This window comes from Curtobacterium sp. MCPF17_047 (genome assembly GCF_003234045.1).
In the GTDB taxonomy this organism is placed as follows: Bacteria; Actinomycetota; Actinomycetes; order Actinomycetales; family Microbacteriaceae; genus Curtobacterium.
Map to the genome: position 1 here is coordinate 394,331 of NZ_QKSF01000001.1, position 55,751 is coordinate 450,081.

The 55,751-nt window shown below is 70.5% G+C and carries 63 protein-coding genes (2 of these 63 running past the window's edge); 51 read left to right on the plus strand and 12 right to left on the minus strand.

Translation table 11 applies throughout. The features are described from left to right. From rpsL to DEJ33_RS01985, 6 genes are all read left to right on the plus strand, one after another. On the plus strand, positions 1-31 hold the end of the coding sequence (gene rpsL / locus DEJ33_RS01960) for a 30S ribosomal protein S12 (RefSeq protein WP_058728453.1). The gene continues 338 nt to the left of window position 1, outside the view; the window shows 31 of its 369 coding nt (coding positions 339-369); its start codon lies beyond the left edge, outside the window; the stop codon is at positions 29-31. A gap of 5 nt (positions 32-36) precedes the next feature. Further along, positions 37-507, plus strand: coding sequence for a 30S ribosomal protein S7 (rpsG, locus tag DEJ33_RS01965; protein ID WP_110903576.1), 471 nt, complete (start codon positions 37-39; stop codon positions 505-507). Between the two features lie 87 nt (positions 508-594). Beyond that, positions 595-2,709 carry an elongation factor G gene (gene fusA / locus DEJ33_RS01970; RefSeq protein WP_110903575.1) on the plus strand — a complete coding sequence of 705 codons (2,115 nt, stop codon included), beginning with the start codon at positions 595-597 and terminating at the stop codon, positions 2,707-2,709. A gap of 148 nt (positions 2,710-2,857) precedes the next feature. Further along, positions 2,858-4,045: an elongation factor Tu gene (gene tuf / locus DEJ33_RS01975; protein WP_110903574.1), complete on the plus strand. Its 1,188-nt coding sequence runs from the start codon at positions 2,858-2,860 to the stop codon at positions 4,043-4,045. A gap of 138 nt (positions 4,046-4,183) precedes the next feature. Further along, complete coding sequence (locus DEJ33_RS01980; RefSeq protein ID WP_111078770.1) at positions 4,184-5,161, plus strand: DNA topoisomerase IB; 978 nt, start codon at positions 4,184-4,186, stop codon at positions 5,159-5,161. 98 nt (positions 5,162-5,259) lie between these two features. Continuing rightward, on the plus strand, positions 5,260-6,057 hold the full coding sequence (locus DEJ33_RS01985) for a DarT ssDNA thymidine ADP-ribosyltransferase family protein (protein WP_111078769.1): 798 nt from the start codon (positions 5,260-5,262) through the stop codon (positions 6,055-6,057). Positions 6,058-6,142: 85 nt separating this feature from the next. Here DEJ33_RS01985 and DEJ33_RS01990 read toward each other — a convergent pair whose 3' ends face one another. After that, complete coding sequence (locus tag DEJ33_RS01990) at positions 6,143-6,940, minus strand: TrmH family RNA methyltransferase (RefSeq protein ID WP_111078768.1); 798 nt, start codon at positions 6,938-6,940, stop codon at positions 6,143-6,145. Positions 6,941-7,440: 500 nt separating this feature from the next. Here DEJ33_RS01990 and rpsJ point away from each other — a divergent pair, with 500 nt between their 5' ends. The 23 genes from rpsJ (at position 7,441) to map (ending at position 20,050) form a co-directional block, all read left to right on the plus strand. Continuing rightward, entirely contained in the window at positions 7,441-7,749 is a 309-nt protein-coding gene (rpsJ, locus tag DEJ33_RS01995; protein WP_110824248.1) for a 30S ribosomal protein S10, read from the plus strand. 14 nt (positions 7,750-7,763) lie between these two features. Beyond that, entirely contained in the window at positions 7,764-8,417 is a 654-nt protein-coding gene (gene rplC / locus DEJ33_RS02000; protein WP_110903570.1) for a 50S ribosomal protein L3, read from the plus strand. A gap of 2 nt (positions 8,418-8,419) precedes the next feature. Further along, entirely contained in the window at positions 8,420-9,079 is a 660-nt protein-coding gene (gene rplD, locus DEJ33_RS02005; protein ID WP_110903569.1) for a 50S ribosomal protein L4, read from the plus strand. Next, positions 9,076-9,375 carry a 50S ribosomal protein L23 gene (gene rplW / locus DEJ33_RS02010; protein ID WP_110824245.1) on the plus strand — a complete coding sequence of 100 codons (300 nt, stop codon included), beginning with the start codon at positions 9,076-9,078 and terminating at the stop codon, positions 9,373-9,375. Before rplD ends, rplW begins: the two co-directional genes overlap by 4 nt. An 18-nt stretch (positions 9,376-9,393) precedes the next feature. Further along, on the plus strand, positions 9,394-10,233 hold the full coding sequence (gene rplB / locus DEJ33_RS02015) for a 50S ribosomal protein L2 (RefSeq protein WP_110903568.1): 840 nt from the start codon (positions 9,394-9,396) through the stop codon (positions 10,231-10,233). 11 nt (positions 10,234-10,244) lie between these two features. Then, positions 10,245-10,526, plus strand: coding sequence for a 30S ribosomal protein S19 (rpsS, locus tag DEJ33_RS02020; protein ID WP_017885529.1), 282 nt, complete (start codon positions 10,245-10,247; stop codon positions 10,524-10,526). Between the two features lie 25 nt (positions 10,527-10,551). Continuing rightward, entirely contained in the window at positions 10,552-10,944 is a 393-nt protein-coding gene (gene rplV, locus DEJ33_RS02025; protein WP_110903567.1) for a 50S ribosomal protein L22, read from the plus strand. Next, complete coding sequence (gene rpsC / locus DEJ33_RS02030) at positions 10,944-11,756, plus strand: 30S ribosomal protein S3 (RefSeq protein WP_110903566.1); 813 nt, start codon at positions 10,944-10,946, stop codon at positions 11,754-11,756. Before rplV ends, rpsC begins: the two co-directional genes overlap by 1 nt. A 2-nt stretch (positions 11,757-11,758) precedes the next feature. Further along, the gene (gene rplP / locus DEJ33_RS02035) at positions 11,759-12,178 is read left to right on the plus strand and encodes a 50S ribosomal protein L16 (protein WP_110903565.1); all 420 of its coding nucleotides are present in this window, start codon (positions 11,759-11,761) and stop codon (positions 12,176-12,178) included. Then, positions 12,178-12,498: a 50S ribosomal protein L29 gene (gene rpmC / locus DEJ33_RS02040; protein ID WP_110903564.1), complete on the plus strand. Its 321-nt coding sequence runs from the start codon at positions 12,178-12,180 to the stop codon at positions 12,496-12,498. The genes rplP and rpmC overlap by 1 nt, the downstream gene beginning before the upstream one ends. After that, positions 12,498-12,782, plus strand: a complete 285-nt coding sequence (gene rpsQ, locus DEJ33_RS02045) for a 30S ribosomal protein S17 (protein WP_110903563.1) — start codon at positions 12,498-12,500, stop codon at positions 12,780-12,782. Before rpmC ends, rpsQ begins: the two co-directional genes overlap by 1 nt. A 31-nt stretch (positions 12,783-12,813) precedes the next feature. Further along, on the plus strand, positions 12,814-13,182 hold the full coding sequence (rplN, locus tag DEJ33_RS02050; protein WP_110903562.1) for a 50S ribosomal protein L14: 369 nt from the start codon (positions 12,814-12,816) through the stop codon (positions 13,180-13,182). A gap of 3 nt (positions 13,183-13,185) precedes the next feature. After that, positions 13,186-13,539 (plus strand): 50S ribosomal protein L24, encoded by a 354-nt coding sequence (gene rplX / locus DEJ33_RS02055; RefSeq protein WP_110903561.1) that lies wholly within the window; start codon positions 13,186-13,188, stop codon positions 13,537-13,539. Next, positions 13,539-14,129, plus strand: coding sequence for a 50S ribosomal protein L5 (gene rplE / locus DEJ33_RS02060; protein ID WP_110903560.1), 591 nt, complete (start codon positions 13,539-13,541; stop codon positions 14,127-14,129). Before rplX ends, rplE begins: the two co-directional genes overlap by 1 nt. 158 nt (positions 14,130-14,287) lie before the next feature. Then, positions 14,288-14,686, plus strand: a complete 399-nt coding sequence (gene rpsH, locus DEJ33_RS02065) for a 30S ribosomal protein S8 (RefSeq protein ID WP_110903559.1) — start codon at positions 14,288-14,290, stop codon at positions 14,684-14,686. 6 nt (positions 14,687-14,692) lie between these two features. Next, entirely contained in the window at positions 14,693-15,229 is a 537-nt protein-coding gene (gene rplF, locus DEJ33_RS02070; RefSeq protein ID WP_110903558.1) for a 50S ribosomal protein L6, read from the plus strand. Positions 15,230-15,231: 2 nt separating this feature from the next. Continuing rightward, a complete protein-coding gene (rplR, locus tag DEJ33_RS02075) occupies positions 15,232-15,609 on the plus strand; it encodes a 50S ribosomal protein L18 (RefSeq protein ID WP_110824233.1) in 378 nt (125 codons plus the stop codon). Then, positions 15,606-16,478, plus strand: a complete 873-nt coding sequence (gene rpsE / locus DEJ33_RS02080) for a 30S ribosomal protein S5 (protein ID WP_111078767.1) — start codon at positions 15,606-15,608, stop codon at positions 16,476-16,478. Before rplR ends, rpsE begins: the two co-directional genes overlap by 4 nt. Then, the gene (gene rpmD / locus DEJ33_RS02085) at positions 16,478-16,663 is read left to right on the plus strand and encodes a 50S ribosomal protein L30 (RefSeq protein ID WP_022906355.1); all 186 of its coding nucleotides are present in this window, start codon (positions 16,478-16,480) and stop codon (positions 16,661-16,663) included. Before rpsE ends, rpmD begins: the two co-directional genes overlap by 1 nt. Beyond that, positions 16,660-17,124 carry a 50S ribosomal protein L15 gene (gene rplO / locus DEJ33_RS02090; protein WP_110903556.1) on the plus strand — a complete coding sequence of 155 codons (465 nt, stop codon included), beginning with the start codon at positions 16,660-16,662 and terminating at the stop codon, positions 17,122-17,124. The genes rpmD and rplO overlap by 4 nt, the downstream gene beginning before the upstream one ends. 177 nt (positions 17,125-17,301) lie before the next feature. Beyond that, entirely contained in the window at positions 17,302-18,624 is a 1,323-nt protein-coding gene (gene secY, locus DEJ33_RS02095; RefSeq protein WP_110824231.1) for a preprotein translocase subunit SecY, read from the plus strand. After that, positions 18,621-19,211: an adenylate kinase gene (locus DEJ33_RS02100; RefSeq protein ID WP_110903555.1), complete on the plus strand. Its 591-nt coding sequence runs from the start codon at positions 18,621-18,623 to the stop codon at positions 19,209-19,211. Before secY ends, DEJ33_RS02100 begins: the two co-directional genes overlap by 4 nt. A 59-nt stretch (positions 19,212-19,270) precedes the next feature. Next, the gene (gene map / locus DEJ33_RS02105) at positions 19,271-20,050 is read left to right on the plus strand and encodes a type I methionyl aminopeptidase (RefSeq protein ID WP_375342136.1); all 780 of its coding nucleotides are present in this window, start codon (positions 19,271-19,273) and stop codon (positions 20,048-20,050) included. A gap of 189 nt (positions 20,051-20,239) precedes the next feature. Here the strand turns inward: map and DEJ33_RS02110 are convergent, their stop codons facing one another. Then, complete coding sequence (locus DEJ33_RS02110; RefSeq protein ID WP_111194187.1) at positions 20,240-21,514, minus strand: LCP family protein; 1,275 nt, start codon at positions 21,512-21,514, stop codon at positions 20,240-20,242. Between the two features lie 331 nt (positions 21,515-21,845). Between DEJ33_RS02110 and infA the strand changes: the two genes are divergently transcribed. The 7 genes from infA (at position 21,846) to DEJ33_RS02145 (ending at position 26,410) form a co-directional block, all read left to right on the plus strand. Next, entirely contained in the window at positions 21,846-22,067 is a 222-nt protein-coding gene (gene infA / locus DEJ33_RS02115; RefSeq protein WP_017885509.1) for a translation initiation factor IF-1, read from the plus strand. A gap of 70 nt (positions 22,068-22,137) precedes the next feature. After that, positions 22,138-22,254, plus strand: a complete 117-nt coding sequence (gene rpmJ / locus DEJ33_RS02120; RefSeq protein WP_111073925.1) for a 50S ribosomal protein L36 — start codon at positions 22,138-22,140, stop codon at positions 22,252-22,254. Positions 22,255-22,480: 226 nt separating this feature from the next. After that, positions 22,481-22,855, plus strand: a complete 375-nt coding sequence (gene rpsM / locus DEJ33_RS02125; RefSeq protein ID WP_110903552.1) for a 30S ribosomal protein S13 — start codon at positions 22,481-22,483, stop codon at positions 22,853-22,855. Between the two features lie 9 nt (positions 22,856-22,864). Next, entirely contained in the window at positions 22,865-23,263 is a 399-nt protein-coding gene (rpsK, locus tag DEJ33_RS02130) for a 30S ribosomal protein S11 (RefSeq protein ID WP_110824227.1), read from the plus strand. Positions 23,264-23,451: 188 nt separating this feature from the next. Continuing rightward, a complete protein-coding gene (locus tag DEJ33_RS02135) occupies positions 23,452-24,447 on the plus strand; it encodes a DNA-directed RNA polymerase subunit alpha (protein ID WP_110903551.1) in 996 nt (331 codons plus the stop codon). A 64-nt stretch (positions 24,448-24,511) separates the two neighbouring features. Then, complete coding sequence (rplQ, locus tag DEJ33_RS02140) at positions 24,512-25,084, plus strand: 50S ribosomal protein L17 (protein ID WP_111043486.1); 573 nt, start codon at positions 24,512-24,514, stop codon at positions 25,082-25,084. A gap of 135 nt (positions 25,085-25,219) precedes the next feature. After that, a complete protein-coding gene (locus tag DEJ33_RS02145) occupies positions 25,220-26,410 on the plus strand; it encodes an FUSC family protein (protein ID WP_111194188.1) in 1,191 nt (396 codons plus the stop codon). 5 nt (positions 26,411-26,415) lie between these two features. On the opposite strand, the gene DEJ33_RS02150 is transcribed toward DEJ33_RS02145, so the two are convergent. Then, positions 26,416-26,868, minus strand: a complete 453-nt coding sequence (locus DEJ33_RS02150) for a hypothetical protein (protein WP_111194189.1) — start codon at positions 26,866-26,868, stop codon at positions 26,416-26,418. 82 nt (positions 26,869-26,950) lie between these two features. Here DEJ33_RS02150 and DEJ33_RS02155 point away from each other — a divergent pair, with 82 nt between their 5' ends. Beyond that, the gene (locus DEJ33_RS02155; RefSeq protein WP_111194190.1) at positions 26,951-30,271 is read left to right on the plus strand and encodes a BTAD domain-containing putative transcriptional regulator; all 3,321 of its coding nucleotides are present in this window, start codon (positions 26,951-26,953) and stop codon (positions 30,269-30,271) included. Here DEJ33_RS02155 and DEJ33_RS02160 read toward each other — a convergent pair. Both DEJ33_RS02160 and DEJ33_RS02165 read right to left on the minus strand, forming a co-directional pair. Continuing rightward, positions 30,240-31,085 carry an ABC transporter permease gene (locus tag DEJ33_RS02160; protein ID WP_111194191.1) on the minus strand — a complete coding sequence of 282 codons (846 nt, stop codon included), beginning with the start codon at positions 31,083-31,085 and terminating at the stop codon, positions 30,240-30,242. The genes DEJ33_RS02155 and DEJ33_RS02160 overlap by 32 nt on opposite strands. Next, positions 31,082-32,083: an ATP-binding cassette domain-containing protein gene (locus DEJ33_RS02165; RefSeq protein ID WP_111194192.1), complete on the minus strand. Its 1,002-nt coding sequence runs from the start codon at positions 32,081-32,083 to the stop codon at positions 31,082-31,084. Before DEJ33_RS02165 ends, DEJ33_RS02160 begins: the two co-directional genes overlap by 4 nt. Before the next feature lie 97 nt (positions 32,084-32,180). On the opposite strand from DEJ33_RS02165, the gene DEJ33_RS02170 reads away from it, so the two are divergent. The 7 genes from DEJ33_RS02170 (at position 32,181) to glmM (ending at position 39,883) form a co-directional block, all read left to right on the plus strand. Next, the gene (locus DEJ33_RS02170; RefSeq protein ID WP_375342135.1) at positions 32,181-33,134 is read left to right on the plus strand and encodes a tRNA pseudouridine synthase A; all 954 of its coding nucleotides are present in this window, start codon (positions 32,181-32,183) and stop codon (positions 33,132-33,134) included. A 22-nt stretch (positions 33,135-33,156) separates the two neighbouring features. Beyond that, positions 33,157-33,903, plus strand: a complete 747-nt coding sequence (locus DEJ33_RS02175; RefSeq protein WP_111194193.1) for an MBL fold metallo-hydrolase — start codon at positions 33,157-33,159, stop codon at positions 33,901-33,903. Further along, the gene (locus DEJ33_RS02180) at positions 33,900-34,280 is read left to right on the plus strand and encodes a hypothetical protein (RefSeq protein ID WP_111194194.1); all 381 of its coding nucleotides are present in this window, start codon (positions 33,900-33,902) and stop codon (positions 34,278-34,280) included. Before DEJ33_RS02175 ends, DEJ33_RS02180 begins: the two co-directional genes overlap by 4 nt. A 174-nt stretch (positions 34,281-34,454) precedes the next feature. After that, on the plus strand, positions 34,455-37,253 hold the full coding sequence (locus DEJ33_RS02185; protein WP_220034432.1) for an ExeM/NucH family extracellular endonuclease: 2,799 nt from the start codon (positions 34,455-34,457) through the stop codon (positions 37,251-37,253). 263 nt (positions 37,254-37,516) lie between these two features. Next, entirely contained in the window at positions 37,517-37,963 is a 447-nt protein-coding gene (rplM, locus tag DEJ33_RS02195; RefSeq protein WP_110824221.1) for a 50S ribosomal protein L13, read from the plus strand. 38 nt (positions 37,964-38,001) lie between these two features. Continuing rightward, positions 38,002-38,487 carry a 30S ribosomal protein S9 gene (gene rpsI, locus DEJ33_RS02200; RefSeq protein WP_110903538.1) on the plus strand — a complete coding sequence of 162 codons (486 nt, stop codon included), beginning with the start codon at positions 38,002-38,004 and terminating at the stop codon, positions 38,485-38,487. Between the two features lie 22 nt (positions 38,488-38,509). Continuing rightward, a complete protein-coding gene (gene glmM, locus DEJ33_RS02205; protein WP_111078756.1) occupies positions 38,510-39,883 on the plus strand; it encodes a phosphoglucosamine mutase in 1,374 nt (457 codons plus the stop codon). A gap of 147 nt (positions 39,884-40,030) precedes the next feature. On the opposite strand, the gene coaA is transcribed toward glmM, so the two are convergent. After that, on the minus strand, positions 40,031-40,975 hold the full coding sequence (coaA, locus tag DEJ33_RS02210) for a type I pantothenate kinase (RefSeq protein ID WP_111194195.1): 945 nt from the start codon (positions 40,973-40,975) through the stop codon (positions 40,031-40,033). A 108-nt stretch (positions 40,976-41,083) separates the two neighbouring features. Then, positions 41,084-41,569 carry a glutathione peroxidase gene (locus DEJ33_RS02215; RefSeq protein ID WP_111073912.1) on the minus strand — a complete coding sequence of 162 codons (486 nt, stop codon included), beginning with the start codon at positions 41,567-41,569 and terminating at the stop codon, positions 41,084-41,086. Between the two features lie 70 nt (positions 41,570-41,639). On the opposite strand from DEJ33_RS02215, the gene glmS reads away from it, so the two are divergent. From glmS to tsaE, 5 genes are read left to right on the plus strand one after another with little or no spacing between them, the layout of a single operon-like run. After that, complete coding sequence (gene glmS, locus DEJ33_RS02220; RefSeq protein WP_111194196.1) at positions 41,640-43,487, plus strand: glutamine--fructose-6-phosphate transaminase (isomerizing); 1,848 nt, start codon at positions 41,640-41,642, stop codon at positions 43,485-43,487. A 6-nt stretch (positions 43,488-43,493) separates the two neighbouring features. After that, entirely contained in the window at positions 43,494-43,892 is a 399-nt protein-coding gene (locus DEJ33_RS02225; protein ID WP_111194197.1) for a holo-ACP synthase, read from the plus strand. Beyond that, positions 43,889-44,992, plus strand: a complete 1,104-nt coding sequence (alr, locus tag DEJ33_RS02230) for an alanine racemase (RefSeq protein WP_111194198.1) — start codon at positions 43,889-43,891, stop codon at positions 44,990-44,992. Before DEJ33_RS02225 ends, alr (DEJ33_RS02230) begins: the two co-directional genes overlap by 4 nt. Then, entirely contained in the window at positions 44,989-46,152 is a 1,164-nt protein-coding gene (gene alr / locus DEJ33_RS02235) for an alanine racemase (RefSeq protein ID WP_181432737.1), read from the plus strand. Before alr (DEJ33_RS02230) ends, alr (DEJ33_RS02235) begins: the two co-directional genes overlap by 4 nt. A 38-nt stretch (positions 46,153-46,190) precedes the next feature. Further along, positions 46,191-46,646: a tRNA (adenosine(37)-N6)-threonylcarbamoyltransferase complex ATPase subunit type 1 TsaE gene (gene tsaE / locus DEJ33_RS02240; RefSeq protein WP_111078780.1), complete on the plus strand. Its 456-nt coding sequence runs from the start codon at positions 46,191-46,193 to the stop codon at positions 46,644-46,646. 83 nt (positions 46,647-46,729) lie between these two features. Here the strand turns inward: tsaE and DEJ33_RS02245 are convergent, their stop codons facing one another. The 3 genes from DEJ33_RS02245 to DEJ33_RS02255 form a co-directional block, all read right to left on the minus strand. Beyond that, positions 46,730-48,058, minus strand: a complete 1,329-nt coding sequence (locus tag DEJ33_RS02245) for a glycoside hydrolase family 16 protein (RefSeq protein ID WP_220033960.1) — start codon at positions 48,056-48,058, stop codon at positions 46,730-46,732. A 415-nt stretch (positions 48,059-48,473) separates the two neighbouring features. Continuing rightward, a complete protein-coding gene (locus tag DEJ33_RS02250; RefSeq protein ID WP_111078750.1) occupies positions 48,474-49,061 on the minus strand; it encodes a dihydrofolate reductase family protein in 588 nt (195 codons plus the stop codon). Between the two features lie 69 nt (positions 49,062-49,130). Further along, on the minus strand, positions 49,131-49,742 hold the full coding sequence (locus DEJ33_RS02255) for a hypothetical protein (protein ID WP_111194200.1): 612 nt from the start codon (positions 49,740-49,742) through the stop codon (positions 49,131-49,133). Between the two features lie 189 nt (positions 49,743-49,931). On the opposite strand from DEJ33_RS02255, the gene DEJ33_RS02260 reads away from it, so the two are divergent. Beyond that, positions 49,932-51,425 carry a 3' terminal RNA ribose 2'-O-methyltransferase Hen1 gene (locus DEJ33_RS02260; protein WP_111194201.1) on the plus strand — a complete coding sequence of 498 codons (1,494 nt, stop codon included), beginning with the start codon at positions 49,932-49,934 and terminating at the stop codon, positions 51,423-51,425. Then, a complete protein-coding gene (locus DEJ33_RS02265; RefSeq protein ID WP_111078747.1) occupies positions 51,422-54,040 on the plus strand; it encodes a polynucleotide kinase-phosphatase in 2,619 nt (872 codons plus the stop codon). Before DEJ33_RS02260 ends, DEJ33_RS02265 begins: the two co-directional genes overlap by 4 nt. 224 nt (positions 54,041-54,264) lie before the next feature. On the opposite strand, the gene DEJ33_RS02270 is transcribed toward DEJ33_RS02265, so the two are convergent. Further along, the gene (locus DEJ33_RS02270) at positions 54,265-55,338 is read right to left on the minus strand and encodes a CU044_5270 family protein (RefSeq protein WP_111078746.1); all 1,074 of its coding nucleotides are present in this window, start codon (positions 55,336-55,338) and stop codon (positions 54,265-54,267) included. Next, positions 55,331-55,751 carry the 3' portion of an RNA polymerase sigma factor gene (locus tag DEJ33_RS17055; RefSeq protein ID WP_181432736.1) on the minus strand. The gene runs 125 nt beyond the window's last position, so only the last 421 of its 546 coding nucleotides appear in the window; its start codon lies beyond the right edge, outside the window; it ends in the stop codon at positions 55,331-55,333. The genes DEJ33_RS02270 and DEJ33_RS17055 overlap by 8 nt, the downstream gene beginning before the upstream one ends.

Sequence of the window (55,751 nt, forward strand, 5' to 3'; positions counted from 1 at the left end):
TCGTAGCCGCTACGGTGCGAAGAAGGGTTGAGTTAGATGCCTCGTAAGGGTCCCGCCCCGAAGCGCCCCGTCGTCGCCGATCCGGTCTACGGCGCCCCCGTCGTCAGCCAGCTCGTCAACAAGATCCTCCTCGACGGCAAGAAGGGCCTCGCCGAGCGCATCGTCTACGACGCGCTCGAAGGGGTCTCCTCCAAGAACGGCCAGGACGCCGTCGTCACGCTCAAGAAGGCGCTCGACAACGTCCGCCCGACCCTCGAGGTCCGCAGCCGCCGCGTCGGTGGCTCGACCTACCAGGTCCCGGTCGAGGTCAAGCCGCACCGCGCGAACACCCTCGCGCTCCGCTGGCTGACCTCGTACGCCAAGGGCCGTCGCGAGAAGACGATGACCGAGCGTCTCATGAACGAGATCCTCGACGCGTCGAACGGTCTCGGTGCCGCGGTCAAGCGCCGTGAGGACACCCACAAGATGGCCGAGTCGAACAAGGCCTTCGCGCACTACCGCTGGTAGTCATCCGGCACCGTCCGGGTGCCTCGGCCAAGAGCCGCGGCGCCCGGACGGCCGCCACCCTCTCCTACAACTCTCCCGGAGGAACCTGTGGCACAGGACGTGCTCACCGACCTGAACAAGGTCCGCAACATCGGCATCATGGCGCACATCGATGCTGGCAAGACCACGACGACCGAGCGCATCCTGTTCTACACGGGCATCACGCACAAGATCGGTGAGGTCCACGACGGCGCTGCCACGATGGACTGGATGGCGCAGGAGCAGGAACGCGGCATCACGATCACGTCGGCCGCGACGACCTGCTTCTGGGACAACAACCAGATCAACATCATCGACACCCCGGGTCACGTGGACTTCACGGTCGAGGTGGAGCGTTCGCTCCGCGTCCTCGACGGTGCGGTCGCCGTCTTCGACGGCAAGGAGGGCGTCGAGCCCCAGTCCGAGACCGTGTGGCGTCAGGCGGACAAGTACAACGTCCCGCGCATCTGCTTCGTCAACAAGATGGACAAGCTCGGCGCCGACTTCTACTTCACCGTCGACACGATCATCAACCGCCTCGGTGCGGAGCCGCTCGTGCTCCAGCTCCCGATCGGTGCCGAGAACGACTTCACCGGCGTCATCGACCTCATCGAGATGCACGCCAAGGTGTGGCCGGGCGACGCCAAGGGTGACGTCACGATGGGCGCCCAGTACGAGGTCCAGGAGATCCCCGCGGACCTCCAGGAGCGTGCCGAGGAGTACCGCGCCAAGCTCGTCGAGCGTGTCGCCGAGACCGACGACGCACTGCTCGAGAAGTACTTCGGTGGCGAAGAGCTGACCAAGGCCGAGATCAAGGCTGCGATCCGCAAGCTGACGATCAACTCCGAGGTCTACCCGATCCTCTGTGGCTCGGCGTTCAAGAACCGTGGCGTGCAGCCGATGCTCGACGCGGTCATCGACTACCTCCCCTCGCCCCTCGACGTGCCGCCGATGATCGGCCACGACGTCAAGGACGAAGAGGTCGAGATCATCCGCAAGCCGGAGTCTTCCGAGCCCTTCTCGGCGCTCGCCTTCAAGGTCGCGGTGCACCCGTTCTTCGGTCGCCTGACCTACGTCCGCGTGTATTCCGGTCACATCGACTCCGGTGCCCAGGTCATCAACTCGACCAAGGGCAAGAAGGAGCGCATCGGCAAGATCTTCCAGATGCACTCCAACAAGGAGAACCCGGTCGACTCGGTCACCGCCGGTCACATCTACGCGGTCATCGGCCTCAAGGACACCACCACGGGTGACACCCTGTGCGACCCGTCGAACCAGGTCGTCCTCGAGTCGATGACGTTCCCGGAGCCGGTCATCGAGGTCGCCATCGAGCCGAACACGAAGGCGGACCAGGAGAAGCTCTCGGTCGCGATCCAGAAGCTCGCTGAAGAAGACCCGACGTTCCGCGTCGAGCAGAACGCCGAGACCGGTCAGACGACGATCAAGGGCATGGGCGAGCTCCACCTCGACATCCTCGTCGACCGCATGAAGCGTGAGTTCAAGGTCGAGGCGAACGTCGGCAAGCCGCAGGTGGCCTACCGCGAGACCCTGACCAAGGTCGTCGAGCGCTACGACTACACCCACAAGAAGCAGACCGGTGGTTCCGGTCAGTTCGCGAAGGTGCAGATCGCGCTCGAGCCGATGCCCGTCACCGCTGAGAAGGTGTACGAGTTCGTGAACGGCGTGACCGGTGGTCGCGTCCCGCGTGAGTACATCCCCTCGGTCGACGCGGGCATCCAGGACGCGATGCAGGTCGGCGTCCTCGCCGGCTTCCCGACCGTCGGTGTCAAGGCGACCCTCAAGGACGGCGCGGCGCACGACGTCGACTCGTCCGAGATGGCGTTCAAGATCGCCGGCTCGATCGCGTACAAGGAAGCGGCCCGCAAGGCCGGTCCCGTGCTGCTCGAGCCGATCATGGCCGTCGAGGTCCGTACGCCCGAGGAGTACATGGGCGACGTCATCGGCGACCTGAACTCGCGTCGTGGCCAGATCTCCGAGATGACGGATGCGTCCGGCGTCAAGGTGGTCCGTGCGAGCGTCCCGCTGTCCGAGATGTTCGGCTACGTGGGCGACCTGCGCTCCAAGACCTCTGGTCGTGCTGTCTTCTCCATGGTGTTCGAGACCTACAACGAGGTCCCGCGCAACGTGGCGGACGAGATCATCCAGAAGAGCACCGGGGCCTGACGCTCCCGCGTCATCCCCAGGCGAGGGTGCCCGGCGACGGGCCCCTCGCCACCAAGTAAAGTAGAGACACACACACCGCGCGCCAACAGCGCAGGACCGACCAGGTCCTGCTGGGGGCGACGCATCCGAGTCCTGAGGAGGACCCACAGTGGCCAAGGCCAAGTTCGAGCGGACCAAGCCGCACGTCAACATCGGAACCATCGGTCACGTCGACCACGGCAAGACCACGCTCACGGCGGCGATCACCAAGGTTCTGCACGACCAGTACCCGGACCTCAACGAGGCCCGCGACTTCGCGCAGATCGACAACGCTCCCGAAGAGCGCCAGCGCGGCATCACGATCAACATCTCGCACGTCGAGTACCAGACGGAGAAGCGCCACTACGCGCACGTCGACGCTCCTGGTCACGCTGACTACGTGAAGAACATGATCACCGGCGCGGCCCAGATGGACGGCGCGATCCTCGTGGTCGCCGCCACCGACGGCCCGATGCCCCAGACGCGTGAGCACGTGCTGCTCGCCCGCCAGGTCGGCGTCCCGTACATCGTCGTCGCGCTGAACAAGGCCGACATGGTGGACGACGAGGAGATCCTTGAGCTCGTCGAGCTCGAGGTCCGCGAGCTCCTCGGCTCGCAGGAGTTCGACGAGGACGCCCCCGTCGTGCAGGTCTCGGCGCTGAAGGCGCTCGAGGGCGACGAGAAGTGGGTCAAGTCCGTCCAGGACCTGATGGCCGCCGTCGACGAGAACGTCCCGGACCCGGTGCGCGCCACCGACCAGCCGTTCCTCATGCCGATCGAGGACGTCTTCACGATCACCGGTCGTGGCACCGTCGTCACCGGTCGCGTCGAGCGTGGCGAGCTGGACATCAACTCCGAGGTCGAGATCGTCGGCATCAAGGCGACCCAGAAGACCACGGTCACGGGCATCGAGATGTTCCGCAAGCTGCTGGACAAGGCAGTCGCCGGTGACAACACCGGTCTGCTCATCCGTGGCCTCAAGCGTGAGGACGTCGAGCGCGGCCAGGTCGTCGTGAAGCCGGGTTCGGTCACGCCGCACACCGAGTTCACCGCGAACGCGTACATCCTGAACAAGGAAGAGGGCGGTCGTCACAACCCGTTCTACGCGAACTACCGTCCGCAGTTCTACTTCCGCACCACGGACGTCACCGGCGTCATCACGCTGCCCGAGGGCACCGAGATGGTCATGCCCGGTGACACCGTCGCCATGACGGTCGAGCTGATCCAGCCGATCGCCATGGAAGAGGGCCTCCGCTTCGCCATCCGTGAGGGTGGTCGTACGGTCGGCGCCGGCACGGTCGAGAAGATCATCAAGTAACTCCGGTCACTTGCGTCAGCGGGGTCGGACCTTCGGGTCCGGCCCCGCTTTCCGTTTGCCCTCGCCGTCCGGGCCAGCACGCGCACCGGGGTACGTTCCTGCCCCGTCGGGCAGCCCCCATGGTGTTGCATCGGGAACGTGACACGTCTCCGCCGTTCCTCGACCAAGGGTCGGGGCTACCACCGCCTCCGGAGCGGCAAGGGCTTCTCCTACAAGGACCCGCACGGTACGACTGTTACCGATCCGGAGGTCCGCCAGCGTCTCGAGGACCTCGTCATCCCGCCGGCGTGGGACGACGTGTGGATCTCCCCGTACGAGAACGGGCACATCCTGGCGACGGGCATCGACGGTGCCGGACGCCGGCAGTACATGTACCACCCGTCCTGGCGCGACCGCATGGACAAGATCAAGTACGACCGCGCGCTCGCCCTGGCCGAGTCCCTGCCGGCTGCGCGACGGATGGTGACACAGGACCTCCGCCGTCCGGAGCCGGACCGACGCCGTGCACTGGCCGCGGCGTTCCGGATGCTCGACCAGGGTTCCCTGCGCGTCGGGTCCGAGCGGTACGCCACCGAGCACGGCAGTCACGGTCTGTCGACGCTCCTCTGCACGCACGCCCACATCTCGGGCGATGACATCGAGCTCGAGTTCCCCGGCAAGAGCCACCAGGCGTGGTCGTCGACGATCCACGACGCGGACCTGGCGCGTGTGCTCGTCGGCATGAAGCGTCGCGGTCCGAACGCCCGCCTGCTGTCGTTCCGGGAGCGCCGCGGCGCCGACTGGGAGCCGGTGACCGCTGAGGACATCAACGCCTACGTCAAGGAGCGTGCGGGGGAGGACTTCACCGCGAAGGACTTCCGGACGCTGCACGGGACGGTCGCGGCCGCCGTCGACCTGGCCCAGACGGGCGTGCTGTCGAGTCAGGCGAAACGGAAGAAGGCCATCTCGCACGCCGTCAAGGCCGCGAGCGAGGTCCTGGGCAACACACCGACCGTCGCGAGACAGAGTTACATCGACCCCAGGCTGCTCGACGCGTACGAGCACGGCGAGACGATCGACCCCCGACGTCTGCACGCGGCCGAGTCCGAGGTCCGGGCGCTGCTCTACCGACAATGACGTGGTGGAGTGGTGAACGGTCGCCGGCAGTGCCGTGATGACGTAGCGTTGGTGGTCGTGCCCGCCCACCCCACGAGGCACGGAAGGACCCATCAGTCGTGACCGACGAGTGCATCCACGGTTTCCCCATCGAACTCTGCGACATCTGCTCCCCACGGCAGCGTGATCCGGAGGACATCATCAAGACCCCGACGCCGCGTCGGACCCGCGTGACCACGTCACTGCGGTCGACGCCGTCGACGCCGGGCGGCAAGGTCCCGGAGCAGGTGCTGCCGGCGACCCGTGACTTCGGTGCGCTCCGCGCGCACCACGTCACCCACATCGACAACCTCCCCGGCATCGTGGCGGACGGCGCGATCGTCGCGTCGGACCAGGCCACGCCGGCCGTGGACGTCAGCTCCGCCGCCACCCGGGGGGCCCGTGCTGCGGCCACCGCCCCCGACGGTTCCAGCGTGGCCGGCCACGTCCCGTTCACCCTCTCGCCCGACGCCCGCCGGTGGGACGAGCTGCGCTCCGGCGCCGAGGAGGACCGCTGGTCCGACGCCGCCCGGCGCACCCGCGCGACCGAGTTCGTCGTCCTCGTCGTCCCGACGACCGCGTTCGGTGCGTCCGTGATCCTGGCCGACACCGACGCCGACGACCCGGACGTGCGCTTCGCCGTCGGCCCGGACGCAGCGACCAACCTCCTCCGCCGCACCGACATCACCGACCCGTCCATGCACGGTGTGGAGCTGCTCGCCGGCCCACAGGTGCCGATGTCCTCGGTCGCCCTGGTGGGGGTGCCGAACGACAAGGTCCGTCAGCAGGTGAAGGCCGTCTTCGCCGAACACGGTGGGCCCGCTCCGCGCGTGGCCGTCTTCCCGCCGTGGTTCGTCCCGCCGCTGCCCGAGGACTGATCCCCGGACGACAGAACGCCCCGGACCGCACGTGCGGGCCGGGGCGTTCTGTGCATCCGGTGTCCGGGTGTCGAGTGTCCCTGTTTCAGGCGCTGCGCCGGCTGCGGGCGTAGAGGACGATGCCGGCGACCACGGACACGTTGAGCGACTCGACCCGGCTGTCGATCGGTACCGAGACCGTGTCCGCCGCGAGGTCCTGCAGCACGTCCGAAGCGCCGGTCTTCTCGGCACCGAGCAGCAGGGCCACGTCGCCCTCGAGCTCACCGAGCGACTCGGGCGACAGCGACCCGTCCATGTCGACGTCGACGACCCGCAGGCCGGACTCGGCGAGCCAGCGGGCGACCCGCTCCCGTGACTCCAGCAGCACCGGGACCGAGAACACGTGACCGCGGCTCGCGCGGACGACCCGGCGGTCGGCGATGGTCGGCAGGTCGCTGTCGACGAGGACGACCCCGCGTGCGCCGAGGCCGACGGCGGTCCGGACGATGGCACCGATGTTGCCGACGATCTTCACCCCGTCGAGGACCAGCACGTCGCCGGTGCCCTCTGCCAGCGCCGAGAAACGGGCGGGTGCGGGGATGTTCGCGACGCCGAAGACCTTCGGGCGCTTCTCGCTGCGGAACACCTTGGTGAGCACGGCCGGTTCGACGAGGCGGACCGGCACCCGGAGCTCGGCGCAGAGAGCCGCGAGGTCGTCGGGGAACTCCCGCGTGGACTCGCCGTAGACCTCGATGAACCGGACTCCCGCGCGGAGGGCCTGCACGAGCGGCTCCTGGTCCTCGATGATCGCGGTCCGGACGGCCCCGCGGGCGGGCTTGGCGAGGTCGCTGAGCCGCTGGACGGCGGGGTCGGAAGGATCGGCGAGCACATCGAGATCGGGCATGCGCGAAGGCTAGCAGCGGCGTTCGGAGGGCCCGACGGGAGCCGACCTGGCGGGTGCGGGCAGTGCCTCCAGTCCGGCTCCGGACCGGCGGTGGGAGCCCGGCCGGGAGGCCCGTGGCGGGCTCCGCAACACGCCGTCGAGATCGCGACACGCCCGGGTTGCACGGAGGCATGGCCTATGCGAGACTTGTCCGGTTCCGAAATTCCGCGGGCGTTCGCGCCCGTGGGGTCACTGCTCTGGCAGTGCACAACCCCCCTGTTCAGCAGGGCTGGGTTGGGCCGCAGGCAGCAGAACACGCTCGACATCCGCCAGCACCACGGTGCGCGGGTGACGACATGCCCACGCGTGTGCCCCGGGTACTCGCGCGGTTGACAGGAGAACAGCGGTCATCCCTGCGGATGGAGCCGGTGGTTCACGTAAACAGCCGGGCACGCGACAGCGGAGCCCCGGCGGCGTCAGGCGGCCTGAGGGTGCGCGGCGCAGAGAGGACAGGAAAACACATGGCGGGACAGAAGATCCGCATCCGGCTCAAGTCGTACGACCACGAGGTCATCGACACGTCGGCCCGGAAGATCGTCGACACGGTGACCCGTGCCGGTGCGACCGTGGTCGGCCCGGTGCCGCTCCCCACCGAGAAGAACGTGATCCCCGTGATCCGTTCCCCTCACAAGTACAAGGACTCGCGCGAGCACTTCGAGAAGCGCACGCACAAGCGGGTCATCGACATCGTCGACCCGACGCCGAAGGCCGTCGACTCGCTCATGCGTCTCGACCTCCCGGCCGACGTCAACATCGAGATCAAGCTGTAAGGGGGCTGGAACTCATGGCGAACTCAACCAAGACCGTCAAGGGCCTCCTCGGCAAGAAGCTCGGGATGACCCAGGTGTGGGACGAGAACAACAAGTTCATCCCCGTCACCGTGATCGAGGTCGGCCCGAACGTGGTCACCCAGATCCGCAACATCGAGCGCGACGGCTACGAGGCGATCCAGATCGCCGCGGGCCAGATCGACCCCCGCAAGGTGAACAAGCCGGCCGCTGGCCACTTCGAGGCCGCCGGTGTCACGCCGCGACGCACCCTCACCGAGATCCGCACGAACGACTCCGCGGAGTACTCGCTCGGTCAGGAGCTGACCGTCGACACGTTCGAGGCCGGCCAGAAGGTCGACGTCGTCGGCACCAGCAAGGGCAAGGGCTTCGCCGGTGTCATGAAGCGTCACAACTTCGCCGGTGTCTCCGCCTCGCACGGTTCGCACCGCAACCACCGCAAGCCCGGTTCCATCGGCGCCTCCTCGACCCCGTCGCGTGTCTTCAAGGGCATGCGCATGGCCGGTCGTATGGGTGGCGACCGCGTGACCGTCCTCAACCTCACGGTCCACGCCGTCGACGCCGAGAAGGGTCTGCTGCTCGTCAAGGGCGCCGTCCCCGGTGCTCGTGGCCGTTCCGTCTTCGTCCGCACCGCCGTGAAGGGTAAGTGATCATGGCCACCACGACCGCAACCACGATCGACGTCCTCGACGCCTCGGGCGTGAAGTCCGGCTCCGTCGAGCTCCCCGCAGCGATCTTCGACGTCGAGACCAACGTCCCGCTCATCCACCAGGTCGTCACCGCGCAGCTCGCCGCCGCGCGTCAGGGCACCCACAAGACCAAGAACCGTGGCGAAGTCCGCGGTGCCGGTCGCAAGCCGTTCAAGCAGAAGGGCACCGGCCGCGCCCGTCAGGGTTCGGTCCGCGCCCCGGAGCACACCGGTGGTGGCGTCGTCCACGGACCGACCCCGCGTGACTACTCGCAGCGCACCCCGAAGAAGATGATCGCCGCAGCTCTGCTCGGCTCGCTCTCGGACCGTGCCCGCGGTGGCCGCATCTCCGCTGTGGAGGGCTTCGTCGAGGCAGAACTGCCGTCGACCAAGACCGCCCGCACGCTGCTCGAGAAGGTCGCACCCGTCAAGCACGTGCTCATCGTGCTCGAGTCGGGCGACGAGCTGACGCTCAAGAGCGTCCGCAACCTGCCGAACGTCCACGCGCTCTCGTACGGCCAGCTGAACGCCTACGACGTCCTCCGTGCGGACGCCGTCGTCTTCAGCAAGAGCGCCCTCGACGCCTTCATCGCGTCGAAGACCGCGAAGGAGATCACCGCATGAGCGGCTTCAACAAGGACCCGCGCGACATCATCATCTCGCCGGTCGTGTCGGAGAAGAGCTACGGCCTCATCGACCAGGGCAAGTACACGTTCCTCGTGGACCCCCGTGCGAACAAGACCGAGATCAAGCTCGCGATCGAGAAGATCTTCGACGTCAAGGTCGCCGGCATCAACACGCTGAACCGTCCGGGCAAGACCCGCCGGACCAAGTTCGGGATCGGCAAGCGCAAGGACACCAAGCGCGCCATCGTGACGCTCAAGTCCGGTTCGATCGACATCTTCACGGCTGTCGGCTGAGGACCAGAGGGATAAATCATGGCTATTCGTAACTACAAGCCCACGACCCCCGGTCGTCGCGGCTCCTCGGTCGCCGACTTCGCCGAGATCACCCGTTCCACCCCGGAGAAGTCCCTGCTGCGCCCGCTGCCGAAGACCGGTGGCCGGAACAGCTCGGGTCGCATCACGACGCGTCACATCGGTGGTGGCCACAAGCGCCAGTACCGCGTGATCGACTTCCGTCGTGCCGACAAGGACGGTGTCGACGCGAAGGTCGCACACATCGAGTACGACCCGAACCGCACGGCGCGCATCGCGCTCCTGCACTTCGTGGACGGCACCAAGCGCTACATCATCGCGCCGAACAAGCTCAAGCAGGGCGACGTCGTCGAGACGGGCCCCGGCGCCGACATCAAGCCCGGCAACAACCTGCCGCTGCGCAACATCCCCGTGGGTACGGTCGTGCACGCGATCGAGCTCCGCCCCGGTGGCGGCGCCAAGCTCGCCCGCTCCGCCGGCGCCTCGGTGCGTCTCGTCGCCAAGGACGGCCCCTACGCGCAGCTCCGTCTGCCGTCGGGTGAAGTCCGGAACGTCGACGCCCGCTGCCGCGCCACGATCGGCGAGGTCGGCAACGCCGAACAGTCGAACATCAACTGGGGCAAGGCCGGCCGCATGCGCTGGAAGGGCGTCCGCCCGACGGTGCGTGGTGTCGCGATGAACCCGGTCGACCACCCGCACGGTGGTGGTGAAGGCAAGACCTCCGGTGGCCGTCACCCGGTCAGCCCGTGGGGCCAGTCCGAGGGCCGTACGCGCAAGCCGAACAAGCCGAGCGACAAGCTCATCGTCCGTCGCCGTAACGCCGGCAAGAAGCGCAAGTAGGAGTTCCGAAGATGCCACGCAGTCTGAAGAAGGGCCCCTTCGTCGACGAGCACCTGCTCCGCAAGGTCGTCACGCAGAACGAGGCCAACACCAAGAACGTGATCCGCACGTGGTCGCGACGGTCGATGATCGTCCCGAACATGCTCGGTCACACCATCGCGGTGCACGACGGCCGGAAGCACATCCCGGTGTTCGTCACCGAGTCGATGGTCGGTCACAAGCTCGGCGAGTTCGCGCCGACCCGCACCTTCCGCGGCCACGTGAAGGACGACAAGAAGGGCCGTCGCCGCTAAGGCGGCGACGAAGAGGAGGAACGAAATGGTGGAGTCGATCGCACGCGTGCGACACATCCGCGTCACGCCTCAGAAGGCCCGTCGCGTCATCCAGCTGATCCGCGGCAAGCAGGCCCACGAGGCGCTCGCCATCCTGAAGTTCGCCCCCCAGGGCGCTTCGGAGCCCGTGTACAAGCTGGTCGCCTCGGCGATCGCGAACGCACGGGTCAAGGCGGACTCGACGAACAGCTTCCTCGACGAGCGCGATCTCTACGTGAGCAGCGTCTTCGTCGACGAGGGCACGACCCTGAAGCGGTTCCAGCCGCGCGCCCAGGGCCGCGCCTTCCGCATCAACAAGCGCACCAGCCACATCACGGTCGTCCTCGCGACGCCGGATGAGGCCGAGGCCGCCGCGACGAGCAAGAAGGCGAGCAAGTAATGGGCCAGAAGGTCAACCCGTACGGCTTCCGTCTCGGGATCACGACGGACCACATCTCCCACTGGTTCGCCGACAGCACGAAGAAGGGTCAGCGTTACGCCGACTTCGTGGCCGAGGACGTCAAGATCCGTCAGTTCCTGACGAAGAGCCTCGACCGCGCGGGCGTTGCCCGCATCGAGCTGGAGCGCACCCGTGACCGCGTCCGCGTGGACATCCACACGGCGCGCCCGGGCATCGTCATCGGTCGCCGCGGCGCCGAGGCCGAGCGCATCCGGAGCGAGCTCGAGAAGCTCACCAAGAAGCAGATCCAGCTCAACATCCTCGAGGTCAAGAACCCCGAGACCGAGGCCCAGCTCGTCGCGCAGGGCATCGCCGAGCAGCTCTCCGCTCGTGTCGCGTTCCGACGCGCCATGCGCAAGGGCCTGCAGGGTGCGCAGCGCGCCGGTGCCAAGGGTGTCCGCATCCAGGTGTCGGGCCGCCTCGGCGGCGCCGAGATGTCCCGTTCGGAGTTCTACCGCGAGGGCCGCGTGCCCCTGCACACCCTCCGCGCGAACATCGACTACGGCTTCTACGAGGCCCGGACCACGTTCGGCCGCATCGGCGTGAAGGTCTGGATCTACAAGGGCGACATCACGAACAAGGAGCTCGCTCGCGAGCAGGCGAACCAGCGTTCGTCCCGCCCGGAGCGTCGTGGCGGCGGCAACGACCGTCGTGGCGGCGGCCCCCGTGGCGACCGCAACGACCGCGGTGGCGACCGTCGCGAGCAGCAGGCCCCGCAGGACGCGCCGGCCGGCGCAGGAGTTGAGGCGTAACCATGCTTATCCCCCGTCGAGTCAAGCACCGCAAGCAGCACCACCCGAAGCGTTCGGGTCAGGCGACCGGTGGCACGAAGGTCTCCTTCGGTGAGTACGGAATCCAGGCGCTCACCCCGGCCTACGTGACCAACCGTCAGATCGAGTCCGCTCGTATCGCCATGACGCGTCACATCAAGCGTGGCGGCAAGGTGTGGATCAACATCTACCCGGACCGCCCGCTGACCAAGAAGCCGGCTGAGACCCGAATGGGTTCCGGTAAGGGTTCGCCCGAGTGGTGGGTCGCCAACGTCAAGCCGGGTCGCGTGCTCTTCGAGCTCGCCGGTGTGAGCGACGACGTCGCTCGCGAGGCACTGACCCGTGCAATTCACAAGCTGCCCCTCAAGGCACGCATCATCAAGCGCGAGGAGGGCGACGCATAATGGCGATCGGTTCCAAGGAGCTCCGTCCGACGGAGCTCGACACGTTCGAGAACGAGCGTCTCGCTGACGAGCTGAAGAAGGCCAAGGAGGAGCTGTTCAACCTCCGCTTCCAGTCGGCCACCGGCCAGCTGGAGAGCCACGGCCGTCTCCGTGCCGTCAAGCGCGACATCGCGCGCATCTACACCGTGCTCCGTGAGCGCGAGCTCGGCATCCGTGCCACGCCCGCGCCCGTCGAGACCGCCCCGAAGGCCAAGAAGTCGTCGAAGAAGGCCGAGAAGCCGGCTGAGTCGACCGAGGCCGCGACCGCCGAGGAGAACTGATGGCCACCGAAGAGAAGGACTCCGCCGCCGTCACCCGCGGCTACCGCAAGACCCGTCGTGGCTACGTCACGAGCGACAAGATGGACAAGACGATCGTCGTCGAGGTCGAGGACCGCGTGAAGCACCCCCTCTACGGCAAGGTCATCCGTCGCACGTCGAAGGTCAAGGCCCACGACGAGCAGGGTTCCGCCGGCATCGGCGACCTGGTCGTCATCAGCGAGACCCGTCCCCTCAGCGCCACGAAGCGCTGGCGCCTGGTCGAGATCCTCGAGAAGGCCAAGTAGGCCTCGGCCCGCTTCGGAATAGGAGACAGCAGTGATTCAGCAGGAATCCCGCCTGAAGGTGGCTGACAACACGGGCGCCAAGGAGATCCTCACCATCCGTGTTCTCGGCGGCTCGGGTCGTCGCTACGCCGGCCTCGGTGACGTCATCGTCGCCACGGTGAAGGACGCCATCCCCGGCGGCAACGTGAAGAAGGGTGACGTCGTCAAGGCGGTCATCGTTCGCACCAAGAAGGAGACCCGTCGTGCCGACGGCTCCTACATCAAGTTCGATGAGAACGCGGCAGTGATCCTCAAGGCTGACGGCGACCCGCGCGGTACGCGCATCTTCGGGCCGATCGGTCGCGAGCTCCGTGACAAGAAGTTCATGAAGATCATCTCGCTCGCGCCGGAGGTGCTGTAAGCCATGGCGAACATCAAGAAGGGTGACCTGGTCCAGGTCATCACCGGTGCCACGCAGGAGCGTGGCGGCGACCGCGGCAAGCAGGGCAAGGTCATCGAGGTCCGCGGCGACCGTCTGGTCGTCGAGGGCATCAACTTCGTGACCAAGCACGTCCGCGTCGGTCAGACCCAGCGCGGTTCGAAGACCGGTGGCATCGAGCAGCACGAAGCTCCGATCCACGTGTCCAACGTCGCGATCGTCGACCCGACGACCAAGAAGCCGACCCGCGTCGGTTTCCGCAACGAAGAGGTGGAGAAGGACGGCGTCACCAAGACCGTCCGCGTCCGCTACGCCAAGAAGTCTGGTGAGAAGCTCTGATGACTGACACGACTGCCGCGACGACTGAGAAAGTTCAGCCGCGCCTCAAGCAGAAGTACCGCGACGAGATCAAGGCGGCGCTGACCGAGCAGTTCGGTTACGCGAACGTCAACCAGGTCCCCGGCCTGGTCAAGGTCGTCGTCAACACCGGTGTCGGTGAGGCCGCGCGCGACTCGAAGATCATCGAGGGTGCCATCAAGGACCTCACGGCGATCACCGGTCAGAAGCCGCAGGTCACGCTGGCCCGCAAGTCGATCGCGCAGTTCAAGCTGCGCGAGGGCCAGGCCATCGGCGCACACGTCACCCTCCGCGGTGACCGTGCGTGGGAGTTCCTGGACCGCCTGCTGTCGCTGGCGCTCCCGCGCATCCGCGACTTCCGTGGCCTGAGCGACCGCCAGTTCGACGGCAACGGCAACTACACCTTCGGTCTCTCGGAGCAGAGCGTGTTCCACGAGATCGACCAGGACCGCATCGACCGCGTGCGTGGCTTCGACATCACCGTCGTGACCACCGCGAAGACGGACGACGAAGGCCGCGCGCTGCTCCGCCAGCTCGGCTTCCCGTTCCGTTCGGGCGAGCAGACGGTCTAAGCTACTCCGGGCGGTGCGGGCCGGAGGAGTTCATCTCCTCCGGCCCGCACGCACGAAGTCACACCGATCCCGGGGAACCGCCCTGGGATCACATCGATCGTCGAGGTCGGCACTCGTGGAACGGGTGATCGAAACCGGACGAAGAACGGATACGCATCATGACGATGACCGATCCGGTCGCAGACATGCTGACCAGATTGCGGAACGCGAACTCGGCGCACCACGACGCCGTCTCGCTTCCGAGCTCCAAGCTCAAGCAGACCATCGCTGACATCCTCAAGCGCGAGGGTTACATCAGCGAGTGGAAGGTCGAGGACGCCCGTGTCGGGCAGACCCTGACCATCGAACTCAAGTACGGCCCCGATCGCGAGCGCTCGATCGCCGGCATCAAGCGCGTCTCGAAGCCGGGCCTCCGTGTCTACGCGAAGTCGACCGAGCTGCCCCGTGTCCTCGGTGGCCTCGGCGTGGCGATCCTGTCGACCTCCTCGGGGCTCCTGACCGACCGCGAAGCCGAGCAGAAGGGCGTGGGTGGGGAAGTCCTCGCCTACGTTTGGTGATCGATCATGTCTCGTATCGGACGTCTCCCCATCGACATCCCGGCCGGAGCGACCGTCTCGGTCGACGGCCAGAACGTCGCCGTCAAGGGCCCGAAGGGCGAGCTCACGCTCGTCATCGCTGAGCCCATCCAGGCCACTGTCGAGGACAACCAGGTCCTCGTCAGCCGTCCGGACGACGAGCGTTCCTCCCGCGCGCTGCACGGCCTGACCCGGTCGCTCATCGCGAACCAGATCATCGGCGTGACCCAGGGCTACTCCAAGGGCCTCGAGGTCGTCGGTACCGGTTACCGCGTGGCCGCCAAGGGCAGCGACCTCGAGTTCGCGCTCGGGTACTCCCACCCGATCACGGTCAACCCGCCGGCAGGCATCAGCTTCGCCGTCGAGGGCAACAACCGGGTCACCGTGAACGGCATCGACAAGCAGCTCGTCGGTGAGGTCGCGGCCAACATCCGCAAGCTGCGCAAGCCCGAGCCCTACAAGGGCAAGGGTGTCCGCTACGCCGGCGAGATCGTGCGCCGCAAGGCCGGAAAGTCAGGTAAGTGATCATGGCCATCGGAACTCGTACTCGAGGCAAGAGCAAGGCGGCAGCCAAGGCCCGCCGCCACAACCGTCTCCGGAAGAAGATCACCGGGACCGAGACCCGTCCCCGCCTCGCCGTCACCCGTTCGTCACGTCACGTGTTCGTCCAGGTCATCGACGACGCGAAGGGTCACACCCTCGCCAGCGCATCGACGATGGAGGCCGACCTCCGCTCGTTCGACGGCGACAAGACCGCCAAGGCCCGTCGTGTCGGCGAGCTCGTCGCCGAGCGCGCGAAGTCGGCTGGCGTCGAGGCCGTGGTCTTCGACCGCGGTGGTAGCAAGTACGCCGGTCGCGTCGCCGCGATCGCCGACGGTGCCCGTGAAGGAGGGCTGAACCTGTGAGCGACATCGCGAACACCAACGACGACGCCGAGGTCAAGGCCGAGGCCACGACCGACGCCGAGGTCGACACGACCGCTGCGGCGCCGACCGAGGCGGACACCGCCACGGAGAGCAGCGACGCTGCCGAGACGACCGACGCAGACGCCAAGGCCCCCGCGGTCAAGGAGCCTGAGGTCCCCGTCGTCGAGCGTCCCGTCGAGACCGCGGCGGGTTCGGCTTCGAACAACCGCGACTCCGTCGACAACCGTGGTCGCCGTGGTGGCGGCAGCGGTGGCGGCCGTGACCGCCAGCAGGGTGGCCGTGGCGGCGACCGCAACGGGCGGGGTGGCGACAGCCAGTTCCTCGAGCGCGTCGTCACCATCAACCGCGTCTCCAAGGTCGTCAAGGGTGGTCGTCGCTTCAGCTTCACCGCGCTCGTCGTCGTCGGTGACGGCAACGGTCTGGTGGGCGTCGGCTACGGCAAGGCCCGCGAGGTCCCGACCGCCATCTCGAAGGGCGTCGAAGAGGCCAAGAAGAACTTCTTCCGCGTCCCCCGCGTCGGCAACACGATCCCGCACCCGGTGCAGGGTGAAGCCGCTGCTGGCGTCGTCCTCCTGCGTCCGGCCGCTGCCGGTACCGGTGTCATCGCCGGTGGTCCGGTCCGCGCCGTTCTCGAGTGCGCCGGTATCCACGACGTCCTGAGCAAGTCGCTCGGCTCGTCGAACACCATCAACATCGTGCACGCCACGGTCGAGGCCCTCAAGCAGCTCGAGGAGCCCCGCGCCGTCGCAGCACGTCGTGGCCTCCCCGTCGACCACGTCGTGCCGGCTCGCCTGCTGCACGCCGAGGCAGCCGCGCGTGCCGCCGCGAACGAGAAGGCAGGTGCCTGATGGCCATGCTGAAGATCACGCAGACGAAGTCCGTCATCAGCGAGAAGCAGTACCAGCGCGACACGCTCCGCAGCCTGGGTCTCAAGCGCATCGGCCGTACGGTCCTGCGTGAGGACAACGCCCAGAACCGCGGGTACGTCGCCACGGTGGCGCACCTCGTGAAGGTCGAGGAGGTCGACGCATGAGCGACGAGAAGAACGAGCGCGTCCAGATCCTGAAGGTGCACCACCTTCGTCCGGCCGCTGGCTCGAAGAAGGACCGCACCCGTGTGGGTCGCGGTGAGGGCTCGAAGGGCAAGACCGCCGGCCGTGGTACCAAGGGTCAGAAGGCCCGTTACCAGGTCAAGGTCGGCTTTGAGGGTGGGCAGATGCCGCTGCACATGCGCACCCCGAAGCTCCGCGGGTTCAAGAACCCGTTCCGCGTCGAGTACCAGCCCGTGAACCTGGACAAGATCGCGGAGCTCTACCCGAACGGTGGCGACGTCACCGTCGCGGACCTGGTCGCCAAGGGCGCCGTCCGCAAGAACGAGAAGGTCAAGGTTCTCGGTCAGGGTGACATCAGCGTGAAGCTCACGGTCACGGTCGACAAGGTCTCGGCATCCGCCGAGGAGAAGATCGTGGCGGCGGGCGGCACCGTCACCAAGTAGTCCCCGTCGGCGGCCCGCGCATTGCGCGCGGGCCGCCGTTACGGTTTCCTTGATGGCAGGCCCGGCAAGACTGCGTCGTTCGACGTGCGTCAACGGGCCACGGGGTCGGCGCTTCCGGCCACGGGCACCTCGCCCGGCTCGACCGGCTCGACCGGTCACAGAAGTTCGGAGTAACTCGTGTTCAGAGCGGTCGCGCGCATCATGCGCACCCCAGATCTTCGCAAGAAGATCGGCTTCACCCTGGCGATCATCGCGCTGTTCCGCCTGGGCTCGTACATCCCCGCACCGTTCGTCGACTACGCCAGCGTCCAGGCCTGCCTGGCGTCCGCGTCGTCCTCCGGCGGGCTCTACGACCTGATCAACCTGTTCTCCGGCGGCGCGCTCCTGAAGCTGTCGGTGTTCGCGCTCGGGATCATGCCGTACATCACGTCGTCGATCATCGTGCAGCTCCTGCGCGTGGTCATCCCGCACTTCGACTCCCTCTACAAGGAGGGTCAGTCGGGTCAGGCCAAGCTGACGCAGTACACGCGCTACCTCACCATCGCGCTGGGCGTGCTGCAGTCCACCACCCTGATCACCGTCGCCCGCTCGGGCGCGCTGTTCGGCACGAGCGCCTCGGCGTCCTGCACGTCGATCATCTCGAACGACAGCTGGTACGCGATCCTGCTCATGGTCATCACCCTGACCGCCGGTACCGGCCTCATCATGTGGATGGGCGAGCTGGTCACCGAGCGCGGCATCGGCAACGGCATGTCGCTGCTCATCTTCACCTCGATCGCCGCGCAGTTCCCGTCGGCCCTCTGGGCGATCGAGCAGTCGCAGTCCTTCGAGCTGTTCCTCTTCGTGATCCTGGTCGGACTGGTGATCATGATGGCCGTCGTGTTCGTCGAGCAGTCGCAACGACGGATCCCGGTGCAGTACGCCAAGCGCATGGTCGGGCGGCGTACGTACGGCGGCAACAACACGTACATCCCGATCAAGGTGAACATGGCCGGCGTCGTGCCCGTCATCTTCGCGTCGTCGCTGCTCTACCTGCCGGCGCTGATCGCGCAGTTCAACCAGCCCTCGGACGGCTCCGCGCCGGCCCCGTGGGTGACCTGGATCCAGAGCAACCTGACCTCGGGTGACAACTGGTTCTACATGGTCCTGTACTTCCTGCTCATCGTCGGCTTCACGTACTTCTACGTCGCGATCACCTTCAACCCCGAAGAGGTCGCCGACAACATGAAGAAGTACGGCGGGTTCATCCCGGGCATCCGTGCCGGACGTCCGACCGCCGAGTACCTCGACTACGTCCTGACCCGGGTGACGTTGCCCGGTGCGCTCTACCTCGGTCTCATCGCACTCATCCCGCTCGCAGCACTGGCGCTGTTCGGGGCGAACCAGAACTTCCCGTTCGGCGGTGCCAGCATCCTGATCATCGTGGGTGTCGGCCTCGAGACGGTGAAGCAGATCGACTCGCAGCTGCAGCAACGTCACTACGAAGGGCTTCTCCGTTGAGCGCACGTCTCGTCATCGTCGGACCTCCCGGAGCCGGGAAGGGCACGCAGGCCGGTCGGATCGCGTCGTCCTTCGGGATCCCCGCGATCTCGACCGGGGACATCTTCCGGAAGAACGTCTCCGAGGGCACGCCCCTGGGTCAGCGTGCGAAGGCGATCATGGACGCGGGCGACTACGTCCCGGACGACCTGACGAACGAGCTGGTCCGCGACCGCCTCGCCGAGTCGGATGCCGCTGACGGGTTCCTCCTCGACGGTTACCCGCGGACGCCGGCACAGGTCGAGTACCTGGACGGGTTGCTCGCTGAGCAGGGCACCGGGATCGACGCCGTCGTGCAGCTGGTCGCGGACCAGGACGCGCTGGTCGGGCGACTGCTCAACCGTGCGGCCGACCAGGGCCGCGCCGACGACAACGAGCAGACCATCCGCCGCCGTCAGCAGGTGTACCAGGAGCAGACCGCTCCGCTCGTGGCGGTCTACCAGGAGCGCGGGCTGGTCGTGGACGTGGACGGCCTCGGCGCGGTCGACGAGGTCGGCGACCGGATCGCTGCGGCGCTCTCTGCCCGCGGCCTCGCCGCCTCGGTCTGAGCTCCGTGTCGCGTTTCCGGAAGCCATCGATCTACAAGACGCCCGAGGAGCTCCGCGCCATGGTGCGCCCCGGGCTGCTCACGGCGCAGGCGCTGGACGCCGTCCGCGCCGCTGTCCGGCCGGGCGTCACCACGGGTGAGCTCGACGCGATCGCGGAGCGCACCATCCGCGACGGCGGCGGTGTGCCGAACTTCCAGCTGGTCCCGGGCTACCGACACACACTGTGCGTCTCGGTGAACGACGAGATCGTCCACGGCATCCCGGGGGACCGCACCCTCGAGCCGGGTGACATCGTCTCGGTCGACGCCGGCGCCGAGGTCGACGGGTGGAACGGCGACAGCGCCTTCACCGTCGTCGTGCCCGGTGGTGACGCCGCTACGGCCACGGCGCGTCAGAAGCTCTGCGACACCACCGAACGCGCGCTCTGGCACGGGGTCGCCGCGCTCGCGCACGCGAAGCACGTGCACGAGGTCGGCGCGGCGGTCGAGGACGCCATCGACGAGACCGGTGACTGGGGCATCGTCGAGGACTACACGGGGCACGGCATCGGGCGTTCGATGCACGAGGAGCCACCGGTGTTCAACCACCGGGTCCGTGGCGCGGGGCCTGCCGTCAAGCCGGGCTTGGCCGTCGCCATCGAACCGATGGTCACCGCGGGCACGATCGACAGCTCGACCGACGCCGACGAGTGGACCGTGCGGACGCTCGACGGTTCCGACGCCGCCCACTGGGAGCACAGCGTCGCGGTCCACGCCGGTGGGATCTGGGTCCTCACGGCGGCCGACGGTGGTGCCGCCGGCCTCGAGCCGCTCGGCGTGACGCCGGTCCCGGTCCCGTAGCGGACTGCGCCAAGGAGCCGGACGGCCACAGGGTCCACGGAGCCGCGGAACCCGACTCCACCCGCGTCGGGGTCGTGCTTCGCGGCCTGCCGACGCACCGGCCCACATGACGGGAGGCCCGTCGCCTGCTGGCGACGGGCCTCCCGTCGAGTCGTGGACGCGCCGCGTCGTGACCGTGGGCCGTCGGGGTCAGTTCCCCACAGAGCAGGTCTGCTCGGCGGCGCTCTGGCCGGTGATGGACGAGGGGAGCGGCGTCGAGGACGGGCTGCTGGTCGTCGTGGTCTCCGGAGCGGGTGTCTCGGGAGCCGTCGTCGCAGCACCGGGCGTCGTCGCGGGGTCCGACGGTGACGCGGAGGCCGACGGGCTCGCGGTGTCGGACGACTCCCGCGAGGCTCGACCCGTGGAGGAGTCGTTGAGCGTCGTCCGCTCGTCCGTCTGCAGGGCGACGTTGAGGGTGTGGGCGTTCGCCTCGTCGACGACCACGCGGGCAGAGTCCGCCGGGTCGTCGACGACGGGGTACTGGACGAACAACATGCTCGACGTGCTCATCCCCCGGAGTGCGGAGGCGAGCCCGACCAGGGTGCGGGTCTGGGCGAGGCCGTCCGAGAGCGTCATGTTCGACAGCGCCGCACCGGCGAGCTTGTAGAGCGTGATCGGGTTCGAGAGCGTGCCGTTCGACGTCACCTGGCGGAGCAGCGCCGACAGGAACACCTGCTGCGAGCTGATCCGCGCCAGGTCGCTGCCGTCGCCGACGCCGTGCCGGGACCGCAGGAAGGCGAGGGCGTCCGAGCCCTGCAGCGAATGGGCGCCGGCGCTGAGGTGCAGCCCCGTGTACGTGTCGTCGATCGGGGAGGCCACGCAGACGTCGACCCCGCCGAGGGCGTTCGACATCTCGATCACGCCGTCGAAGGTGATGAGTCCGGCGTACGGGACCGTCAGACCGGTGAGGTTCTCGACCGTGTCGACGACGCAGGAGACACCACCGTTCCCGAGCGCCGTGTTGAACTGCGCGGACGACGCCGCCGGGTAGGTGGTGCCGGTCTCCGGGTTGGTGCAGGCCGGGATCGGGACCATGAGGTCCCGGGGGAAGCTGACGGCGGTGAGCTGCTGATGGTCCTCGGACACGTGGATGAGCATCGTGACGTCGTTCCGGGCGCCCTCGACGTCCTCGTCGGAGTCGAACTGTCCGATGCGGGTGTCGCTGCCGATGAGCAGGATGTTCGCACCGCCCTTGATCGCGGTGATGTCGGCGGTCTTCGCGGTGCTCTGGTCGTCGGTGCTCAGCTGCACGGTCCGCGGTGCGGCGGCGAGCTGCGCTGCGGCGATGGTGGCGACGCTGGTGCCGCTGACCAGCACCACCGCGGCGGCGGCGGCGGCGACGGTGAGCAGGGTCGTCCACCCGCGTCGGCGGGGGAGGCGACCGTGTCGCGCGACAGGGCGCGTGCGGCCGGGGGCGTCGGGCACGGGGTTCTCCTTCGGTCACTGCTCCCGTCACCGTACGGCTCCGGGCTCGGTGGCGACGACGGTGTGGCCAGGAGATCCCTGTGGAACAGCGCATCTGCGGACCCGGACGGACGATCCACCCCCTGCACTGGGGTGCATGACCCCTGCCGCACGGGTGCTCGCCGCGCGCCGGACCGGGGCCCGACGCGCGCAGCACGGAACCCGCACTTGGCAATCCGCCGACTACCACATAAGATCGATCTTTGGTGTGCCATGCCTTCTGGCGTGGCGCCCGAACCCGCAGACCGGCTCGGGGATCACACCGGTAATCCAACCAAGCGACAGTGAGGCTATGGCCAAGAAAGACGGCGTCATCGAGATCGAAGGCTCGGTGCTCGAAGCTCTGCCCAACGCGATGTTCCGCGTTGAGTTGACCAACGGACACAAGGTCCTCGCGCACATCTCCGGGAAGATGCGCCAGCACTACATCCGCATCCTCCCCGAGGACCGCGTGATCGTGGAGCTGAGCCCGTACGACCTGACCCGCGGCCGGATCGTCTACCGCTACAAGTGATCCGCGAGCTGGAAAGGAACGGCAAGGCGAACCCGCCGAGCACGAAGCCAGCGAGCACGAGGAACGAACAATGAAGGTCAACCCCAGCGTCAAGGTCATCTGCGAGCACTGCCGCGTCATCCGCCGCAAGGGCCGCGTCATGGTGATCTGCAAGAGCAACCCGCGTCACAAGCAGCGCCAGGGTTAGTCCCTGACGGACCAGCGAGAGCTGCTCCGGAACGGACTCCGGTCCGGTTGCACGACCGGGGCCGCCAGTCGAGAGACTGCCAGCGGCTCGAGCACGACCCACAACTGAACATCGACAACGCAGTGTCAGATCCCGTCCGCACCAGCGGTCGGGGGACACCTCGGGTCGGAGGCCCGGGCACCGGCACTGCGCCACACCTCCATCGACAACAGGAGCAGCCAGCACAATGGCACGTCTAGCAGGCGTCGACATCCCGCGCGAGAAGCGCGTGGAGATCGCACTCACCTACATCTACGGGGTCGGCCGTACCCGCGCCGTCCAGACGCTCGCGGAGACCGGCATCTCCGGCGACATCCGCGTCAAGGACCTCACCGACGACCAGCTCGTCGCCCTCCGTGACTTCATCGAGGGCACCTTCAAGGTGGAGGGTGACCTCCGCCGTGAGGTCGCCGCCGACATCCGCCGCAAGGTCGAGATCGGTAGCTACGAGGGTCTCCGCCACCGTCGCGGTCTCCCGGTGCGCGGTCAGCGCACCAAGACGAACGCTCGTACCCGCAAGGGCCCGAAGCGCACCGTGGCAGGCAAGAAGAAGGCTCGATAGGAGATCACGATGGCTACCCCCAAGACCGCCGCGCGCAAGCCGCGCCGCAAGGAGAAGAAGAACGTCGCTGTGGGCCAGGCCCACATCAAGAGCACGTTCAACAACACCATCGTCAGCATCACCGACCCGTCGGGTGCCGTCCTCAGCTGGGCGTCCTCCGGGGCCGTCGGCTTCAAGGGCTCGCGCAAGTCGACGCCGTTCGCGGCGCAGCTCGCCGCCGAGTCGGCTGCCCGCCAGGCAGCGGAGCACGGCGTCAAGAAGGTCGACGTCTTCGTCAAGGGCCCGGGTTCGGGTCGCGAGACGGCGATCCGTTCGCTCCAGGCCGCTGGCCTCGAGGTCGGCTCGATCAACGACGTGACGCCGCAGGCGCACAACGGGTGCCGCCCGCCGAAGCGCCGCCGCGTCTGACGCGAGGAGCAACCGGCCGTTCCCCGCTCGTTCCCTGACCGGGACGAGTGGGGGCGGCCATTCCTGGTCGTTCGATCGCGCACTCCTGTGCGCGTGATCACAACTGAAACAGACCCGTCGAGGCCCGGCCGGCCCCGTCGTACCGCCAAGTGTCATATAGCGGACACTTCGCCGAAAGGAATTCCACAGTGCTCATTGCACAGCGCCCCACCCTGAACGAGGAGTCCATCTCCGAATTCCGCTCGCGCTTCGTCATCGAACCGCTCGAGCCGGGCTTCGGGTACACCCTCGGCAACTCGCTGCGCCGCACGCTCCTCTCGTCCATCCCGGGTGCTGCCGTCACGAGCATCCGCATCGACGGTGTCCTCCACGAGTTCAGCACCGTTCCCGGTGTCAAGGAGGACGTCACCGAGATCATCCTGAACATCAAGAGCCTGGTCGTCTCCAGTGAGCACGACGAGCCGATCACGGCCTACCTGCGCAAGCAGGGCGCCGGACAGGTCACCGCTGCGGACATCTCCGCGCCGGCCGGTGTCGAGATCCACAACCCGGACCTCGTCATCGCGACCCTGAACGACGCCGCTCGCTTCGAGCTGGAACTGACCATCGAGCGTGGCCGCGGCTACGTCTCGGCGACGCAGAACCGTTCGGAGTTCAGCGAAGCCGGTCAGATCCCGATCGACTCGATCTACTCGCCCGTGCTCAAGGTCACCTACCGCGTCGAGGCGACGCGTGCCGGTGAGCGGACGGACTTCGACCGTCTGGTCGTCGACGTCGAGTCGAAGCCCGCGATCACGCCGCGCGACGCCATCGCGTCGGCCGGTCGCACGCTCGTCGAGCTGTTCGGGCTCGCCCGCGAGCTCAACACGGCGGCTGAAGGCATCGAGATCGGCCCCGCGCCGGTCGACGCCGTGCTCTCGAACGAGCTGCAGACGCCGATCGAGGACCTCGACCTGTCGGTCCGGAGCTACAACTGCCTGAAGCGCGAGGGCATCAACACGGTGTCCGAGCTCGTCGCCCTCTCGGAGACGCAGCTCATGAACATCCGCAACTTCGGCCAGAAGTCGGTGGACGAGGTCAAGGACAAGCTCACCGAGCTCGGCCTGTCCCTCAAGGACACCGTCCCCGGATTCGATGGTGCCCACTTCTACAGCGGGTACGACGAGGACGAGTCCAGCAACTGACCTCGCGCTGACGCGCACGCGCTCCTGACACGGGGCGCACCACCATCACCACTGGAGAACTGACATGCCGAAGCCCACCAAGGGCCCCCGCCTCGGTGGCGGTCCCGCCCACGAGCGCCTGCTCCTGAGCAACCTCGCCAACGCCCTGTTCACGCACGGCCGCATCACCACGACCGAGACGAAGGCCAAGCGCCTCCGCCCGGTCGCCGAGCGGCTCATCACGTTCGCGAAGCGTGGCGACCTGCACGCTCGTCGTCGTGTGATCGCAGCCCTGCGCGACAAGACCGTCGTGCACACGCTGTTCACCGAGATCGCGCCGCAGGTGGCCGACCGCCAGGGCGGTTACACCCGCATCACGAAGCTCGGCTTCCGCAAGGGCGACAACGCGCCGCTCGCCTCGATCGAGCTCGTCCTCGAGCCCGTGTCGAGCACGCCGGCTCCGGTCTCGCGCACGGCTGCTCCGGCCGCCGCAGCGCCGGCCGCGACGGAGTCCGACACCACGGAGGCCCCGGTCGAGGAGACCGAGACCACCGAGGAGTCGACCCCGGTCGCCGAGGAGACCACGACCGACGCTGCCGCCGAGGTCGAGGCCGACGCCGCCGCCAAGTCGGACGACGCCGCGGACACGTCCAAGTAGTCACACCGCACCACACCGGAGGGCCCTCGCAGCGCAGGCTGCGGGGGCCCTCCCGTGTTCGTGCGTGCACCCGCCCGGCCGGGAGGCACGCCCAGCGCCCCCGGCACGGTGCCGGCCGACGAGACGAGAGCACCCATGCAGTTCCAGCACATCGCCGGGGTCGGCACGCGCGTCTGGCGGTGGAGTCGGAGCTCCGGCACGCAGCCGCGCCTGCTGCACGCCGGCAAGGCCGCCGCCGCCGCAGCACTCGCATGGACGGTCGCCCGGCATGTCCCGGGCGTCGCGTCCGACTACCCGTACTACGCCCCGCTCGGTGCGGTGGTGGCCATGCAGACGACGGTGTTCGCCGGCCTCCGGAGCGGCGTGCAGACCCTGGTCGGCATCGCCCTGGGCATCGCCGTCGCCGCCTTCACGATGTGGGTGGGCGACCCGGGAGTCCTGGCGGTCGCCCTCGCGGTCGGCGTCGGTGTGCTCGTCGGTGGGTTCCGGATCCTCGGCGAGGGCAGTTCGTGGGTCTCCACGGCGGCGCTCTTCGTGCTGCTCGTCGGCGGCGCCCACGCCGAGGGGTACTCGCTCGGGTACCTCGTGCAGATGGCGGTCGGTGTGGTCGTCGGCCTGCTGGTGAACTTCCTGGTGTTCCCACCGCTGCGCTTCTGGGACGCCGAACGTCGGATCGACCAGGTGAACAGCGTGCTGGCCGAACACCTCGACGGACTGGCCGACGTGCTCGAGCAGGGGGAGCGGGACGAGCGGGCCTGGGACCGCGCGCAGGACCGCCTGGACCGTGCCATCGCCGACGTGCGGAGCCGGGTGTCGATCGCGCAGGAGAGTCGTCGCATCAACCCCCGCGGAGCGCTCCGGGGATCGCGTGCGCGGTTGCAGCGCGACGGTTCCCGGTTCCGCGCACTCGAGCGGGTCGCCTGGTACACGACGGACCTCACCGAACTCGTCGCCCGGTCAGGCCCGGTGTCGTCGAACCTCGGTCGGCCGGACGAGGCGTTCACCGTGCCGCTCACGACGGCGGTCCGGCAGGTGGCGGCGATGATCCGGGGCGACCACCCGCCGGAGGAGGGCGACCGGGCGATCTCCGAACTCGAGCGGGCGCTCGACGCATCGCGCGAGTACCCGTCGGACGTGGCGGTGACCTCGTCCGCGCTGGTGTCGCTCCGCGGCATCGTCGAGTCCGAGCGCCAGGCGACGCAGGACCTGGACACCGCGACCGGGCCCTCGGACGACACGGACCGGCGACCGATCCGCGAGCGGGTCCGCGACCGGGTCGGGCGACGGCCGCGAACGGGCCGTCCGCAGCGCCCCCGGGAGCGGTAGCCGGCTCAGGCGGCCAGCGAGGCCTCCACCCAGCGGACGATCGCCGAGGTGGTGTCCGGCGCGACCGCGCGCCAGAGCGCGAAGTGCTCCCAGGTGCCGTCCCGCAGGACGTCCACCGAGCAGAGCATGTCGTCGCAGGTGCGCCAGGCGGCGTCGCCGCTCTCGAGTCCGTCGAGGTCGAGTCGGCCGGACCGGTCGACCGTGCCGTTGCCGAGCCGCTGTTCGAGCACCCACCCGCCGTCGGGCAGTTCGGAGTACGCGGCACCGGTCAGCGGGTAGCGCCCCGAGCCGTCGTAGCGGAAGACACACACGGCGCCCTCGACCCGGTGCATCGCGAAGTCGCCGAGTTCAGCGGCGGTGTCGGTGGCCACGTCGGACGGCGTCGAGAGGTCGACGTCGCTGACGTCGTCCGTGACCGCGACGGCGGCGGTCGTGATGCGGCGGAGGCGTGTGGACACATGCTCAGGGTACGGGTGGGCGCGACGGCAGCAGAGGCCGTCCCACCACGATCGGGTGACGGGGCGCGCCTAGACTCCGAGCGTGCCCGAGCTCCGTGTCGCCGTCCTCGGTCCGGTGCTCGCCGAGGACCCGACCGGTGCCCTCGTCCCGGTCCCCGGGGCGCTGGCTCGGACGTTCCTCACCGCACTCGTCCTGGCGCGCGGCCGCGCCGTGACCACGGAGTCCCTCATCGACGACCTGTGGGCCGACGAACCACCCAGAGGCGCCCGCGCGGCCCTGCAGACGCTCGTCTCGCGCCTCCGCCGCGCCACCGCCGACGGGCTCGTCGTCTCCACCGCGTCGGGGTACGCCCTCGGCGTGGACACCGACGCGACCGACCTCGGTGCGGCCGAACGGATGCTCGGTGTCACCCCGGACGCGCCAGTGCTGCGCGCGGCCCTGGACCGCTGGCGCGGCGAGCCCGGAGGGGACCTCGAGGGTTCCGTGGCCGGGGAGCTCGCCGCCCGGGCGGGCGCGGTCCGACGGGACCTCCGTCGTCGACTCGCCACGGTCCTCCAGTCCAGTGGCGACCCGGATGCCGCCGCAGCCCTCTGGCGCGACGAGGCCGCGGCCGACCCGTTCGACGAGGCAGCCGTCGCCGGGCTGGTCCGTGCCCTCGCCGATGCCGGGCAGGCAGCCGAGGCGCTCGCCGTCTTCGCCGCGCACCGCGACCGGCTGTCCGACGAACTCGGCGCCGACCCGTCCGCCGACCTGGTGCGACTCAACGCCGAGGTGCTCCGCAGCACCGGTCCCGTCAGTGGCTCGGTCCGGCGGGTCGGGCTGCGGGCCGCGCCGAACGCGCTCATCGGACGGGAGGCCGACCTCGCCACCGTCACGCGCCTCCTGTCCCAGGCGCGGCTGGTGACGATCCTCGGTGCCGGCGGTCTCGGCAAGACGCGACTCGCGCAGGCCGCGGCGACGACGGTCCCGCCTGCCTGCGGCGTCGTCGTGGTCGAGCTCGCGCCGCTCACCACCGGCGAGGACGTGGTGCCCGCGATCGGTGCGCTGCTGGGGATCGCCGAGGTCCGCAGCGCACGGAGCCTGCGGGACGCCGTGGTGGCCGACCTGCGGAGCCGGGTGGTCCGAGCGCTCGGTGAGGAACCCACCCTGCTCGTGCTCGACAACTGCGAGCACATCCTCGAACCCGTCGCCGCGTTCACCGCCGACCTGCTCGCGGAGCTGCCCGGACTGCGGGTCCTGACGACCTCGCGTGCGCCGCTCGCGGTCGCCGGCGAGGTCGTCGCACCGCTGGCGCCACTGCCGGTGGAAGCCGACGGGGCCGCCGTCCGCCTGTTCACCGACCGGGCACGCGCGGCACGACCGGGTGCGGTGCTGCCGGTCGACGCGGTCCGCCGGATCTGCACCCGGCTCGACGGGTCACCGCTGGCGATCGAGCTGGCCGCCGCGCGGATCCGCGGGATGAGCGTCGACGAGATCGAACGACGACTCGACGACCGTTTCGCGCTGCTCCGCGGTGGCGACCGGTCGGCCCCGGAACGGCACCGGACCCTGCTCGCCGTCATCGAGTGGAGCTGGCGACTGCTCGACGACGGGGCCCGCGACCTGCTGACCCGACTCGCGCTCTTCCCGGACGGCCTGTCCGTCGACGCCGTCGAAGCGGTCGCCGCACCGTCACGGGTGCACGACGCCCTCGACGACCTGGCCGAACTGGTCGAGCAGTCCCTCGTGCAGCTCGTCGAGCAGGAGGGCGAGCCCGTCCGCTACCGCTTGCTCGAGACCGTCCGCGAGTTCGGTGCCGCACGGCTGGAGGAGTCCGGCGCCACCGGGGACGTCCGCGCCGCGATGACCCGCTGGGCCTGCCGGGTCGCGGCCGGACACGACCTGTTCATCGTGCGGACCACGGACCAGGTCGCGCGCTTCCGGGTGCTCGAACGAGAGGCCGACAACCTCGTCACGATGCTGCGCTGGAGCCTGCGCGCAGGGGACGCCGTCGCGGTCGCGCCGCTCTTCTCGGCACTCGCCGGGTACTGGTCGTTCCGCGGGGCGCACGGTGAGGTCGCGGCGATCGCGTCCGACGTCGTGGCCGTCCTCCGCACCGTCCCACCCGAGGCCGAGTCCGAGCCCGAGCCCGAGGCCGAGTACGAGCACGAGCCCGCGACCGGCGTCCGCACGGCCGCCGTCCTCGGCCTCGTCATCGCCTGCGCGACCGCCGCCTTCTCCGACCGCCGCACCTCGGTGCGCGCCCGCGCCGCGCTCCGCCGCCTGCGCCGGGCCGGCGTGACCGGCGTCCCGGTGGTCGACGCCCAGGCCGAGCTGCTCCTCACCCTCGGCCGTCGGGCCGCGGGTGAGAGCGCCCTGACCCGACTCCGCGCGGACCCGGACACCGGGGTGGCGTGCCTGGCGCACCTGCTCAGCGCGCCGTTGACCGAGAACGACGGTGAACTCGAACGCGCCCTCGGCTTCTCGACCCGCGCGCGGCTGCTCGCCGAGCAGGCCGGTGACGTCTGGACCTCGGGCACCGCTGCCGTCTCGGTGACGCAGCTCGCCGGGCAGCTCGGTCGGTACGAGCAGGCACTCGCCGCGGCGGCCACAGCCCGGGAACGGCTCGAGCAGTTCGGCGCCGAGGACGACCTGGTCGAGGTCGGGTGGAGCGTCGGGTTGAGCGCCGCGGCGACCGGGGACGTCGACCGCGCCCGCTCGTTGGCGGCCGAACTCGCCGCGCTCCCGGCGTCCCCCGGTTCCGGACCGGTCGGTGGCCCGGGTGGCGGCCCCGGCGGGGAGCGGGCACAGATGACGCTGCTCGCGCACGCGGTCCGGGCCGAGGTCGCACGGACCGAGGGAGACCCCGCACGCGCGGTCGTCGAGTACCGGCGGGCCTGGGACCAGGTGGTGCCGCACCGGCGCGAGGCGAGCCAGTGGGTGATGGTCATCGGTGCGGCGCTCCTGGCCGCGCAGGACGAGGCGGCGCAGGACGAGGCGGCGCAGGGCCGGTCCGCCGGGGCCGCAGCGGGCCTCCAGGACGCCGGTCGGGAGGCCCGTGCGGACCTCGCCCGGCAGGTCCGGGTGAGCGCCCTGGTCGCGCTCCGCATGCCGTCGCTGTGGAACGACCTGCCGGTCGTCGGGACGGCCGTCCTCGGCACCGCGCTCGAGGCGATCGACCGCGGAGTCGACCCGGCCCTCGTCGCCGCTGTCTGGGGCAGTGCGCTCCGTCTGGGTGCCCGACAGGACTTCGCGGTCCTCGGTCACGGACGGCTCCGGCCGCTGGTCGTGGCCGCGGTCGGCGAGGCCCTCGTGGTGGACGCCGAGACGGCCTCGGCCGGGATGTCCCGGGCCGAGGCCGTCGCTGCCGCGCGAGCGGCGCTCGAGGCGGTCAGGCCTTCCGCATGTAGGCGCGGACTGTGAGCGGGGCGAACACCGCGACGACGACCGCTGCGCCGAGCAGGCTCAACCACAGGTCGCCGCCGACCGTGCCGTGGTTGACCAGGTCGCGGACCGCGGTGATGAGGTGCGAGATCGGGTTCACGTCGGAGAACCAGTGCAGCCAGTCCGGCAGCGTGTCCGCCGGGACGAACGCGTTCGACAGGAACGTCAGCGGGAAGAGCACCAGGTTCGAGATGCCCGAGACGCTCGACGCGGTGCGGGCGACGACACCGAAGTAGGCGAAGACCCAGCTGATCGCCCAGGCCACGACGACGACGAGCAGGCCGGCGACCAGCACCGCGCCGATGCCACCGGCGGGACGCAGCCCCATGATGAACCCGACGGTGAAGGTGATCGTGGTGGCGATCGCGTAGCGGACGGTGTCGGCGAGCAGCGCTCCGGCGAGCGGGGCGATCCGGGCGATCGGCAGCGACCGGAAGCGGTCGAACACGCCCTTGTCCATGTCCTCACGGAGCTGCACGCCGGTGACGATCGACGACGTGATGTTCGTCTGCACGAGGATGCCGGGGATGATGATCGGCAGGTAGCTGCTGACGTCGCCGGCGATCGCGCCACCGAAGATGTACGTGAACATCACGGTGAAGACGATCGGCATGAGCGTCACGTCGAAGAGCTGCTCCGGCGTGCGCCGCACCTTGATGAGCCCGCGGTACGCCATCGTCAGCGACTGCCGGACGGTCGCGGCCAGGCCGGATCCGCCGACACCCGGCCGCGGGGCGACCCGCGGGGCACCCGACGGTGCGGCGGCCAGGTCAGGGGTGGTGAGCGTGCTCATGCGTTGCTCCCTTCGAGCGCGCGGGCGGCGGGTGCAGGCGTGCCAGCGCCCGCCCCCTCGCCGGTGATGGTGAGGAAGACCTCGTCGAGCGTCGGCTTCTGCACGCTCATCTCGGCGAGGGAGATGCCGGCGTCCCGCAAGGACACGAGCAGGTCGGTGACACGGTCGGGGTCCGCCATCGGCGCGGTCAGGCGGGAGCCCTCCGGGCTCGCCACCGCCGCGGTCCCGAGCACGCGGAGCACCAGGTCGGACGCCTCGGCCAGTCGTGCCGGCGTCGAGTCGGCCAGCCGGAGCTGCAGCGACGCGGTGCCGACCGAGGCCTTCAACTCGTCGCTCGTGCCCTCGGCCACGACCCGGCCGTGGTCGATCACCGCGATCCGGTCCGCGAGCTGGTCGGCCTCGTCGAGGTACTGCGTCGTCAGCAGCACCGTCGACCCGGTCGCGACGAGCTCCCGGATCGTGTCCCACATCTGCGCCCGGGTCCGGGGATCGAGGCCCGTCGTCGGCTCGTCGAGGAAGATCAGCGGCGGCTGCGCGATGAGGCTCGCAGCCAGGTCCAACCGTCGGCGCATGCCGCCGGAGAACCCGCGGAGCGGTCGTCGTGCGGCCTCGCTCAACCCGAAGCGCTCGAGCAGCTCCGTCGACTTCCGCTTCGCCTCCGTCCGGGACAGCCCGAGCAGCCGGCCGAAGACGACGAGGTTCTCGGTCGCGCTCAGGGTCTCGTCGACGCTGGCGTACTGGCCGGTCACACCGATGAGCTGCCGCACCACGTGCGGCTCCCGGCGGACGTCGTGGCCGAACACCCGCGCCTCGCCGCCGTCCAGGCGGAGCAGGGTCGCGAGCATGCTGATCGTGGTGGTCTTGCCGGCACCGTTCGGTCCGAGCACCCCGTAGACGGTGCCGGCCTCCACGCGGAGGTCGACCCCGTCCACGGCCCGGTTGCTGCCGAACGTCTTCACGAGGCCAGTGGCCTCCACCGCGAGCGGTGTCGTGGTCATCGTCGTGTCCTTCCGTCGACGTCGTGTACGGGGAGGACACTGCCGAGCACCGCTCACGCGGCACTGACGCGGCGCTGACATCGGTACCGTGGAGGGCGTGAGCGAGACGGCCCGGACACCAGACGACACCGGCGCAGACGACACCGGCGTGCGACTGCGGATCGACCTGGCGTACGACGGTTCCGGCTTCTCCGGATGGGCGCGGCAGCCCGCACTCCGGACCGTGCAGGGTGTGCTCGAGGACGCCCTCGCCACCGTCTTCACCCGGTGGGGCGAACCACCCCGGCTGACGGTCGCCGGGCGCACCGATGCCGGCGTCCACGCCACCGGACAGGTCGCGCACCTCGACCTCGGCCCGGACCAGTGGGCCGCCCTGACCCGGCCGAAGCGTCCGAGCGCCGACGGCACCGTCCGCGACGCCTTCAGCGGGCTCGTCCGACGGCTCAACGGGCTCGCCGGCGCCGACGGGGACGTCGTCGTCCGCAGCGTGCGCGTCGCCCCGGCCGGCTTCGACGCCCGGTTCTCCCCGCTCTGGCGGCGCTACCGGTACCGGGTCGCCGACGTCGACGCCCTCCGCGACCCACTCCGCCGTGGGCACACGACCTGGTACCCGGGGCGCCTCGACCCGGCGGCCATGGAGCGGGGTGCGCTGCGGCTGCTCGGGCTGCACGACTTCGCGGCGTTCTGCAAGCCGCGGGTCGGCGCGACCACGATCCGGACCCTGCAGGAGTTCCGCTGGGAGCGTGAGCCGGACGGCGTGCTGGTGGCGAGCCTCCAGGCCGACGCCTTCTGTCACTCCATGGTGCGCGCGATGGTCGGCGGCACCCTCGCCGTCGGCGAAGGCCGGCTGACGCCAGACGAACTCGACGGGCTCCGCGTCGCGGCGGAACGTACCAGCGCCTTCACCACCGCCCCGGCCCGCGGACTCACCCTGACCGAGGTCGGGTACCCGGACGAAGACGCCCTGGAGGCGCGGGCCGTCCAGACACGCGCCCGTCGCGACGCGGAGGGACACCGGCCCGGCGACCTGTCGGACGAGGGCGGGCGCTAGCGCCTGGCGGTAGCGTCGGGGGATGGCTCCTCGTGCTCCGCGCTCCGTCGTCTCCGTCGCACCCGGTGTGGTCTTCGTCGAGGGGCCGGTGTCGAACTGGGTCGTCCTGGCGGAGGAGGACGGCGTCGCCCTCATCGACGCGGGCTACCCGGCCGACACCGACCTGGTGCTCGACAGCGTGCTGCTCGCCGGACACGACCTCGACGAGCTCCGCCGCGTCTACGTCACGCACGGGCACGTCGACCACGTCGGGGGTCTGCCCGGGATCCTCGAGCGCTTCCCGCACGTCGAGGTCCTGGCGCACGCCGACGAACTCGACAACGTCCGGGGACCGTCGCGCCAGCAGGTGACGCCGGCCGAGATCGGCGGTCGCCTCGCCGCACCCCGCGTGCTGCGCTGGCTCGGCCGCGCGATCGCCTCGGACGCCCTCCGCCCGACGACGGTGCCGAGCGCGCGCGCCTTCACCGCCCGTGACTTCGAGGGCCGGGCGATGACGCCGCTGCCCGTGCCGGGGCACACCGACGGCTCCACCGCGTACCTGCTGCCCGCTGCCGACGCGATCGTGACCGGCGACGCCGTCGTCACGCACCACGACACGCAGCCCGCGGCGTGGGCGCCACGGCCGCGGATGATCACACCGTTCTTCAGCGCGGACCAGGCGCTCGCCGTGGAGTCGGCGCGGGCGCTGGCCTACCCGGCGATCGTGCTGCCGGGGCACGGGCCGGCGGTGCACCGGGTGGGGTCGGAGTGGGTGCCGATCCAGGCGTGACGGCGTTGCCCGGCATCGGCGACCGGTACCGGAACGGCAGATGTGACATGGTGGTCGACCGGCAGTGGAGCCGCGACGAAGAGGGAACCACCATGGACATCGTCCGCAGGGGCATGACTGGAGAGGCCGACGCCGGGTCGCTCGGACGCGGCAGGATCCGCCAGGCCGTCGTCTCACTCCTGGCGGTCGTCGCGACCCTGGGGTGCTGCGTCGTCGGCGTGACGGGCCAGGGTCTGACGATCCGCGGGGTCGCGGCCGTCGTCACGGTGGCTGCCATGGCCGGCTCGCTGGCGTTCGCGAGGAGACGCGGGAACCTCGTGGGGTGGTACGTCGCTGCAGCGGGGGTGGCGCTGTTGCGTGTGCTCTCCGGGTCGTGAGGCAGTGGTCGAGCCCGTCGTGGTGACGGCGGCTGCGTCGCTGCTCGCGCGGGCCGGATGGAACACCCGGTCGACCCTCGTCCGGGGGAGAGGCTTCACCTCGTCGTAACCTGTGTGTCCCCGCAGGCCCGTACGGTTCACGGGATCACTCCCGACCACGAACCGAAGGTCCCCATGCCACGAACCCTCGGACGCACCCTGCTGTGCGCCACGGCTGCCGCGACCCTGGTCGCCGCACCGCTCGTCACCGTCGCCACCGCCTCCGCGAACCCGACGGGCACCGGACTCGTCATCACCGAGGCGTACCTCAAGGGCGGCAGCGCGAACCAGCCGTTCACCAACCGGTTCGTCGAGATCGGCAACCCGACCGGCGCCGCGGTGTCCGTCGACGGGTGGTCGCTGCAGTACCGGTCGGCGACGGGCACGGGAGCGTCGAGCACCGTCGTGCCGCTCACCGGCTCCGTCCCGGCGAACGGCACGTACCTCGTGCAGGGAGCGTCGAACGGGAAGGTCGGCGATGCACTGCCCGCGCCCGACGTCGTCTCGACGTTGAACGCCTCCGGCGCGAGCGGGACACTCGTCCTCTCCGACCAGCCGACGGCACTGTCGCTGCCCGCGGGTGCGGTCACGACGGGGACGCCCGGCGTGGTGGACCTGCTCGGGTACGGTGCCGCGAACACGTCGGAGACCGCCCCGGCCACGAACCCCTCGGGCGCGAACAGCACCCCGGACGCCCTCGTCCGGCAGGGGACGACCGACACCGACGCGAACGCGGCGGACTTCACGCTGACGCGGTCGATCACCCCGCGGAACGCCGCCGGCGAGACGGCGCCAGGCGGCACCACGCCGACTCCGGGCGGTGGCGGCACGACCCCGCCGACGACCCCCGTCGCCGCGACCATCCCCGAGATCCAGGGCACGACGGACACCTCGCCGCTCGTCGGCTCGACCGTCACCACCAGCGGTGTCGTGACCGCGGTGTACGCCACCGGTGGGCTCAACGGGTACACGATCCAGACGCCGGGCACGGGAGGCGCAACCACCCTGGCCGCGCGGACCGCCTCCGACGGCCTGTACGTCTACTCCGCCGCCACGGCCGGACTGGTCGCGATCGGCGACCACGTCCAGGTCACCGGCACCGTGTCCGAGTTCAACGGCCTCACCGAGCTCACCGTCCCGAGCGCCGCCGGGCTGACGGAGCTCACCACCCCGGCCGCCGCCCCGGTCCCGGCCGCCGTGGCTTTCCCCCGCACGGACGCCGAGCGCGAGATGCTCGAGAGCATGCTCGTCGCCCCGCAGGGTGACTACACGGTCGCCGACAACTACACGACGAACCAGTACGGCGAGATCGCGCTCGCCACGGGCCCGGGACGTCTGCTGCAGCCGACCGAGGTCGCCCGCCCGGGCAGCGCCGAGGCCGCCGCGGTGGCCGCCGACAACGCAGCGCGCAAGGTCACGCTCGACGACGGCGCGAGCACGAACTTCCTGCCCCGTGACGACCAGGACCAGTCGGCCCGGTCGATCCCCGTGCCCTGGCTGACGAACGCGGGCCCGGTCACGGTCGGCGCCACCGCGACGTTCACCGCACCCGTGGTGCTCGACTACCGGAACAACGCCTGGAAGTTCCAGCCGACGGCGCCGATCACCGGCGCGACCCCGAAGGCCGACCTGCCCGCGACGTTCTCGGACGTGCGCACCGCCGCGCCCGCCGCGGTCGGTGGGGACCTGAAGCTCGCCGGGTTCAACGTCCTGAACTACTTCCCGACCACGGGCGACCAGCTGACCGGTTGCACGTACTTCCGGGACCGCACGGGTGACCCGATCACGGTGGACTCCGGTTGTGACGCCCGCGGCGCCGCCGAGCCGGAGGACCTGGCACGCCAGCAGGTGAAGATCGTCACGGCGATCAACGGCCTGGGCGCCGACGTGGTCTCGCTCGAGGAGATCGAGAACTCGGCGGCCTTCGGGCAGGACCGGGACGCCGCGGTCGCCACCCTCGTCGACGCGCTCAACGCCGCCACCGGCTCCGACACCTGGGCGTACGTCCCGTCACCGACGAAGCTCGCCACCGACGAGGACGTCATCCGCCTGGCCCTCATCTACAAGAAGGCCCGGGTCGCTCCGACCGCCGAGTCGACGATCCTCACCGACTCCGACGTCTTCCAGCGCCAGCCGGTCGCCGACGCGTTCCGCCCGGTCGGTGGGACCGTCCAGGACGACTTCCTGGTCATCGCGAACCACTTCAAGTCGAAGGGCTCCGGCACCGGCGAGAACGCCGACCAGGGCGACGGCCAGGGCGCCTCGAACGCGGACCGCGTGCGCCAGGCCCGAGCCCTCACGACCTTCTCCGCCGCGATGCAGGCGCAGTACGGCACCGACAAGACGTTCCTGATCGGTGACTTCAACGCGTACAGCGAGGAGGACCCGATGGTCGTGCTCCGCGACGCCGGGTACACCGACCTCGCCCCGGCGCGTGACCGGACCGAGTACTCGTACGTGTTCAGCGGTCTGAGCGGTTCCCTCGACCACGTGCTCGCGTCGCCGGCAGCGCTCGCCACCGTGCAGGGCGTGGACATCTGGAACATCAACTCGACCGAGTCGGTGGGCCTGGAGTACAGCCGGTACAACGTGAACGTCTCGGACCTCTACACGGACGACGTGTACCGCGCGAGCGACCACGACCCGATCCTCGTCGGGTTCGACCTGACCGCGGCCGAGGCGCCGGGCGGCCCGACGCCCGAGCCCACGCCGGAGCCCGGCACGGACGACGAACCCACGGCCGACCCGACCCCGGCGCCGATCGCCGGTGGTGCGGGCACGACCCCGGGTGCGGGTGGGACGACCGCGGGCGGCCTGGCCTTCACCGGTGCGGAGATCGGCGGTGGCCTCGCGGCGGCGCTCGCGCTCCTCGCCGCCGGTGGCGGGCTCCTCGCCCTCCGTCGTCGTCGGACGACGGGTCGCAGCGCAGTCTGACCGCGCACTGGACACGGCCACCGACGGGAGGCGCGACACGGGTCCGACCCGTGCCGCGCCTCCCGTCCGTGGTGTCGGGGAGCGATGCGCGGTTGACCGGGAGGATCGGCGTCGACTAGGCTCATCTCTTGGTCTGCGCGCTCTGTTGCGCCAGACAGTCAGATGGGCCCTCCACCGGGTCGTTCACCGGGCATCTGCCCGCGGGAACGCCCACCGGAGTGGGATTCACGGACTCCTCACCTCGACACGAAAGCAGCACTCCTGTGACTCGTACGTTCTCCCCGAAGCCGGCAGACGTCCAGCACGACTGGATCGTCATCGACGCGACCGACGTCGTGCTCGGCCGCCTCGCTTCGCACGTCGCCGCCCTCCTCCGCGGCAAGCACAAGGCCACCTTCGCCCAGCACATGGACATGGGTGACTACGTCATCATCGTGAACGCCGACAAGGTCGCCCTGACCGGGTCGAAGCTCGCCAAGAAGGTCTACTACCGTCACTCCGGTTACCCGGGCGGCCTCACGGCCACCACCTACCCGGAGATGCTGGAGAAGCACCCGACCCGCGCCGTCGAGAAGGCGATCCGCGGCATGCTGCCGAAGAACACCCTCGGTCGCGAGCAGCTCAAGAAGCTCAAGGTCTACGCAGGCGCTGAGCACCCCCACGCGGCGCAGCAGCCCAAGCCGTACACCTTCGACCAGGTCTCGCAGTAACAGCGGCCACGACGACTTCCAGGAACGAGAAAACACTCATGGCTCAGATCGCTGACTCCATCGACCAGACCCCGGAGACCTTCACCACCGAGAGCGCGCCCGTCGCGTCGGAGGCGGCTCCCCGTCAGATCCTCAACGTCTCGGGCGGTGCCGTCGGTCGCCGCAAGGAGGCCATCGCCCGCGTCCGTCTCGTCCCGGGCTCCGGCACGTTCGTCGTGAACGGCCGCTCCCTCGAGGACTACTTCCCGAACAAGCTGCACCAGCAGCTGATCAACGACCCGTTCAAGGTCCTCGAGCTTCTCGGCTCGTACGACGTCACCGCCCGCATCACGGGTGGCGGCCCCTCGGGTCAGGCCGGCGCGCTGCGTCTCGCCATCGCCCGCACCCTGAACGAGATCGACCGCGAGAACAACCGCGCGGCCCTCAAGAAGGCCGGCTTCCTCACCCGTGACGCCCGCGTCATCGAGCGCAAGAAGGCCGGTCTCAAGAAGGCCCGCAAGGCGTCGCAGTTCTCGAAGCGCTGATCGCCTGACGGCGGGAGATCGCATGCCGCGTCTGTTCGGTACCGACGGCGTTCGTGGCCTCGCCAACGGCGAGTTGACGGCCGCGCTCGCACTGGGCCTTGCCCAGGCGAGCGCGGCCGTGCTCACGCACGGACACCATGCGGACGCTCGTCGAGCGTCCGGTCGCACGCGCCCCAAGGCCGTGCTGGCGCGCGACCCGCGCGTCTCCGGCGAGTTCCTGGGTGCTGCCGTGGCAGCCGGGCTCGCCTCCGCCGGCGTCGACGTCCTCGACGCCGGGGTCATCCCCACCCCCGCAGCGGCGTACCTCGTCGCGGACATCGACGCCGACTTCGGCGTGATGATCTCGGCGTCGCACAACCCCGCGCCGGACAACGGGATCAAGTTCTTCGCCGCTGGCGGCCGCAAGCTGCCGGACGAGGTCGAGGACCGCATCGAAGCGGCCATGCACGACCAGTCCGCACCCACCCCCACGGGTGCCGAAGTCGGGCGCATCACGCGCTTCGCCGACGCCGAGGACCGCTACGTCGTGCACCTGCTCGGCACGCTGCCGCACCGGCTCGACGGCATACACGTCGTGCTCGACTGCGCCAACGGGGCAGCCTCCGGGGTCTCGCCCGAGGTGTTCGTCAACGCCGGCGCGAAGGTGACGCTGATCGGTGCCGACCCGAACGGCATCAACATCAACGACGGTGTCGGCTCGACCCACATCGACAACCTGGCTCGTGCGGTCCTCGAGGCCGGAGCCGACGTCGGCATCGCGCACGACGGCGACGCCGACCGGTGCCTGGCGGTGGACGCCGAGGGCAACGCGGTGGACGGCGACCAGATCATGGCGATCCTCGCGCTGTCCCTCAAGGAACGCGGCCGACTGATCGACGACACCCTCGTCGCGACGGTGATGTCGAACCTCGGGCTCAAGCGGGCGATGGCGGACGCGGGCATCACCGTGATCGAGGCCGGCGTCGGCGACCGCTACGTGCTCGAGAAGATGACCGAGGGCGGCTACTCGCTCGGCGGCGAGCAGTCCGGCCACATCATCTTCAACGACTACGCGACGACGGGCGACGGGGTCCTGACGGGCCTCCACCTCGTCGCCGAGATGGCGCGGACCGGCAAGACGCTCGGCGAGCTGGCGGCGTGCATGACCGTGTTCCCGCAGGTGCTGCTCAACGTCAAGGGCGTGGACCGGCACGGACTGCAGGACCAGGGCGTGCAGGACGCGATCGCTGCCGCCACGCTGGCGCTGGGTGACACCGGCCGGGTGCTGCTGCGCCCGTCCGGCACCGAGCCGGTCGTCCGCGTGATGGTCGAGGCCGCCTCGCAGGAGGACGCCCAGCGCGTCGCCGAGGAGCTCGCGGACGTCGTCCGTGAGCGCCTGACGCTCGACGCCGCGTAGGACCGCCGGCGCGCCGGCCCGCCGGGCCGCCCGGCGCGTTCCCGACTCGCACAACAGAAACCCGTTCGAACCGCTGACTTCAGCGGTTCGAACGGGTTTCTGTTGTGCGGCGCCGGTCCGAACCGAGACCGCCCGGACCGCCGCGCGTCAGATCTTGCGGAGCAGGACGCTCGTCACCTTGTGGTCGGCGGCCTTCTTCAGCACGAGGGTCGCCCGGGAACGCGTGGGCAGCACGTTCTCGAGCAGGTTCGGCTCGTTGATCGCTCGCCAGACCCCGGTGGCGGTCTGCACCGCGTCCTCGCGGGACAGCGCGGCGAAGCGGTGGAAGAACGAGTCCGGGCTCGAGAACGCCTGCTCCTGCAACGCGAGGAACCGGTCGACGTACCAGGACTCGATGTCCTTGGTCTTGGCGTCGACGTAGATGGTGAAGTCGAACAGGTCACTCAGCGCGAGCCGCCCGTGCACCGGCGGCGCGAGCACGTTGAGCCCCTCGACGATGAGGATGTCCGGCTGCCGCACGACGATCTCGGCGTCCGGCACGATGTCGTAGACCAGGTGCGAGTAGTACGGCGCCCGGACCTCGGTGGCGCCGCTCTTCACCTGGCTGACGAAGCGCAGCAGGGAGCGGCGGTCGTAGGACTCCGGGAAGCCCTTGCGGTCCATGATCCCGCGGCGTTCGAGCTCGGCGTTCGGGTACAGGAACCCGTCGGTCGTGACGAGTTCCACCCGGGGTGTGTCCGGCCAGCGCTTCGTGAGCTCGCGGAGCAGACGGGCGACGGTGCTCTTGCCGACGGCGACCGACCCGGCGACCCCGATCACGAACGGCGTCCGGCCGGCCCGTTCACCGAGGAAACGGCTGGTCTCCGCGTGCAGGTCCCGCGCGCCGGCGGCGTACAGCGTCAACAGCCGGGACAGCGGCAGGTACACGTCCTGCACCTCGGTGATGTCGAGCCGGTCGCCCAGGCCGCGCAACTGCACGATCTCGGTCTCCGTGAGCGAGAGGTGCTCCTTCGGTGCGAGGTGCGACCACTCGTCCCGGGGGATCTCCACGAAGGGGGTGGGGTGCGCGACGGTCGTCTCCGGGATCGGCATGGGATCGAGCGTACTCAGCCGGGAGGCGCGTCTCCGGTCAGGGACGTCGCCGACGGTGGGCGGGCCTCCCGTCCGGATGCCGGTGCCGGTGCCGGTGCCGGTGCCGGATCAGGCGGGGAGCGCCGCCTCGATGGCGGCGACCACCTCGGGGGCGTCCGGCTTGACCGTCGGGCGGAAGCGCGTGACCGTGCCGTCCGGGGCGACGAGGAACTTCTCGAAGTTCCAGATGACCCGTCCGGCCTTGCCCGAGGCGTCCGGAGCCTGGGTGAGTTCGCGGTAGAGCGGGTGCGCCGAGCGGCCGTTGACCTTGACCTTCTCCGACATCGGGAAACTGACGCCCCACGTGGTGGAGCAGTACTCCTCGATGGCCTCGGACGATCCGAGCTCCTGCAGGAACTGGTTGCTCGGGAAGCCCAGCACGGTGAAGCCCCGCGGACCGTACGTGCGCTGCAGTTCCTCGAGCTGTTCGTACTGCGGGGCGAGGCCGCAGCGCGAGGCGACGTTCACCACGAGCACCGCCTTGTCACCGAAGCTGCCGAACGTGGTGGTCTCGCCCTTGATGGTGGTGATCTCGATGTCGTCGAAGCGTCCCATGTCCGGAGGCTATCCCCACCCGCCGTGCGGTTCGCAGGGTGCTCCCCGCGCTGCCCGTAGGATCGATCCCATGTGTGGAATCGTCGGATACGTCGGCAGCAACAGCAGCACGGACGTCCTCCTCGGGGGCCTCCGGCGCCTCGAGTACCGCGGCTACGACTCGGCCGGCATCGCCGTGGTCGACCCGTCCGGGGACCTGACCTCGGCGAAGAAGGCCGGCAAGCTCCAGATGCTCGTCGACGAGCTCGACACGAACCCGATCGCGGACGGCGGCACCGGCATCGGCCACACCCGCTGGGCGACGCACGGCGGCCCGACGGACGAGAACGCGCACCCGCACCTGGCGGACGGCGGCAAGCTCGCGCTGATCCACAACGGCATCATCGAGAACTTCGCCCCGCTGAAGGACGAACTGCTGGCCGAGGGCGTCGTGTTCCACAGCGAGACCGACTCCGAGGTCGCAGCACACCTCGTCGCGCGTGAGTTCCGCGACAGCCGCGACCTGACCGAGGCGATGCGTCGCACGGTCGCCCGCCTCGACGGCGCCTTCACGCTCCTCGTCGTGCACGCCGACCAGCCGGGCGTCGTCGTCGGCGCCCGTCGCAACTCGCCCCTCGTGGTGGGCCTGGGCGACGGCGAGAACTTCATGGGCTCCGATGTCGCCGCGTTCGTCGCGTACACGCAGCGCGCGCTCGCGATCGGCCAGGACGAGATCGCGACGATCCGCCCCGACGGCGTGGACGTCATCCACTTCGACGGAACCCCCGCCGACCGCAACGAGTTCGAGGTGAACTGGGACGCCTCGGCCGCGGACAAGGGCGGCTGGTCCTCCTTCATGGCGAAGGAGATCAGCGAGGAGCCCGAGGCCGTGCGCAACACGGTCCTCGGCCGTGTGCACGAGGGTGCGGTCACCCTGACCGACCTCGACCCGATCGCGGAGCGCCTGCAGCAGGTCGACCGCGTCATCGTCATCGCCTGCGGCACCGCGGCCTACGCCGGCATGCTCGGCAAGTACGCGATCGAGCAGTGGTCCCGGATCCCGGTGGAGGTCGAGCTCGCCCACGAGTTCCGCTACCGCGACCCCGTGTTGGACGACCGCACGCTCGTCGTCTCGATCAGCCAGTCCGGCGAGACCATGGACACGCTGATGGCCGTCAAGTACGCGCGCGAGCAGGGCGCGCAGGTCCTCTCGATCTGCAACACCCAGGGCGCGACGATCCCGCGCGAGTCCGACGCGGTGATCTACACGCACGCCGGCCCCGAGGTCGCCGTGGCGTCGACGAAGGCGTTCCTGGCCCAGGGCGTCGCGCTCTACCTGCTCGGGCTGCACCTCGCCACACTCCGGGGCACGTTGACCGCCGAGCAGATCGCCGAGCAGGTCGCCGAGCTCGAGGGCCTGCCCGCCAAGCTCCAGCAGACCATCGAGGACGCCGCCGGGGTCGCCGAGCTCGCCAAGTGGATGGCCGACACCCGCAGCGTGCTGTTCCTCGGGCGCCACGTCGGGTACCCGATCGCACTCGAGGGTGCGCTCAAGCTCAAGGAGCTCGCCTACATCCACGCCGAGGGCTTCGCGGCCGGTGAGCTCAAGCACGGTCCGATCGCCCTGATCGAGCCCGGTCAGATCGTCTTCGTGATCGTGCCGTCGCCGCGTGACGCCCGCTCGCTGCACCCGAAGGTCGTGTCGAACATCCAGGAGATCCGCGCCCGCGGTGCCCGGGTCATCGCGATCGCGGAAGAGGGCGACGCCGCGGTGCTGCCCTTCGCCGACGAGGTCCTGCGGATCCCGCTCGCGACGCCGCTGTTCGAGCCCCTGCTCGCCGTCGCCCCGCTGCACATGTTCGGCATGGAGCTCGCGGCCGCGAAGGGGCTCGACGTGGACCAGCCACGCAACCTCGCGAAGTCGGTCACCGTCGAGTAGTCGGCGATGATCATCGGCATCGGGGTCGACGTGGTCGACCTGGAACGGTTCGAGCGGGTCCTGACACGGACCCCCGCGATGCGGTCGCGGCTGTTCACCGACGCCGAGCAGCTGCGGGACGGTGAGCCGCGCCCGGTGGCGTCGCTCGCCGCCCGGTTCGCGGCGAAGGAGGCGTTGATCAAGGCCTTCGGGTCGAGCGCCGGCCTGAGCTGGCGGGAACTCGAGGTCGTCGCCGACGACCAGCGGAACCCGTCCCTCACTCTGCATGAGGGCGCCCTGCGGGTCGCCGACGAGCGCGGCGTCGTGCACGTGCACCTCTCGCTGTCGCACGACGGTGGGATCGCGACGGCGTTCGTCGTCATCGAGGGCCGGGACCGGCCCGCAACGGAAGGACCGATCGCGTGAGCGCGTTCACGGGGGTGACCGTCGACCGGGAGGCGTTGATCGCCAACTACGCCACGGTCGCGGAACAGGTGGCTCCGGCCGGCGTCGTCGCGGTGGTGAAGGCGGACGCGTACGGGCACGGCGCCGTCGAGGTCGCCCGGGCCCTGGTGGACGCGGGTGCGGACTGGCTCGGGGTCGCCGACCTGGACGAGGCGGTGGCACTCCGCGAGGCCGGCATCGACGAGGGCGTCCGGATCCTGGCGTGGTTGCACGCCCCCGACGAGGACTTCCGTCGCGCGGCCCGGTACGGCGTCACCCCGGCGGTCTCCAGCGTCGAGCAGCTCTCCACCGCGGCCGACGCTGACGTCCCCGAGGTGCACCTGGTCGTGGACACCGGCCTCAGCCGCAACGGTGCGGTGGAGTCCGAGTGGCCCGAGTTGTTCGCCACCGCAGCCGCACTGTCCCGCGGCGGCGACCGCACCCGGATCGAGGGGGTGATGTCGCACCTGTCGAACGCGTCGCGCTCGGACGACCTGGACCAGGACGCGGCGCTGCAGCGGGCGCTCGACGGCCTCGCGGCGGTCGGCATCCGCCCCGACGTCGTGCACCTCGCGGCCAGCGCGGGCAGCCTGGCGCTGCCGGAGACCCGACGGGACCTGACCCGGGTCGGCCTGGCGCTCTACGGGCTCAGCCCGTTCCCGGACCGGACCTCGGCCGACCTCGGGCTGCGGCCGGCGATGCGGGTGACCGCCGCGGTGCTGCGGACGGTCGCCGTGCCCGCCGGGGACGGCGTCTCGTACGGGTACACGTGGCGTGCCGAGCAGGACACCCGGCTCGCGGTCATCGGGCTCGGCTACGCCGACGGCTTCGACCGTGCCTACGGCAACCACGTCTCGGTGCGGATCGGGGACCGCCGGTTCCCGGTCGTCGGCCGGGTGGCCATGAACGCGATGCACATCGACATCGGGGACGCGGACGTCGCGATCGGGGACGAGGTCGTGCTCTGGGGCGACCCGGCGAACGGCGACCCCGCGGTCGAGGAGTGGGCCGAGGCGATCGGCACCATCAACTACGAGGTGGTCGCCCGCGTCGGCCGCAGCGTCGAACGGAGGACGACGTGAGCGCAGGACTGCGCCGGGCGGTCATCGACCTGGACGCCTACCGTGCCAACCTCGATCTCGTCCGCTCCTGGATGGACCCGGTCGAGGTGATGGCGATCATGAAGGCCGACGCGTACGGCCACGGCCTCGAACCGATCGCGCTGACCGCGGTCGACGCGGGGATCCGGTGGATCGGGGTGCTGACGGTGCCGGCAGCGCTGCGGCTGCGCTCGATCGGCGTCGGCGAGGACGTCCACCTGTTCACCTGGCAGCACGACCCGGGGCTGGACTTCCGCGACGCGATCGACTCCGCCGTCGACCTCGGTGTCTCGAACGTCGCCGAGCTGCGTCGCATCGTCGACGCGGTGGACCAGCGACCGGCCCGCGTGCACCTGGGGGTCGACAGCGGTCTGCACCGTGACGGCGCCACGGCGGCGGACTGGACCGCGCTGGTGGAACTGGCGCGCGACGCCCAGCGCGACGGTCGGATCGAGGTCGTCGCCGCCTACACGCACCTGGCGGAGTCCTCGGACGCCGACGACGCCGCGGCGGTGGCGCACTTCGACGCGATGGTCGAGCAGGCCGAGGACCTGGGGCTCGACATCCGGTGGGAGCACGTCGCCGCATCGCTCGCGGGCCTGGAACGCAAGGAGTTCCGGAAGGACATGGTCCGGATGGGCGCCAACCTGTTCGGCATCCCCGGTGCGGACGGAGTGTCCGCCGCCGACCTCGGCCTGACGCCCGTGATGACCCTGACCGCGTCCGTGGCGAAGACCAAGCGCGTCCCGGTCGGTACCGGCGTCTCCTACGACTACACGTACCGCACGGACACCGAGACGACCCTGGCGCTCGTGCCCGTCGGCTACGCGGACGGCGTCCCCCGCGCGGCACAGGGTCGCATCGAGGTCGCGATCAACGACACCCGCTACCCGATCGCGGGGCGGGTCGCGATGGACCAGTTCCTGGTCGACGTCGGGGACGACGACGTCCGGGTGGGCGACACCGTGACGCTGTTCGGCACCGGCGAGGACGGCGAGTCCACGGTGCTCGAATGGGGCCGTGCGCTCGACACCATCGGCGAGGAGATCGTCTGCCGGATCGGCAGCCGGGTCCAGCGCGTCCACGAGGGGCACTCCGGCGAGGGTCGGGTGGGGGAGTACCTGCGGGGCGAACGCTCGTGAGCGTCCTCCTCGACACCACGGTCGCGACGACGGACGAGATGGGGGCTCTCGGTGCCCGGATCGCGGGGGTGCTCCGGGCCGGCGACCTGGTCGTCCTCACCGGGCCGCTGGGCGCCGGCAAGACCACGATGACGCGGGGACTCGGCACGGCGCTCGGTGCGCGCGGGCAGGTGTCGAGTCCGACGTTCGTGCTCGCGCGGACGCACCCGACCACGGCTGGCCCGGACCTGGTGCACGTGGACGCGTACCGGCTGTCGGACCCGGTCGAGCTCGACGACCTGGACCTCGACTGGGACGGCTCGATCGTCGTCGTGGAGTGGGGCCGCGGCATGGTCGACGGGGTCAGCGACAGTGTCCTGGACGTCGAGATCACCCGGCCGACGGGCGGTGGCGACGGCCTCGGCGACGACCTCGATCCGGACGACGTCCCCGACGAACCCCGTCGCGTGGTGGTGACCGGCACCGGTCCCCGGTGGTCGGGCACCAGGCTCTGACGCCCGACCAACGGGGACACCGACCAGCGGGGACACCGGCCAGCGGGGACCCCGACCCGCGGACCCCGACCGGCCGGCCCGGCTCAGCTGAGGACGAAGCGCTGCGCCGGGGTGCCGTTGCAGTCCCAGATCTGCAACCGGGTGCCGTTCGTCGTGGCGCCGCCCGGTGCGTCGACGCACCGGCCGCTGGTCGGGTTCCGGAGCGACCCGTCCGACTGCGCCACCCAGTTCTGGTAGCCGCCGCCGTTGCAGGTCGCGAGTTGGAGCTTCGTGCCCGCGGCGCTCACCCCTCCGGCGATGTCGAGGCACTTGCCCAGGGTCTGCAGGGTCTGCCCGCTGGCGGTCCAGTGCTGGTCCTTCGCCGCCGCCGCGCAGTCCCAGAGCTGCACCGCGGACCCGTCCCCACCGGTGTCGTCACCCGCGACGTCGACGCACGTGCCCCCGGGCGCGGCGATGGTCCGCCCGGTGACCGTCCCACCACCGGCGACCTGACCCTTGTTGTACACCGCCACGGAGTCGATCACCAGCTGACCGCCGGACACGGTCGACGCGTTCGGACCACCGCCGAACGCGTTCGGGAAGCCGCCACCGATCGCCAGGTCGTAGATGATGAAGAACGGGTGGTCGATGGCGTTCGACCACGTGGTCGCATCGACCTGGTTCGCCTTCACCGTGGCGAAGACCGTGCCGTCGAGGGAGAAGCGGACCTGCTCCGGCGACGTCGACCGGTCGATCTCGACCGCGTAGTCGTGGAACCCGGTCTGGCAGCCGGCACAGGCGTGTTCGCCCGAACCGATGCCCGTCGACTCGTTGCAGGGGCCGCCGGGGTTGACGCCGCAGTGGATGGTGCTGAAGACGGAACTGCGGCCGTTGACGTCCTCCATGATGTCGACCTCGCCGGAACCGGGCCATGTGACCCCGGACCGGAGGGGCGCGCCGAGCATCCAGAACGCGGGCCAGTAGCCCATGCCGTTCGCCGGGGTGACGTTCGGCTGCTGCAGCACGGACTCGATCCGGACCACACCGCCGGGAGCAGCCCCGAAGGTGGCCGCCTGCGTCTCCACCCGGCCGGAGGTCCAGCCGGTCGACGGGTTCGTGCCGCTGTGCAGCGCCTGCAGCACCAGGTGGCCCTGACCGTCGTGGCGGACGTTCGCCGTGCTGCTCGTCATGGTCTCGATCTCACCGGTCCCGAAGCTGCTGCCCGGTCCGGTGTCGTACTTCCACTGCCCCTGGTCGAGTCCGGTGCCGGCGGCACCGGTGAAGTCGTCGCTCCAGGTCTGCGTGAAGCCCGCAGGTGCTGACGGGATCGCGGCGTGGGCGGCCTGTGGCGCCGTGACGGAGGCGATCGGCAGGACCGCGGCGGCGAACACCGCGAACGACGCGAGCGCCGCCCGTCGCAGGGTGATGGTCATGTGAGGCATCGTTGCCTTCTCTCGTGAGTCGAACGAGCGCAAGCCTCCTGCTCGTGGCGGCCGGCTGCCAAGTCGGCACATCGACGGACAAGTGCGGTCCGGTTCCCGCGGAGATCGGACGATGATCTCGGAACGCTTGGGTATCGAGAACGGAGCGCGTAGCGTCCCTCGGGCTACACCGCGGTCCCTAGCCGCGGCATGCCCGTCCCCCATTACCGGGCCGGCCTCGTCGTGATCGTACGTCGAACCCGACGGCGTCGTAGCGCGAGGGCGCCTGCCACGTGACCCGAACCCGAGTCAGGCGCCCTCGACCTCACGCCGATCGCTCCGAGGTCCCGCGATCCGCGCATCTCGAACGTCGAGTTGTCGATGTCGGGGGATCACGACGCGGCAGACGGGTGTGCCGACGCGTCACTCAGCGGATCGCGTACCGGGTGAGGGTCACGCCGTTGTGGAAGGAACGCTGTTCGAGCAGGTCGAGCAGCAGGGGTTCCGCGACCGGCTCGTCGAAGAGCGGCCGACCGGTGCCGAGGACCGCGGGGTGCGTGTAGAGCAGCAGCTCGTCGAGGAGCCCGGCGGTGAGCAGCTGCGTGGCGAGGGTGGCACCGCCGACCGCGATGTCCCCCTGGGACTCCCGACGGAGCGCCGCGAGCTGTTCGATCGCGTCGTCCCCGCCGATGACGCGCGTGTGGTGCTCGGCGCTCGTCCGGGTCCGGGACACCAGGACCTTCGGGATGTCGGTCCAGATCTCGCCGAACTCGCGCAACCACTGCGGCAGTGAATCGTCGTGCCGGGCGTCGGGCCAGAACGGGTCCATCATGTCGCGGACGACCCGGCCCTCGACGAACATCGACATCGACCGTGCCCGGTCGTTGAACTCCCGGTGCAGCGGCTCGTCGATGTGCAGCCAGTCCGGGCCGTCCAGGCCGCTGTGGTCGTCACGGTCGCGTTCGATGAGCAGGTCGAGCGAGACGTTCATCCAGTACACGAACCGAGCGGGCACGGCGGACTCCTTCGTCGGTGTCTCGACGGTAGCGCCGCAGCAGCGCACCGACAAGGGCGAGCGGACCGCTCAGCGACGAGCCGCCGCTCGGGTCCGCAGGCCACAGCTCCGACGCTCCAGGTCCGCCAACGCCGCCACCGTCTGCGGGTCCCGCCCACGCCACCGGTCCACCACACCGGGGCCGAGGGTGACGACCGCGTCCCGGCCGACGAGTGCCCGGAGCGCGAGCAACTCCGCCCCGTCCGGCGACCGGTCGACCCGACTGGTCGCGGTCGCCACCCGGACGAAACGCCCACGGGTCCGCGTCCACACCAGCAGCAGGAGCGCGATGACGACGACGGTCAGGCCACCGCCGACCAGGTGCGCGAGGTGCAGTGCGGTGTCGTGCTGCTGGGCGCCCGCGGCAGCGACGGCGCCCGCGTGCTCGCTCGCCTTCCGGAGCGGCGTGCTGACGGCGTCGCCGGCCAACGGGATCCGCGACAGTGTCCGGGCGGTGGCGGACAGCTGCTGCTGGAACGCCGACCCCTCGGACTGCACGCGCGTTCCGATCGTGGCGAGCCGCGCGATCGAACCGGCGACGTCGCGGCCGACGACCACCGCCAGGACCATGCCGACCAGGACGAGCACGTCGGCGACGACCTGCCGGGCACGTCGGGTCGGGCGGCTGTCGTAGACGACCATCACGGGCCTCCTGTCCGGGACCCGGCGTGGGCCTCCTGTGGCGGGACCGGTGCCGGGGTCGGCGGGACGGTCGACGTCCCAGTCTGCTGACGTTCCCTGTGCGCCGTTCGCTGGTACTAGGCTCGCTCTCCGGCCTCGGACCAGCCGGCCGGCAGCGGTGCCGGACGACGACGATCGGAGGCCACGCGCATGCTCGTGACCATCACCACCCGCGGCGACGCGGCCCCGGACCTCTCCCACCTGCTGCACAAGCACCCCGGTCGGGCACAGTCATTCGACCTCAGCGTCGGCACGGCGCACGTCTTCTACCCCGTGGACACCCCGGACGTGTGCTCCGCCGCCCTGCTGCTCGAGGTCGACGCGATCGCCCTCGCGCGCAGCAAGCGGTACGGCGCGGACGCGCAGGCCCTGTCCCGGTACGTCAACGACCGGCCGTACGCCTCCACCTCGATGCTCGCCCTCGCGATCGGGCAGGTCTTCCGCAGCGCCATGGGTGGTCGGAGCACCTCCCGGCCGGAGCGCGCGGCCGCACCGATGGACCTGGAGCTCGCCCTGACCAGCGTGCCGAGCGAGGTCGACGAGCACGGCGTCGGCCTGGCCTCGCGGCTGTTCGCGCCCCTCGGCTGGGACGTCGACGAGACCCGGCGACCGCTCGACGACACGCGACCGGAGTGGGGCGACGCTGCCACGGTCGGCCTGCGGCTCCGCGGGCGGGTCCGGCTCTCGGACGCGCTGCGGCAGCTCACCGTGCTGCTGCCGGTGCTCGACGACGCGAAGCACTACTGGGTCGGGGACGACGAGGTCGGCATGCTGCTCCGCCGGGGCGAGGGGTGGCTCGCCGAGCACCCGCTCCGGGAGGTCATCACCACCCGGTCGCTCGCGCACCAGCGGTCGCTCGTGGACGATGCGACGTCCCGGCTGCTGGGGCTCGACGGCACGGCCGGCGACGGCGGGGCGGTGGACGCGCCCGTCGACGAGGCGTCCGCGGAGGACGACGGGACGTCGGCTCGCGAGACGCCCCTGTACCGGCGCCGCGCCGAGGCCGTCCTGACGGCGCTCGCCGACGTGCAGGCCCACACCGTCGCCGACGTCGGCTGCGGCGAGGGTGCCCTGCTCCGACACCTGTTCGCCGACCGGTCGTTCACGACGATCATCGGCACCGACGTGGCACCCCGCGAACTCGCACGGGCCGAGCGGCGCCTGCGGCTCGACGACGTCAGCGACGAGCAGCGTGCCCGGGTGCGGCTGCTGCAGTCGTCGGTCACGTACTCCGACGACCGCATCGCCGGACTCGACGCGGTGGTGCTCATGGAGGTCGTCGAGCACGTCGACCCCGAGCGGCTGCCGGCGCTCGAGGCGTCGGTGTTCCGGGCCGCCCGACCCGCCGCCGTCGTCGTGACCACCCCGAACGCCGAGCACAACGTCCGCTTCGCCTCGCTGGCGGCCGGCCGGTTCCGACACCCGGACCACCGGTTCGAGTGGACGCGCGACGAGTTCCGCACCTGGGCGCAGGCCGTCGCCGACCGGCACGGCTACACGGTCGAGCACCGACCCGTCGGTGACGACGACCCCGAGGTCGGCCCACCCACGCAGCTCGCCCTGTTCCGCCGCCACACGACCAGCAGCCCGACGAACGGCAGCCCGACGACCATCAGCACGACGACCGGAGGCACCGCCGCATGACCGCCCTGACCGTCCCCACCATGTCCCTGGTGCTCCTCGTCGGCACGAGCGGCTCCGGCAAGTCCACGTTCGCCGCGCAGCACTTCGGCCGGTTCGAGACCCTGTCGAGCGACTTCTTCCGCGGCCTCGTCTCGAACGACGAGGACGACCAGGCCGCGACCCCGGCCGCCTTCGAGGCCCTGAAGCACGTCGCCGCGCAGCGTCTGCGCGCCGGACTGCTCACCGTCGTCGACGCGACGAACGTCCAGGCCGAGGCCCGCCGCGACTTCGTGGAGCTCGCCCGCGCGCACGACGTCCTGCCGGTCGCGATCCTCCTCGACGTCCCCGAGTCGGTCTGTGTCGCCCGGAACGCCGCCCGCACCGGTCGGGACTTCGGACCCGAGGTCATCCGCCGCCAGCAGGGGCAGCTCCGGCGCGGGCTCAAGAGTCTGAGCAAGGAGGGTTTCCGCCGCGTCCACGTGCTGCACGGTGAGGACGAGATCGCCGCCGCCACGATCGTCCGCGAGCCCCTGCTCAACGACCGGACAGGCGAGCACGGCCCGTTCGACGTGATCGGGGACGTGCACGGCTGCCGCTCCGAGCTCGAGACGCTCCTCGGTCGGCTCGGCTGGAGCCTGGTCCGCGACGACCTCGGTCGCCCCGTCGACGCCGTTCACCCGGAGGGCCGTCAGGCGCTGTTCCTCGGCGACCTGGTCGACCGCGGACCGGACTCCCCGGGCGTCCTCCGCCTCGTGATGGGCATGGTGCGGAACGGCCACGCCCTCGCCGTGCCCGGCAACCACGAGGACAAGCTCGTCCGCGCGCTCGACGGCCGCAAGGTGCAGACCGCGCACGGGCTCGCCGAGACCCTCGCCCAGCTCGCCGCCGAGCCGGACGCCTTCCGCGACGAGGTCCGCGAGTTCTGCCGCGCCCTCGTCGGCCACCTGGTGCTCGACGACGGCCGGCTCGTCGTCGCGCACGCCGGGCTGAAGGAGCAGTACCAGGGCCGGGCCTCCGGCCGGGTGCGGTCCTTCGCGCTCTACGGTGACACCACCGGGGAGAGCGACGAGTACGGCCTGCCCGTCCGCCTGCCGTGGGCGGAGGACTACCGCGGATCGGCGATGGTCCTGTACGGGCACACCCCGACCGTCGACGCCGAGTGGATTAACGGCACCATGTGCCTCGACACCGGGTGCGTGTTCGGCGGGAAGCTCTCCGCGCTGCGCTACCCCGAGCGCGAGGTCGTCCAGGTCGACGCCGAGCGGGTCCACTACGTCGCCGCCAAGCCGCTCGAGCCGCTGCGCGGACCGGGCACGTCGACGACAGGTGCCGACGGTGCGGACGCGGGCCGGGCCTCCAGTCCGGCCGGGAGGCCCGTGGCCGGCCCCGCCGCACCGCGTCGCGTCCCCGGACTGCTGCCGATCGAGGACGTCACCGGCAAACAGATCGTCGAGACCCGGCACCACGGCCGGATCGGCATCCGCGCCGAGAACGCCGCCGGTGCCCTCGAGGTGATGAGCCGCTTCGCCGTCGACCCGCGTTGGCTGCCGTACCTGCCGCCGACCATGAGCCCGGTGGCGACCTCTGCACGCCCCGATCACCTGGAGCACCCGGACGAGGCGTTCGCGTACTACCGGGGCCAGGGCGTCGACCAGGTCCGGATGGAGGAGAAGCACATGGGCTCCCGCGGGACCGTGCTGCTCGCACGCGACCCCGCACGGTTCGGTGCTGCGGCCGACTGGAACGGCGTCGTCACGACCCGCACCGGCCGGGCGTTCTTCGACGCTGCCGACACCCGGACCTTCCTCGGACGGCTCGACGCGGCCGTCGAGGCGGCCGGGCTCTGGGACGAGCTCGACACCGACTGGCTGCTGCTCGACGGCGAGGTGCTGCCGTGGGCGGTCAAGGCCGAGGGCATGATCCGCGACTGGTACGCCGAGGTGGGCGCCGCTGCCGGCGGGGCGTTCCCGGACGCCCTGGCCGCGCTCGCCGCAGCCCGCGACAGCGGCGTCGACGTCAGCGACCTGCTGGCCCGGACCGAGCAGCGCGCGGCCGACGCGACCGCCTACACGGAGTCCTACCGGCGGTACGCCGACCCGGCGACGGGCCTCGACGACGTGCGGTTCGCGCCGTTCCAGGTCCTCGCGGCCCAGGGACGGACGTTCGCCGACCGGCCGCACGGCTGGCACACGGCGGTCGCCGACCGGCTGGCTGCCGCCGCACCCGACGTGGTGCGCGCGACCCGGTCGCTGCTCGTCGACGTCCGCGACGAGGCCAGCTGCGCGGCCGGGACCGAGTGGTGGCAGGAACGCACCGGTGCCGGCGGCGAGGGCGCCGTCGTGAAGCCGGAGTCGAACCTGACCCGGGGGCCGAAGGGACTCGTGCAGCCGGGCGTGAAGGTCCGCGGGCGGGAGTACCTGCGGATCATCTACGGCCCGGAGTACACCGAGCCCGGCAACCTGGCGCGGCTGAAGGACCGGGACCTCGGGCACAAGCGGTCGATGGCGCTCCGCGAGTACGCCCTCGGGCTGGAGTCGCTCGAGCGCTTCGTCGAGGGGGAGCCGCTGTGGCGCGTGCACCAGGCCGTGTTCGGCGTGCTGGCGATGGAGTCCGAGGCGGTCGACCCGCGGTTGTGAGGCGGCAGGCTCCCCCGGGACTTCTCGCTGAGCGACACCGTTCGTGGTCGACCCGCCGTTGTGAGGGGCGGGCTCCCCCCGACTTCGCGCTGAGCGACACCGTTCGTGGTCGAGACCGCGAGGCCTGTCGCTCAGCGCGAATCGTTGCCCGCGGCGTCCGCGCGTCTGGCGCGCCGGCGTCCGGACCACGCTGCCGCGACTGGAGCGCGTCTGCCGCGCACCGGTCAGGGCTGGTCGTCCACCGGGAGGACCCGGACGGACACCGAGTCGATCAGCGTCCCCGCAGGGATGCTGCCGTTCCGCTGCGTCTGCACGGTCCGTTCGCCCAGGTAGGTGCCGGACGTCCGGTCGATGATCACGTCCTGGCGTTCCCCGCCGGTGCGGGCCGGCAGCCCGACCGCCGTCCCGACCCGACCGTCGAGAGACGCCTGCTCCTCGGTGACGACGATGCCCGGCAGGGTCGCCAGTGCCTCGTACATCGCCGCGCGGAGGTCGGCGGGCACCAGTCCGGTCCGGAGGAGCTCCTGGACGGTGTCGAACACGTGCTCCGCGTCCGTCGTGTCCACCGCTCGGGGCGCGTCCTCGATCCGGCGGACGAGGGCATCGGGATCGCGGGGCAGGCCCTCGATGTCCGCCGCCGTCAGCGTGCCCGGTCGGACCCCGCCGAGCTCGCCGACCGTGAAGTCCCCGCCGACCGCACGCTCCCACCGGGGGTCGTCGCGGTGCGCCTCGGTCGCGTAGTCGTCCGCCGCGGCCTTCCGGGCAGCGGCGCCGCCGTAGAAGGTCGTCGCCGGCCCCGACCACGTCTCGCGGACCCAGGTGCCGGAGACGTCGGCGGGCACCCACGTCGTGCTCGTCGTCGGCGCCAGGTACCCCTCGTCGTAGTGCTCCCCGTCCGAGGTCGCGTACCCGAGCGCCCGCTCGGTCTCGACCACCTTCGTGAAGGCGCCGACGGGTGCCCGGTCGTCCGCGGCGGCACGGGCGGCCTCGCGCAACGTCGCCGCAGCAGCCGGCGCGGGCGACGACCAGTGCGTGATCCCGATCCCGGAGGCGACCAGTCCGCCGGCGAGCACCACCGCGGCACCGGCGACCAGGACGGGTCGGAACCGACGACGGGGACGGACGGGAGGGACGGTGCGGGCCGGACCCGCGCCTCCCGTCCCCGGGGCGGTCACCGTCGCGGCCTGCGCGGCGGCGTCGAACCGCGTACGTGCACGGTCGAGCGCCGCGTCGAGGACCTCGGGCGGCTCGTCGTCCCGCCGCAGCAGACGGAGGGTGGAGAGGTCGTCGTCAGACATGGAGGGGTCCGTTCAGGGAGTCGGTGGCGCCCGGGACGGCACGGAGGGCCGTGCGGGCGCGGTTCAGTCGGGAGCGGACGGTCCCGACGGGGACGCCCGTGGCCGCCGCGATCTGCTCGTAGGTGAGCTCGGCCCATGCGTACAGCAGCACGGTGTCCCGGACCGCGGGGCGCATCCGGTCGAGCTCCCGGACCACCGCCTGCACGGCACGCTGCACGTCGACGCGGTCGCCGGTCTCGTCCTCGACGTGCTCCGGAGTCGCGGAACGGGACATCGCCCGGAGCGTCCGTCGCTGCGATCGCCAGTGTCGGCTGAGCAGGTTCGTCGCGATGCCGAACAGCCACGGCAACGGCTCCTGCCGCTCCGGGTCGAACGAACCCCACCGCACCAGGGCGGTGACGAACGTCTCACTG

Coding starts and splice junctions, on each gene's coding strand:
- rpmC (WP_110903564.1), top strand. CDS start 12,178: ATGGCGATCGGTTCCAAGGAGCTCCGTCCGACGGAGCTCGACACGTTC.
- rpsK (WP_110824227.1), top strand. CDS start 22,865: ATGGCTACCCCCAAGACCGCCGCGCGCAAGCCGCGCCGCAAGGAGAAG.
- DEJ33_RS02270 (WP_111078746.1), bottom strand. CDS start 55,338: ATGTCTGACGACGACCTCTCCACCCTCCGTCTGCTGCGGCGGGACGAC.
- rplQ (WP_111043486.1), top strand. CDS start 24,512: ATGCCGAAGCCCACCAAGGGCCCCCGCCTCGGTGGCGGTCCCGCCCAC.
- map (WP_375342136.1), top strand. CDS start 19,271: ATGGTGCGCCCCGGGCTGCTCACGGCGCAGGCGCTGGACGCCGTCCGC.
- rpsJ (WP_110824248.1), top strand. CDS start 7,441: ATGGCGGGACAGAAGATCCGCATCCGGCTCAAGTCGTACGACCACGAG.
- rpmD (WP_022906355.1), top strand. CDS start 16,478: ATGGCCATGCTGAAGATCACGCAGACGAAGTCCGTCATCAGCGAGAAG.
- rpsH (WP_110903559.1), top strand. CDS start 14,288: ATGACGATGACCGATCCGGTCGCAGACATGCTGACCAGATTGCGGAAC.
- tsaE (WP_111078780.1), top strand. CDS start 46,191: ATGGGGGCTCTCGGTGCCCGGATCGCGGGGGTGCTCCGGGCCGGCGAC.
- DEJ33_RS02215 (WP_111073912.1), bottom strand. CDS start 41,569: ATGGGACGCTTCGACGACATCGAGATCACCACCATCAAGGGCGAGACC.
- rplW (WP_110824245.1), top strand. CDS start 9,076: ATGAGCGGCTTCAACAAGGACCCGCGCGACATCATCATCTCGCCGGTC.
- rplX (WP_110903561.1), top strand. CDS start 13,186: ATGGCGAACATCAAGAAGGGTGACCTGGTCCAGGTCATCACCGGTGCC.
- DEJ33_RS02145 (WP_111194188.1), top strand. CDS start 25,220: ATGCAGTTCCAGCACATCGCCGGGGTCGGCACGCGCGTCTGGCGGTGG.
- rplO (WP_110903556.1), top strand. CDS start 16,660: ATGAGCGACGAGAAGAACGAGCGCGTCCAGATCCTGAAGGTGCACCAC.
- DEJ33_RS02160 (WP_111194191.1), bottom strand. CDS start 31,085: ATGAGCACGCTCACCACCCCTGACCTGGCCGCCGCACCGTCGGGTGCC.
- rplP (WP_110903565.1), top strand. CDS start 11,759: ATGCTTATCCCCCGTCGAGTCAAGCACCGCAAGCAGCACCACCCGAAG.
- glmM (WP_111078756.1), top strand. CDS start 38,510: ATGCCGCGTCTGTTCGGTACCGACGGCGTTCGTGGCCTCGCCAACGGC.
- DEJ33_RS02255 (WP_111194200.1), bottom strand. CDS start 49,742: ATGGTCGTCTACGACAGCCGCCCGACCCGACGTGCCCGGCAGGTCGTC.
- DEJ33_RS02265 (WP_111078747.1), top strand. CDS start 51,422: ATGACCGCCCTGACCGTCCCCACCATGTCCCTGGTGCTCCTCGTCGGC.
- rpsS (WP_017885529.1), top strand. CDS start 10,245: ATGCCACGCAGTCTGAAGAAGGGCCCCTTCGTCGACGAGCACCTGCTC.
- DEJ33_RS02185 (WP_220034432.1), top strand. CDS start 34,455: ATGCCACGAACCCTCGGACGCACCCTGCTGTGCGCCACGGCTGCCGCG.
- rplV (WP_110903567.1), top strand. CDS start 10,552: ATGGTGGAGTCGATCGCACGCGTGCGACACATCCGCGTCACGCCTCAG.
- rplD (WP_110903569.1), top strand. CDS start 8,420: ATGGCCACCACGACCGCAACCACGATCGACGTCCTCGACGCCTCGGGC.
- DEJ33_RS02245 (WP_220033960.1), bottom strand. CDS start 48,058: ATGACCATCACCCTGCGACGGGCGGCGCTCGCGTCGTTCGCGGTGTTC.
- rpsI (WP_110903538.1), top strand. CDS start 38,002: ATGGCTCAGATCGCTGACTCCATCGACCAGACCCCGGAGACCTTCACC.
- rpmJ (WP_111073925.1), top strand. CDS start 22,138: ATGAAGGTCAACCCCAGCGTCAAGGTCATCTGCGAGCACTGCCGCGTC.
- rplC (WP_110903570.1), top strand. CDS start 7,764: ATGGCGAACTCAACCAAGACCGTCAAGGGCCTCCTCGGCAAGAAGCTC.
- rpsG (WP_110903576.1), top strand. CDS start 37: ATGCCTCGTAAGGGTCCCGCCCCGAAGCGCCCCGTCGTCGCCGATCCG.
- rplE (WP_110903560.1), top strand. CDS start 13,539: ATGACTGACACGACTGCCGCGACGACTGAGAAAGTTCAGCCGCGCCTC.
- glmS (WP_111194196.1), top strand. CDS start 41,640: ATGTGTGGAATCGTCGGATACGTCGGCAGCAACAGCAGCACGGACGTC.
- DEJ33_RS01990 (WP_111078768.1), bottom strand. CDS start 6,940: ATGCCCGATCTCGATGTGCTCGCCGATCCTTCCGACCCCGCCGTCCAG.
- DEJ33_RS02165 (WP_111194192.1), bottom strand. CDS start 32,083: ATGACCACGACACCGCTCGCGGTGGAGGCCACTGGCCTCGTGAAGACG.
- DEJ33_RS02175 (WP_111194193.1), top strand. CDS start 33,157: ATGGCTCCTCGTGCTCCGCGCTCCGTCGTCTCCGTCGCACCCGGTGTG.
- rpsM (WP_110903552.1), top strand. CDS start 22,481: ATGGCACGTCTAGCAGGCGTCGACATCCCGCGCGAGAAGCGCGTGGAG.
- rpsC (WP_110903566.1), top strand. CDS start 10,944: ATGGGCCAGAAGGTCAACCCGTACGGCTTCCGTCTCGGGATCACGACG.
- DEJ33_RS02260 (WP_111194201.1), top strand. CDS start 49,932: ATGCTCGTGACCATCACCACCCGCGGCGACGCGGCCCCGGACCTCTCC.
- rpsQ (WP_110903563.1), top strand. CDS start 12,498: ATGGCCACCGAAGAGAAGGACTCCGCCGCCGTCACCCGCGGCTACCGC.
- infA (WP_017885509.1), top strand. CDS start 21,846: ATGGCCAAGAAAGACGGCGTCATCGAGATCGAAGGCTCGGTGCTCGAA.
- rplB (WP_110903568.1), top strand. CDS start 9,394: ATGGCTATTCGTAACTACAAGCCCACGACCCCCGGTCGTCGCGGCTCC.
- DEJ33_RS02225 (WP_111194197.1), top strand. CDS start 43,494: ATGATCATCGGCATCGGGGTCGACGTGGTCGACCTGGAACGGTTCGAG.
- coaA (WP_111194195.1), bottom strand. CDS start 40,975: ATGCCGATCCCGGAGACGACCGTCGCGCACCCCACCCCCTTCGTGGAG.
- rplR (WP_110824233.1), top strand. CDS start 15,232: ATGGCCATCGGAACTCGTACTCGAGGCAAGAGCAAGGCGGCAGCCAAG.
- rplF (WP_110903558.1), top strand. CDS start 14,693: ATGTCTCGTATCGGACGTCTCCCCATCGACATCCCGGCCGGAGCGACC.